We start from the raw sequence: 56,491 nt of genomic DNA, 5'->3' as shown, positions 1-56,491 counted from the left end.
ATAGTCGATATGGACGCGTACCTTTTTCCATTCGGCATAGACGTACGGGTGTTCCGGCAGGCCTTCCAGGGCCGGTTGGTCGATGGCCTCGAAGGCTGACCGGCGTGAGCCGGGCAGCTTTTTGAAGGGCTTGTGGTTGAGGCGATCCAGCAGTAGCGCGATGGCTGTGTTGAGTTCGCCAAGCGAGAAGAACTGGCGGTTGCGCAGCACCGCCAGGATCCAGCGTTCGACCACTTGCACGCCGACTTCGACCTTGGCTTTGTCCTTGGGCTTGCGCGAGCGAGCAGGCAAGACGGCGACGCCGTAATGCTCGGCCAGATCGCGGTAGCTGGGGTTGATATCCGGCTCGTAACGGTGCGCTTTAGTCACGCCACTGCGCAGATTATCGGGCACCAGGATCTGCGTTGTGCCGCCGAAAAAAGCAAAGCATCGGACGTGCGAGCCCAGCCAGTCGGGCAGTTTCTGCGACCAGGTGGCCTCGGCAAAGGTGTAGCTGGACGCGCCGAGAACGGCGACGAAGATCTGAGCCTGACGGATCTCGCCGGTTTGTCGGTCGATGACCGGCGCTGTTTGCCCGGCGTAATCGACGAACAGCTTTTCGCCAGCACGATGCTCCTGGCGCATGACCACGTCGACCTTGGCGGTCCAAAGGCGGTAGTGCTCGCAGAACCAGCTGTATTGGAAGCCTTGCGGGTGAGCGAGTCGATATTCCTGCCAGAGCAAGGCCAAAGTGACGCCGGGGCGGCGCAACTCCGCGTGTACCCATGCCCAGTCAGGCATTGGGCGCTGGTCGGTCGGCACTGGCACTGCCGGTGGAAACAGCCGTCGATTCAACTCCGCGTCAGAAATATCGATGGGCCACTGAAGCCCACTGGCGGCGAACCGGCAAAGGTAATCCCCTGCACTCGAATGGCCGATGGATAAGCTGGCGGCGATCTTGCGCACGGACAGGCCAGCGTCGAACTTTAGGCGTAGTACCTCTCGGATTTTACGCATGGATAAACGCTCCACGACGACCTCTTCGCTTCGAAAAAAGAGGTCGATAGTAGTGAATAGTCCTGCGTTGCTGCCTGCCTGAAAGTGTCCGGATGGCCGTGGAATCGGTGTCCAGATGCTTGTGGAATGAGTGTCCGGATCAGCATGGAATCAGTGTCCGGATGTTGGTGGAATGGGTGTCCGGATAGTCGTGGAATCCGCACGCAATCAGCACTTTCTCAGCAAGCAAGCATGAGCAGCCCAGTTTTGGAGCGGTCGAAAAGTGCGCCAGCTTTATTGACTGCGGCACAGCGCACGATGCTTGCACAAGTGGGAGCCTGTAACTCTCATCTGACCTCAGACGAAAACATGGCCATCAATGAACTGAGATTACACAAGCCCCGGTTACCTAAGGATACGTGGTTTTTCACTGATCCTAACAAGGACCCGGATGATGTCGTGACCTACACCTTGGGCAAGCAATTGCAGGCTGAGGGCTTTGTGCACATCACGGACGTAGTGGCAACACTGGGTGATGCTGAAGTTCGCTCTCAACGTGCCGAGATGGCCAAAGGCGTGTTCAACAAGCTTGGGTTGCATGACGTGCATGTGTCGCGTGGTCGGGATTACGCGATGAATTCGCTTCAGTCGAAGGAACATGCCAAATTTTTACTGGAAGGTCATGCTTTAAGGGCTGGACCTGGTGAAATACACCGCGACAGCTTGCAGGACATGAGCAGGCGCTTGGCCCGTGCGCCACATGGAGTCGGTATTGTCGTAATTGCAGGCATGAGTGATATCAATGCTCTCATCACTACCTGCCCGGATATGGTGCGCGAACGGGTTGATGGCATCACCATCATGGGCGGCGTCGAGCCTTTAAAGGACGCAGATGGTTTTGTACAGCCTGATGCACGCGCTTACAACAATGCGACCGACATGGATGCTGCGCGCAGTCTTTATCGGAAAGCGCAGGAGCTTGGCATTCCACTTCGTATAGTGACAAAGGAGGCGGCCTATAAAACGGCGGTTTCGCCTTCATTTTACGAAGGGATAGCGGGGAGCGGACATCCAGTAGGCCACTACCTGAGAGACGTTCAGAAGAGTGCGTTGAAAGGCCTCTGGGAAGGTATTCAAGCTGGATTGCTTCCCGGGTTGGATGACTCATGGTTCTTTCGGACGTTCATGCCGAATGCACAGATTGAAGCAGCACAACTGGATAAAAATAAAGAGAGTTCGTTTGAAGATATCTGGCCTAAGGTGACGAAGCTAAACCTGTATGATCCTCTGACATTACTGGCCTCAGTGCCAGGGGCGGCAAAACTGCTATTTAAACCAAAAGCTATACACACAGAAGGATTTGGTGTTGTAGAGCAAGTAGGTCCAGATGATGTGACGCATCCAGAGAAAGCAAGGTTATTGATGTCCGCTTTAGCCAAATCTGCGCTTGCCCAGTCGACGGTAGCCCCAGATTGACCCGTAGTGCCGACAAATGTGGGAGCATCCGCGATGGCGAGGGTAGCACGGTGAAAAACCATGCTACCCGCCTGACTGCTGCTCGTGAAGTCCAGTAGATCGCGTCGACTATGATTCAGGGTGCGGGCTGCCGCGACGTGTCGGGCACAGCCAGGTCTTGATACGGAATACGTTCGGCCAATGGAGCCTCACCATATCCAAGCTTCCGAACCAGGGCGGGAATTGCCTCAAAGCTGGCATTCATGCCGTTGACAATCGCAGATCCCACATGGCGCAGGAACTCGCTCCGGGGAGCCAGCATTTGATGTAGCTCCTCTGCGGAAATGTCACGGTCTCCAGCTTCCATGTGCTGGCTGGCCCGCGCAAGGATGGTTTGTACCACGCGTGCATGCTTGGCATTGTCGGAATCAAATAGCCCGGGAACGTTGACACGCCCGCCAAGCGCCAACGCGTTCAGAGCGATGGCTTCGATTGGATTGAAGACGGCGCTCCGGAAAATACGCAGTACCTGTTCCGACAGCAGCCCGGTTGCCTTGTTGCTGGCAATCAGTGGAATCATCCCGACAATCGATGCGAGCCCCATGGACTTGACAGCGGTGCTTTCGCCCGGAGCGATATCCAGCGCATGGCGCGTCATCCGCTCAATCGTCTTTTTGGTGTCCACCCCCTCGCCTGGATGAGCCATCACGCCGTCCTTCATGCTCTGGAATAAGCCAGCACGCATCAGCTCTTCACTTTCCTTGACCTCGGGTGGAATACCGGAGGCGGCGCCAAAGATGGCCGCTTCAGTTGTCACTGAGTTTGCCGCAAGATCGCCGACTCTGGATTTGAAACCTGCATACTGCAAAACATTATTGGGGAATGACACCACCGAGGAAATGGCACCGGCCTTCAACGCCTTGGGAAGTAGATCGCTCATGGACCACTCCTCACCTTTCATGCCCTTGATGATGGCGAGTACGCACATGGTGTCCATGGACTCGATAATCAAAGGAGGCACTGAATCGATTCCAGCCAATTGCAGGGCATATTGGCTCGGTGAGAAATTTTTGCCGAAGATGGCATTTTTCAACAGCTCAGAAGCGCCAAGCTCCCATGCCGAGCCGAGTATGCTGCTGACCCCGATGCTGCCGGCTAGACCGCCGAGCTGGAATTCCTTCTTGGTGGCTACATGCAACAATTCCTGTGCGCCCAGGCGAACCTGAAGATCGTCATCCCCCTTGAGTTTCTGGTTGATGAACTCGGAGAGGACATCGTCATTGGACGTGATCTTGGGAGCACATGAGGCGAGAAACGCTTTCGCGCTATTCTGGCCGATTGATGCGTTTGGACCAAATGCCGCAGCCCCCCGCTCGATGGCCTTGAGCAATAAGGGGATATGGATGTCTGCGTTGACATCCTCATCTACCCGCTCCGACGAGTTGGCACCGGACATCAGTTGCGCCTTCTCCACCGTAAAGGCGCCTTTGAATTCCTCAAGTGCTTTCTCAATATCCCGACGTGGCCGCATTTCCAGCTGGACCCCGGCAATGCTCGCGGCCTGTGGTGGAAATGCCTGGTCGGCCTGCGCAAACGATAGCAGGGCCTGCACTACCGGGTTATCGGAAACAAGGCTGCCAGATTCCCTGCGGACCGACCCTAGATGCACGGGCTTTGGCTGTGATGGCGGACGAGAATGGTCTGGCGAGCTCAGTAACGAAGTTTCCAGTCTACTGCTATCTACTGCATCTTGTGAGAGAACGCGACTCATAACTAGATGGGTCCGTTCACTCAAGACAGAAGATGCTGAACCATGTGCGGGCGGGGGGCTGGGTACGTCGAAGGATATGGCTTTCGAAGAGCCATGCAAATGTGCGCTGACGATGTCGTACTCTGATTGATCATTTAATCGGGCCTTAACCGTCAGCTCGTTATTAATCAAGAGGTCGGTTCTCACGGTATCGGTGTCAGCTGGCAGACAGATTGACGCTTTATAGGTTACTTGCGTGTGGTTACTGGATTGAAATTGAAATGTGCCATCCTGCAGAGCTTTGCGTACCAGTGATGCAAGGCGTTGGTGTTCGGCATTAGCTGAAAGGCGTTCTAGAGCCTGGTGAGCGCTTTGGCTCAATTGAGAAGGTGAAATCCTTTTAGGATGGGATTTCTGGGCCTGAGGGCCCACCGCGTCTAATGGCTGACCGCCACTGATTGGGGGAGTTGTAATGTTGTGTTGAATAGATTGTAGAGGATTCATAGCGCTGTCAGCTGTCCCGGATGAATTAATCGGATCCAATGTGTGGTCGCAAGAGCTCTTGGGTTCCAAAGACAGACTCAAAACCGGCGAATGCGTCGAGCGGGAAGCACACCACTGACATGGACACACTGCGCGACGAAATGCTCGCGGCGGATTTGCCGATCTGCCCCGTTCATTTTCACTCGCAGCTAATGTGAGTTGCCAGCGATGTAATGCAAGCAGACGCAGCTGAATGCAAGCTCGCTCGCAACTAATGTGAGCCAGAGGGCTGCGTCAGTCGCAGTTAATCTGAGCCTAAAAGTGTGCTGATTGCGAGCACGGTCGTTTTCGATTGCAAGCCGCTACAACTACGGCCTCGATGTTGCTGTTGACCCGTCGCTCGCAAAACGCGATAAAACGTCGCTTCCGACGCCAGATAGCGCCCTTGATCGGCCAGGCGCGGCACGATCTGGCTCGGCGGCAGGTGAGCGTACTCCGCGCTGTTGCACAGCGTCACAATGGTCTGTCGCTCTGCCTCGTTCAGCGCATTTGGCGGCGTTGGCCTTGTGGCAGTCGTTTGCGCATCGGTCTGGATAGCGTCTGTCTGAGTCCACCGTTGCAAGGTGCGCAGCGACAGAACAACTTCCCGACAGGCCCTGATTTTTCTGGCTCACGCCGCGACCGCTTCGCCCAGCCAGGCCACGAGTAACTGCCGCTCTGGCAGAGACGTTAGTTGTCCTCGTCGTCGGTCGTCCCCCAATAGTCGTTGAGCTTTTTTCGCAGCACCAACAACGCGGCTGTTTCAGCGAGCGCCTTGTCTTTGCGGCGCAGTTCGCGCTCAAGTTCCTGGATGCGTTTCTTGTCTTTGCGCGCCTGGTCTCGTTCTTCTTTTTGCAGGGCCTTTTCCGATTTCTGGCCGGTGATGAAGGCTTGTCGCCAGGCCGTGATTTGCTCGGGGTAAAGGCCTTTGCGGCGGCAGTATTCACCCAGGTCGATCTCGGACAAACCGGCGGCTTCAAGCACGACAGCAAACTTGGTTTCGGCTGACCAGTTCTCGGTCAACGGCTTGTTTTCAGACACTGCACTTCCTTCGGCACCGAGCTGCTTGCGCCAGTTGGACAAAGACATTTCACTGACCCCTTCGCGCCGGGAAACCTCGGCCATCGACAGGTTCAGCGGGGGAAGCAGCATTTTGAGTAATGCGGCTCTGCGTTCAGGTGAATAGTACGGCACGACCAGTCTCTTTCCGCCCCCGATATACTTTTTTAGGAAAAATCGGAGAGGCGACAACTATCCTGACACCGGGGGGAACTGGGCGCGTGAATCAGCGTGGCATCGACGATGGTGCCTTGACGCAACGACAAGCCACGGTCGCCCAGATAACCATTAATTACGCCGAGAATCCCGGTCGCCAACTCGTGCTTTTCCAGCAGACGACGGAAGTTGAGAATGGTGGTTTCGTCTGGAATTCGCTCCAGGCTCAGGCCTGAAAACTGACGCAGGATGGTCGTCTCATACAGCGCTTCTTCCATCGCCGGATCGCTGTAGCCGAACCAGTTCTGCATCAGATGAACACGCAGCATCGCCATCAGTGGGTAGGCGGGCCGGCCACCTTCTCCTTTTGGATAATAGGGCTCAATCAGGGCAATCAAACCTTTCCAGGGCACCACCTGATCCATCTCGATCAGGAACAATTCCTTACGGGTCTGCTTGCGCTTGCCGGCATACTCGGCGTCGGCGAAGGTCATCTGTTTCATCATCGAAAAGCTCGGCGACTGGTGTCCGGAGATTTTGCCAAATTAGGAAGTCTTTTTCAGAGTTTCCTTAAGATAATTGCATCTGAAGGGGTGTCTCGTATAAATAAGATGGTGTAAACAAAATAAATTAAGCTTTCACTCCCTTGTCTGAATAGCCTTCAAGCCATACCTAAAGGCCATCACTGCGGGCACTGCTTGCCTAACACTGTCCATAGTGGTGATGACCACGCTGGTGTGTTCGCACAGCTTGGACAGCAGGTGAAATAGCAGTGCGCCACCGCTTTGGCATAAAGGCAAATACCCCAGTTCATCAAGTATCACCAGATATGTGCGAAGCAGTCCTTGGGCGATTCGCCCTGCCTTGCCAAAGAGAACACGCCGGAGTGGTGGTCAGGCCAGACTCGTTGTGACATTTTGATGACGGTCGTGGGAACCGATCTGGCTGCACAGCCACTCAGTTACTGTTGTTTATTACCGCAACGAAGAAGGCTCTAATCGGTAGACCCCATAGTATTCCAGTCACAAGCTTGTAATGGAGATGTAGACCACGTCCTATTCGGCATGATGCCGTTGGTTCTTCGTGGGTAATAAACAGGACATATTTTTTATATACAGGAGTTTAATAATAACGATGGTAAAGGTTACCTCTTCCGGATTTACTGCCAACCCTCTCCCTCATCCTGCAGACAGTGTCTCGCCTGCTAACAGCCCGCCTCAGCTACCTGAACCATTGCCCTTGGTTGATGAAAGCCCGTCGTCTCACAAGGGCGGCATGCGAAATCGGGCTCATGCAAGTTTGAATAGTCAGGTGCTCGGACTGCAAGCGGTGCCGTCGCAACGCGGAAGGCATGTTCGTATCAGAAGTCATACAGATGGGGTGAGCGTCATTAATGACTGGCTGGCAAAGCGACCGTCGGTTCAAAGCGAAACCAGCCTTGATAACAATGGCAAGCTAGTGCGCTATACCGCCATGCATCACGAGCCGCTAGCGCCGCGTAATGAGGCGTTTTTCACCTCCGTACCAGGCATGTTGATGGCCGTTTTGACGGTCCACCCTGACATTGAATACGGCATCAGCGGAGAAATAACTGCCGATGCTGTGGCTGCCCGGCTTGCCGAACCGCCGATAGGATTATTAACAGGACTCTGGCAGTCCTCCCATGATCGAGCATACATAGAGCGCGGCGGTGTGGTTCATACCGCAAATATGGAAGAGCGCTGGACGTCATTGACGCTGCCTGGCGCGGATCCCCGAGAGCCCCTGCGGATGATTGGTTTGCAGGCCGATGGCGATGTCTATCTACACAACGGCAGGCAACTCTGGCGCGCAACCGACACGTCTGCCGAGTCCGTGTCGACCGAACGGCTTCCCGAAGGCGCGGCGGTGCGCATTGGCGCCGGTCGCGAGGTGCAATGGCTGCATGAGGGCGCGGTTCATTCAAATGGCATTTCCCGTCCTGTCGAGCTTTTGCGGCCAGAAGCCAGCGGCCTGGGGGTCGAGCAGAGTCCGGCCCGCCCCGTTGATTTACTGCCATTGCCGCGCGGCAACGCTGCGCTGATCCTCGATGATAAAGGACGTATTTATCAGGCCGATCTGAAAGGCATCGGGCCTGTTGAAGCCCACCGGCTGAAATTACCTGGCGATTTTGCGCAGGGCAAAGGTTGGGCCGTGACCACCATGGGGTTGTCCAGGGACAACACTGTTCATCTCATGTTGCAGGATCAAAACGGGCGGCGCATGAGCTTGCAGCGAGCGCAGAACGAGGTGCTGTTTCGGCCGGCGTATCTGCTGGATCGCCCGTTGCTGCTGCTCTACACCGAGGGGCTGCATGTTCCGTCGGAGACGGCTGTGCAGTCGCACGTTCAGCTTGATGGTCATGCTCAGGTGGGGCATATCGACGGCGTGCTGCATTATCAACCGGCTCCTGACCAGCCATGGGAGCGGTTAAGACAGCCGGGCGGCGAACCGCTGACGGGTGTGACCGCTCTCTATTCCTCTGCGTTGGGATTTATCGACAGGAAACCGGTTTTTGCTTTATTGGGGGATGCACGGCAGGTCGTCGAACTGAAACTGGAGGGCCGTACCTCTTGGTTGCCGACTGATGCCGAACTGCCGCGTCATCCTGCGGGGGGACCTTTGGCGGTTATCCCGGATACAGTGGAGTTACGCGCCAGGCTTATCGCGCAGTTTGACGAGCCAGTGCAGGCGCTGGCGGTTCACAACAATCGCCAGAGCGTCGCGCTGATGGAATCAGGTCTGCTGATCGCCGCCGACGCGGATGGCAAAGCCCGCCGACTTCCCCTGTTGCAGCGCCCCATCGCCCTCGCCATAGGGCTCAACGATCAGTTGCTCGTGTTGCATCATCCTCGTAACCAGCGACCTCAGTTGAAACGTTTGAGCGCGAAAGATGACTGGGAGCCGGTGCCGATAATTCTGCCGGGGATTGATCACCCTTCGAATCTTCGCGCCACTCGAACTGGGCAAATACAATTGCAGCTGGGTGATAACTGGCACACGTTGCTGCCTGCAATGACGTCGCACGACAATCGTCCCTTGCCAGCACGCGTAAAGCCCGAACCGGAGGCAGACGAACTGCCGCCGGAGAACTTCCTTGCAGGCACCAACGCCCGCGTCAACCAGCAGCAAGCCAGTCGTATCAGCACACCGCATCATGATGCATCTGCGGTTACGACGCTGATGGGGACAGCAGCGAACAACCCGTTGACGATGACGTCGAGCGTACAGGCAGCGGTTGATACGACGCGCGCTCAGGTTGGCGCATTGGCGAGAGATGTGTTGGGCGGAGTGACGAAAAACACGATGCGGGCAATGGCGCACAAGCTTGGCGTCGTACTGCCGCCGACAACCCAGGAGAGGCGTCTGGCCAGTTTCCATTATGAGGCGAAGCAGGCGTATACGTCAGGTAAAACGCTGTTCGAACAGTTGCCGACGCTCGCGCAAGTACGCGTCGCTTCAGCCGTAGGACCGTCCGACGGAGAAAAGTTCGGGCTGTCACATCAGCAAACGCAACGCTTGTTGAACCTGCGGGAAGAGAAGCTGGAAGCGCTGTTACGCGACTTGCGCAAGATAGGCTTCCATGAAGGCGTGATCATGGGCGATATGGGGGACGGCGAGAGTGCTGGCGATCTGACGTCTACCACCTCTACGCCAACGTTCCGGCTGGCCGAGCTATGGCGGCGGCAGCATTCGCAAGTGAATAAAGCGCTGTCTTCGGTCGGCTTGTCCAGATCAGAAGATATTTTGCCGAACCTGAACCAGAGTATTAAAGCCTTGGCGGGTGGCGCGGCGCTGCACGCTGATCGTATGGGCGAACGTGAGGCTGAGCTGTTGAGCGTCTTGTGCGAGGTCAGCGAAAAAATGATGCGTGCTGGCGTACGCTTGCCGGCGGATGATGGAAGCGCTGACAGTGCCAGCAGCCATGCGCCACACGGCTTGCGAACATCAGGGTTGATGGCGGGTTTGGTGGACTATGATGCGCTGTTGACCAGCACCGATACGCAGGCGCTGGAAATGGCGGAGAGGCTTCAGCAAGATGCCAAGCTTCCGGGGTTGTGCAAACTCGGCCTGTCTTCTTGGGTTCAATTAGCGGCCTTCGATGATGTGGTGACGACGTTTCGCGAACAGATATCGTTGCCGGGCTCGGCACGCCGCACCCAGTTGCTCAAAAATCTTGGCTTGCCGCCCGATGCCGCTCCGGACGAAATGGCCGCGCGTATGTCCGATTTACTCCTGGATCTGTTCAACAGGAGTACCTTTTTCTCGACGCAGTCGCGCGGTCTGGAAATTCGCGGGTCGTTGGGGGGCGCCGACTGGAAACATCTTAATGCGTTTAGCGTCGGCATAACTGGCGAGGCGCTTCAGGTACTCGGCGTGGAGCGCATCGGTGACGGCAAGGACGACGATGCCGGGTTGGTCGCGTTTTTTGTGCGCCACGCCAAGGCCTCCGTATCAGCGACGTCAGGGGTCGGAATCGACTTCAAGCCAGGCCTTGGCACTGGTGGCCGTGTTCTTGATTCGCGGCCGGGTCGCTCGATGAACTCAACGTGGGGAGGCTCCGCCAACCTGGGTATTTCCGGGGCATACCAGCATGGTCAAGGCGCCGCCGTGATTATCGCGCCTTCGACGATCTCTGATTTCGTGCGGCTGTTATTCGACGTCAATCACCCCGATAGCACTCAGATCCTGCGCACTGGCGTGAACGGTGGTTCGATTGGTCTGGATCTGTTCGAAACCAATTTGAATGGCTCGGTGGGGGCAAACGTCAGCGTATCGCCGTTTAGCCTGAGCCAGAAATATGGACCACAGAAACCGTCGGCAGATGCTGCTGCATCCGGCGCCGACAACCGACGCAGTACCGCGTCGGGGGCGCTGTCGGTAGGCGCGACGGCGCAGGCTGGCGCGCACTGGGGACAAATGGAGTTGCACCTGGATCACGCCTGGGCAGAGATTATCGGCCTGGAATTTCAGGGGCGCACGGATTTCAATCTGGAATTCAACAGCAACTTGAATCTGGGAGGCGCGCTCTCTTCAGCGCTCGGCGATCGCCCTCAAAAGTTGATAAATGCGTCTACTGGAAACGGTAACCTGCAGCTCGCCGGCATCCGCGTTGCGTCAAGCGATGTGCAACTGCCGACCGATAGCGTGGTGGACGATAAGCGCCGCGGCCCCTTCCTGTCGACGGCCAGCTATAAACGCACCTTCGATACGCAAGTCGCCAAGCCCATTACGGCCGACGAGTGGAGCCAGATGCGTCAGCGCCTGGCCAGCGCCTTTCCTGACAATATCGGGGAGTTGGGTGCGCTCGCTTATTCGACCAGCCCCAGCGAGCGTATCGCGACAATCAATCAGGTGATTGACCGTATACAAGGTTCGAAGGCGCGTAACGTGGAAGCCGGTGGTGCCCTGGATGGAAATGCATTGCGCCGTCAGCGCCTTGATGCGGCCCGAGAGATGTCGAACGCAGGCAACAGTGTGTGGCAGGCGAGCTCCGAAATTGATCGCGCCTCGGTAGTGGAGATGCTGCATCAATTGCGTCAGCAGGAACAAAGCGCCGTCCAGCATCATGCCCGCGCAATTCCCGGAGCGCGGGTGGAGTTCAACCTGTTCGGGCGTGAATCGCTGGAAACCGTAGTCTTTCACGCCATCGGCCATATAGGGCTTGGCAGCAAACTGAACGACATGGCGGAACTGCGTCGCAAAACACCTGGCCTCGATCAGGTCATGCGCTGTTTCCAGTCGTTGCCCAACATCAATCAGGTGCGATACGTGTTCGAGATGCGTCCGCAGGCGAGGTTCGCCATCAATGACGCGCTACTGGCGCGCGAGCAGCAGGCGTCGGCACGTACGCTGGGTTTGCCGGGCTCCTCAGCAAGCGAACTGAATTGGCGCGGCGTTCTGGACAAGATCAAAAACACACCTGACCTGTACCGGCTGGCGGCGATCGCCGTACATAACACCGATGAAAACCCCGTGACTTCAAGAATAGGGCTGCCGCTGCTGAACGTTTCGGCCACTGGCGCGACATCGCATCAGTTGTTCGAAGCGGAAATCCAGTTCCAATACGGTCTTTATGACGGTTTGCAAGGTATTGAGGTGCTGGAAGCCGGAAGCAGAGCGCTGCAGTCGCCGTTACGGGTATTACAGCAATCCGGTATTCAGGCTCTGGGGCAGAGAACCCAGGCCGGGGATGTTCCGTATGGCCCTCCGTCGCCGCGTAAAGAGGCGACGATGCGCACCGCAGGGGAGGCTGCTGCCCTGACAACCAATGACGTATGGCGACAACTTGACGGCAAAATTCAGCGTATGAATTCGGCGCATGAACGTGAGGCGAATGCTATCGGTTCGTTCCAGCATGCTTATGGGACGGCGTCCGCGCATGTAGACAGACTGCTTTTGCGCATTCCTGAATTGCCAGCGCCTGAAATTGATGACCGCAACGCCGATGGAGAAAGTGTGCGGGGTGCATTTGCGTCGCTCAAACGAAATCATCAGGCACTGGATGAAGATGTAAAGGCCATGCGCCAGGCTAGGGTCTGTTCCCGTTTCGACGTAACCCATTGATCTCTATGAGAACAGGCCCGTATTGTTGGAGTTCTCACACAACACCAATACGAGCCTGCAATGCCCCGATTAATGCTCAGTGATGAGCACTGGCCGAAGCTTCGAGAAATTTTGCTGCACGAATCGATCTACAACAAGCGAGATTTGCGCACCACGGTTGAAGGCATGCTGTACCGCATGCGTGTGGGTTGCCCTTGGCGAGACCTGCCGAAAGCGTTTGGAAACTGGAGCAAGGTCTACAAGCGGTTCAATGCCTGGTCTGCTTCAGGCAAGTGGGTCAAGGTGCTTGAGGTGCTGATGACCGATCCTGACATGGAGTGGGTTTTCATTGATGGCAGTTATGTAAAGGCTCATCAGCACAGTGCAGGTGCTGCCAGCACGCAGGACCAGGCCATCGGAAAAAGCCGAGCCGGTAACACCAGCAAGATTCACCTGGCTGTAGACGCTTGTGGGCTGCCCATTGCATTTGACGTGACCGGAGGCCAGACCAATGATTGTTCGCAGGCGGCCTCGTTGATTGCCAAGATGCCCAATGCAGAAGTGATCATTGCGGACAAGGGCTACGACACTGAAGCGATACGCGCTCAGGTCGAGCAGCAAGGCAGCAAAGTGGTGATTCCACGAAAGCGCAATTCTCTGAAAGGGAACGCAGATCTGGACAAAGGGTTATATCGCAATCGACATCTCGTAGAAAACGCCTTTGCCCGGTTGAAGCATTTCCGGGCGGCGGCTTCTCGGTTCGACAAACTCAAGAGAAACTATGAAAGCGTCATAGCAATGGCCTGCGCTTTTCTGTGGCTGCCAATGTGAAACGGGAACAGACCCTAGGGTCTGTTCCCGTTTCGACGTAACCCATTGATCTCTATGAGAACAGGCCCGTATTGTTGGAGTTCTCACACAACACCAATACGAGCCTGCAATGCCCCGATTAATGCTCAGTGATGAGCACTGGCCGAAGCTTCGAGAAATTTTGCTGCACGAATCGATCTACAACAAGCGAGATTTGCGCACCACGGTTGAAGGCATGCTGTACCGCATGCGTGTGGGTTGCCCTTGGCGAGACCTGCCGAAAGCGTTTGGAAACTGGAGCAAGGTTTACAAGCGGTTCAATGCCTGGTCTGCTTCAGGCAAGTGGGTCAAGGTGCTTGAGGTGCTGATGACCGATCCTGACATGGAGTGGGTTTTCATTGATGGCAGCTATGTAAAGGCTCATCAGCACAGTGCAGGTGCTGCCAGCACGCAGGACCAGGCCATCGGAAAAAGCCGAGCCGGTAACACCAGCAAGATTCACCTGGCTGTAGACGCTTGTGGGCTGCCCATTGCATTTGACGTGACCGGAGGCCAGACCAATGATTGTTCGCAGGCGGCCTCGTTGATTGCCAAGATGCCCAATGCAGAAGTGATCATTGCGGACAAGGGCTACGACACTGAAGCGATACGCGCTCAGGTCGAGCAGCAAGGCAGCAAAGTGGTGATTCCACGAAAGCGCAATTCTCTGAAAGGGAACGCAGATCTGGACAAAGGGTTATATCGCAATCGACATCTCGTAGAAAACGCCTTTGCCCGGTTGAAGCATTTCCGGGCGGCGGCTTCTCGGTTCGACAAACTCAAGAGAAACTATGAAAGCGTCATAGCAATGGCCTGCGCTTTTCTGTGGCTGCCAATGTGAAACGGGAACAGACCCTAGGGTTTTTCTGAAAAGTCAGCCCGCAAGCATTTTTCGATGCAGGCCAGTGTGACCATGGCTTTAAAGCTGCTGGCCAGTTTGTCGTAACGCATAAAGATCCGACGTTTTTCCTTAAGCCAGCTGAACACCCGCTCAATAACGTTGCGTTTTTTGTACTGAGGCCTGTCAAACAGCCGAGGCAGGCCGGGTCGAGGCTTGCGATGCATCTTGCGCAGCGGAATCACCGGCTGCATGCCGTAGCGGTCGCAGTACTGACGTATAACCTGGCTGTCATAACCCTTGTCGGCAAGCACATAACGGCAACGCTTGCGCGGGCGACCCCTGCTTCCAGGAAGGCTGATCTGATCCAGCAACGGCATGAAGTAGCGCGAGTCAGCCTGCTCGCCGGGCGACAGCATAATGGCCAGCGGGATGCCATGACTGTCGCAGGCGAGGTGTATTTTGGTGGTCAGTCCGCCCCTGCTTCGGCCGAGACAGTGGTGTTGCGGTTCCTGCGGGCCCCTTTTTTTCAGCACCGCTGGCAGCCCGGCTGGCCCGGATTGACGTGGAATCGACCATCCAGGTATCCAGATCGATGAATCCGTCCTCTCGCAAACGAAGATGAAGGTGGCGCAGAACCTGCTCGAACTTGCCGTTGTCACGCCATTGCCTGAAGCGCTGGTAAACGGTCTTCCAAGGCCCAAAACGCTCTGGAAGATCCCGCCATTTGGCGCCAGAGCACAAAATCCAGAAGATTCCATCAAGCATCTGACGATCATCGCGCCTTGGCCGCCCCATGTGTTGAGGAGGGGAAATAATGGCTTCAATGATCGCCCAACGCTCAGATGAAATTTCATAACGGTCTGTCATGACGGCTCTCCTGGCAACCAGAGGGCATCATTCTGGCGAAAGCGACTTTTCAGACAAACCCTAGGAGCGACGGGTTACGAATACCAGCCTGTTTCAGTCGCATCTATTTCGAAAAATTCGCATTTAATTCGAAAACCTACACATGCTGATAAGGGTTGTGTAGCGTTAACAGCAAATCAGTCGATGACACAGCACGCTCTGTTACGGGACCAATAAGACTGAAAGCTTTCGGCGGTGCACAGGTCTTTGAAAGCGTAGGTTTTCAACAGCCAGCGGGACGCCGCACTTTCAGGGTTCAGAATGTCGATCTTTTCCCGGTTGTGCAGACCGTCCTGATTGGCGAAGGTCAACAGGTCGCCAGTCAGTATGCGGTGGCGCTTGCAGTGCGAACTCATTGCACTTTTGAATGCGATGAAGGCATCGCGTGCTTCGACAGGGGCTTGTTCGGCAACGCAGGTCATGGTGTCGAGAAAGCGGATGGAATGGTCGTTGCTCAGAATGGCATGTTTTTCAGAGGTGCTGAGTTGCTTGTTCATGTCACGGGAAAAGATATCGAACACGGTATAGAAATGCGGCTCACGTAAGCAGGCAATGTGCCGGGGCTCCAGGTTTCTGACGATGTCGACACCATCGATATAACCGGTATAGATCAAGTCATCTTCCGGGCAACGCATGCCCAGCAACGTGATGTAGTCGGCCCTGACTTTATGCGCGGTACGATCATTGTGGAACACCAGTTCACTGTCACTGAAGCCGGTCAATTGCCCGCTGTACTTCTTGATGGCAATAACATCGGTGAAGAAATCACCTTCATTTCTGGTCTCATAAGACAGTAACGGTGTGCCGGTAAGTTGCGCAAACAGCTCAAGAAAGGCCTCACTGACAAACGGTGTTTTCTTGACGTGTTTATCCTTACCGGATCCTCCGGATCAAGCTCGGGAATCAACCTGTCCATAGGGCAGTTGCGAATAACGTGAATCTTTTGCTGATGATTCGCTCTTTCGCTGCGGATAATCTGACAGGCACTCAGGAAACGAGCGGGCACATCGGAGTGCAAGCGCCGTATTCCTTCCGAGAAACCTGTGTAGCTTTTATAGGGGGATAAATGTAGCGGTTCCAGAAGATTCAGCAGGTGTGCTTTCTCTTCAGGCTCAAAGGTAAATAGCGGGATCATGCCTCTCCTCCATGGAAAGAGTTCAGTTCAATTAAGAAAGCGTCAGGCCGGTGGCGTCTATCGTCAGTGCGAGGGCGTGCTGCTCAAACTAGTTGGCAACACGGTTTACGATAGCGGTCAGCAGGGGAATCGGTCTCAGGTTGAACGGGGTGCCAGTGCATAGCTTTTTTCAACGCGCGGGAACAACGGCACCGTCAACAGCGCGCAGAAGGCTGCTGCCAGCCACACCACTCCCCAGGAAAAGTGAGTCATGAGAGAGGATGCAGCGATGGGCGTTGCGAACAGCACCACAAACACGCAGGTATTGCCCATGGCCAAGGCTGTACCCACCCGACTCGCACCCGCCAGTGTGGCAAGTTCGGTATAGGCGACACCGTGCCAGGCGGACACGCTTATTCCAGCAATGATCATGACGCCGATAATCAGACCGCTGGCCAGCGCAGTTTCACTCAGGCCATAAAAGCCCGCTGCCGACACCAAGGTGCCCAGCGCCAAAAAAGTCAGGGTGCTTAACCAGGCACACGTCTTGAGGTAGGCACGTCGGTTTTTGTTTTTGTCGGTCCAGCGTCCGCTCCATATTCTGCTGACAATCGCGCCGACCTGGATAATCGCCAACGTGGTTGAAATCAGCGTGATGTCCATCTTGCTGAAATCATGGAAGAACACCGCCGCATAGGTGAGGATCGCGAATTGAGGCGCGCATAACAGACCGATGGCTAATACGATGCGCCAGACCCTCAGATCCTTTAACGGGCTAGCACTTGTCTCCATGCTCTGTTTTTTTTGCAGCGCTGCTGGAGAAGTCGGGTTCATAGAGCCAGAACCCGGCGAACAACGCCGCTATCAGGCAGAACAAGGCTGATGCAGTAAAGACCTCTACAAACCCGTAGGTATAAGCGAGATAGGGCAGCACGATGGCCCCCAAGGCGTAACCGCCCGGAACGGCCGTCTGGCGAATGCTCATGGCCAACCCCCGTTCACCCTCTTTGAACCAGGCCATGATCGCTCGCCCACGGGATCTCGCTGATGGCGATACCCAATCCTAAAACGCCGAGTACAAGCCCCAGCTCGCTGTTATCCAACTGGTAGGTGGCACGCATATAGACCGCCGTCGCGGGCAGCCCCCCTACGACGCTTGAAAAGCTCGCATTGGCGGCCACGCCGACGCCAAGCACTTTCCAACGGTGACCGTTATCGACAGTCATAAGAATCCCACTATTTAATTGGTTGTGGGTCGCAAGATTCTCATGAGAGTATCGTCTCGAATATCAAATTATTTTGCGTGTTCGTCCCAAAAAGCAGGATTGTTATGAGACCGGTGAATTTCGATTTGGATGTCATGCGCAGTTTTGTAACAGGGGTCGAATTGGGCAGTTTTGCCAAGGCCGCGCAGAAACTTGCCCGCTCTACGTCAGCCATTAGTGCCCAATTGAAAAAACTGGAAGCTCAGGCAGGCTCTCCACTCTTCAAGAAAGCCGGACGCAAGCTGGCGTTGACGGACACCGGGGAGGTGTTACTTAACTATTCCAAGCGCCTCTTGAGCCTTAACGACGAGACCATAACGGCAGTGTCGGAGCTCAAACTCAAAGGCTGGGTACGCCTCGGGCTTCAGGAAGACCTGGGCAGTTTCTTGCCGACAGTGCTTGGACGATTCGCCAGAGCCCACCCCGATGTTCGAGTCGAGGCACGTATTGCACGTAATGCAGATCTGTTGAACCGCATCGAAAATGGTTCTCTCGATCTTGCGGTGGCGTGGGGGGATGTAAAAAAGAATGGGTACCAAGAAACGATCGTAGAGCTGCCCATGCAATGGATCGGATCGTCACACCGGTATCTGGACTGGCGTGTCGAGTCAGGCAACCCACTTCCTGTGATTGCATTTGATGCGCCTTGTCCCTTCCATTCAAAGGCCACTGACGCATTGAACCTTGCCGGGATCCCTTGGCATCTTTCCTTTACCAGCTCGAGTCTCAATGGTCTGTCTGCGGCCACCGAGGCTGGATTGGGCTACACCATCAGAACGGCTCTTGGTCTTCAATCGGGCACTGAGCTTCTGAATATCGAAGACCGGGGTTTGCCGGCTCTGCCTTCGATAGCCCTGACGTTGCACAGGCACGAGGCGAATCCCAATCCTCTGACCGAGCGATTGTCGAGCATGGTGGTACAAGCGATCAGAAGCGAGATCGCCTGATCGCAATGGCCTGACGACCGACGAAGATATCAGGCCAGGAATTACTCGGCCTTTTCAACACCGCCAGCCTTCTCTTCCAGCTCGGCCATCTTGGCCTCCAGCGCTTCCAGGCGGGCGCGGGTGCGGGCGAGGACGGCCATCTGGCTATCGAATTCTTCACGGCTGACCAGGTCCAGTTTGCTGAAGCCGCTTTGCAGCAGGGCCTTGAACTGGGCTTCGAATTCGCTGCGGGGTACTGGCGTTTCGCCGTTGAAAAGACGGGAAGCGTGGCCGCTGAGGGCGTCAAGAAAGGCTTTGGGCGCGAGCATGATGATTTTCCTGAATCAGAAGCCGGCAGTGTAACACGCAGTGTCTATAGTCAATTTGACGGGGCGAGTCGCACGCTTATGGAGCGCTGCGGCGTGCACATGAGCACCATTAGTGTGCATTACCTTGGTCGCGAAGCCGGTTTGACCCGGCAAAACCTGCCCAAGAGCCTGTATTCAATGAATATTCACGAGATGGCAAGCTTTCTGCTTAGTGGCTTATGACCCATGCACTGATGCAGTCGCTGTGACGAATGCAGTGCGGCAGGCGGAGCGGGGAAGTGTTTCGTCAGAAGCGGTTTTCTGGAGTTGGCCTGGCCTGATCAGGCGGCCGACACGTTACAAAGCCAGGCACTGCGCTTAGACTTGAGTCGGGTTTGTTTTCCTGGGGCAAGTCCACCAAATTCGGGAGAAAGTTTTCATGAAGCTAGTCACTGCCATCATCAAGCCGTTCAAACTGGATGACGTTCGCGAGTCGTTGTCTGAAATCGGCGTGCAGGGCATCACCGTCACTGAAGTCAAAGGCTTCGGGCGTCAGAAGGGTCACACTGAGCTTTATCGCGGTGCTGAATACGTCGTCGACTTCCTTCCCAAAGTGAAGATCGATGTCGCCATTGATGACAAGGATCTGGATCGTGTCATCGAAGCCATAACCAAGGCCGCCAACACCGGCAAGATCGGTGACGGCAAGATTTTTGTGGTCAATCTGGAACAGGCCATTCGCATCCGTACCGGCGAGACCGATACAGACGCTATTTAAGCCGCCAAACCCAACGCCCCAGGAGAAAACAATATGACTCTGCGTCAACTCGCAGGGCTCGGTGCCCTGTTGTCCCTCGCATTACCTGGTCTTGCCCTGGCGGCTGACCCAGTGGCCGAGCCGGTGCTGAACTCTGGCGACACTGCATGGATGCTGACCTCGACCGCTCTGGTCCTGTTCATGACCATCCCCGGTCTCGCGCTGTTCTACGGCGGTATGGTTCGCTCGAAGAATATTCTGTCCGTGATGATGCAGTGTTTCGCCATCACCGGTCTGATTAGCATCCTGTGGGTCGTGTACGGCTACAGCATTGCGTTCGATACAACCGGTATGGAAGCGGGCGTCGTCAACTTCAATTCCTTCTTTGGCGGTATGGGTAAAGCGTTCCTGGCAGGCATCACGCCGGCAAGCATTACCGGTCCTGCTGCGTTGTTCCCTGAGGCGGTGTTCGTCACCTTCCAGATGACCTTCGCAATCATCACCCCCGCCCTGATTGTCGGCGCTTTCGCAGAACGCATGAAGTTCTCCGCAATGCTGGTGTTCATGGGTATCTGGTTCACTCTGGTCTACGCGCCAATCGCCCACATGGTCTGGGGCGGCGTCGGTGGTTTGCTGTGGGACTGGGGCGTTCTGGACTTCGCTGGCGGCACCGTCGTACACATCAACGCCGGTATAGCCGGTCTGGTGGCCTGCCTGGTACTGGGCAAGCGCAAAGGCTTCCCGACCACGCCGATGGCACCGCACAACCTGGGTTACACCCTGATCGGCGCAGCAATGCTCTGGGTCGGCTGGTTCGGCTTCAACGCCGGCTCCGCGGCTGCAGCCAACGGCACTGCCGGTATGGCCATGCTGGTTACTCAAATCGCTACCGCGGCCGCCGCACTGGGCTGGATGTTTGCCGAGTGGCTTACTCACGGTAAGCCAAGCGCTCTGGGCATCGCGTCGGGCGTGGTTGCCGGTCTGGTCGCCATTACCCCGGCTGCCGGTACAGTCGGCCCGATGGGCGCTCTGATCATCGGTCTGGCGGCAGGCGTGATCTGCTTCTTCTGCGCTACCAGCCTCAAGCGCAAGCTTGGCTACGATGACTCCCTGGATGCGTTCGGCGTTCACGGTATCGGCGGTATCGTCGGCGCGATCCTGACCGGCGTGTTCGCAGCACCTGCACTGGGCGGCTTCGGCACCGTGACTGACATCGGTGCCCAGGTCTGGATTCAGTTCAAGGGTGTCGCGTTCACCGTCGTCTACACCGCAATCGTGACCTTCATCATCCTTAAAGTCCTGGATGCTGTAATGGGTCTGCGGGTTACCGACGAGGAAGAGTCTGTCGGTCTGGACCTTGCGCAACACAACGAGCGTGGCTACAACTTGTAAGCAGCCGCAGATGCAAAAAAGAATGCCCGGTCTCCGGGCATTTTTTTTGTCTGACGTTTGCGGATATACCGCGGATTTTTGCTGTCATTGACTTTGCCCGCGTCAATGATTTCGGCACCGTGACGCAGCGCAGGTAACGATGTATCGACAGTCTTCGTCAACTTGCAGGGAAGCCGGTTTATTGCGCGCTTTGCTTTTTTCTCAGTCGAGTTAGAATGCGCGCCGAAGGTGCGGAGAACGGTATGTGGCATCAATCCAGAATTGCCTTGCGGGCCAGGCCCCGCGGGTTCCATCTGGTGACTGACGAAATAGTCGCGGGCTTGCCCCCGTTGCGCGATTGTCGTGTCGGGCTACTGCATGTGTGGCTGCAACATACCTCGGCTTCGTTGACCATCAACGAAAATGCCGATCCGGCGGTACGTCGTGACTTTGAGCGTTTTTTCAACCGTCTGGTGCCCCAGGGCGTGGACGGCTACGAACATGACGACGAAGGCCCTGATGACTTGCCAGCGCATTTCAAGGCCAGTCTGCTGGGCTGCCAGTTGGTTCTGCCGGTGACGGCAGGGCGACTGGCGCTGGGCGCCTGGCAAGGTATTTATCTGGGCGAACATCGAGACGCTGGTGGGTCTCGTAACGTCCTCGCCACCCTTCAGGGTGAGTGGATATAACCGCTGGAGTCAGCGGTTATGGAATTTTTCCGATCGCCTTAGCATTTCCGGGCGGTTGGGCTATAACTAATCAGCTTTCGCAAGTCATGAGGTAGAACATGAGCGACGACGATACTAACGACGATCTGGTAGACGACCTGGAAGGCGAAGACGGTGAGGAGCTTGCAGCAGCCTCCCCGGAAGACGACGCAGCCGAGCCAGACGATTCCGACGTTCCGGCAGCACCCGCAAAAGGCAAGGCCAAGGCCGCTGTCTCGGTCGATGAACTGCCTAGCGTAGAAGCCAAGAACAAAGAGCGCGATGCTCTGGCGCGTGCCATGGAAGAGTTCCTGGCGCGTGGTGGCAAGGTGCAGGAAGTGGAGGCCAACGTGGTCGCCGACCGCCCAAGAAGCCTGACAATAAATACGGTAGCCGCCCGATTTAAGGCTGCAGACGCTGTATGAGAAAAAGCCCGCCGTCGCTGCGGGCTTTTTCTATTGAGCGAACATCAGACCGTTTTCAGGCCCAGCGTGCCAGGACTTCCGGCAGCTGCGACAGGTTGTGGATCTCGGCATCCGGCAGCCGGTCTGCGTCCCAGGCCTTGCCTTGCGGGTTGTACCAGATGGCGCGCATGCCCGCCTGTTGGGCACCTGCGATATCGTCCTTCGGGTGATCGCCTACGTGCACGGCTGCGCTGGCATCGACTTTTGCGCGCCGTAACGCTTCCACAAACGGTGCGGGGTCGGGCTTACCGATACCCAGGTCCTCGGCGCACAGCGCGAAGGCAAAATAGTCAGCCAGCCCCAAACGACGCACATCGGCATTGCCATTGGTAATCACGCCAAGCGTGAAGGTCTTGGCGAGAATTTCCAGCATGGGTTGCACCTCAGGGAAAATCTGCACCTGATGGCGGCCATGCAGGAAGACTTCAAAGCCGCGGTCGGCAAGGTCCTGCGCCTCGTCCGGGTCGTAGCAGGCATCTTCGAGCGCATGGAACAGCACGCGGCGTCGCAAGGCGCTGATGCGGTGCTTGAAGGATGGGTCTTCAGCCACAAGGCGCGAGCGAATTTCCCACAGGTGCTCGACAGGAATCGCCCCCAGCCTGGGCGCGTTTTCGCCCAGCCAGTCACGTAGCGTGACTTCGGCACCGGCAATGGCAGGGGCGGTGTCCCAGAGCGTGTCGTCAAGATCAAACGTCACCAGCTTAATCATCTGCAGCTCCTTTACGTTTGGCTCGGGGATGGGCGCTGTCATAAACAGTAGCCAAATGCTGGAAGTCCAGGTGCGTATATATCTGCGTGGTCTTGATGTCCGCATGACCCAGCAGCTCCTGCACGGCGCGCAAGTCCTGTGACGACTCCAGCAGGTGGCTGGCGAACGAGTGACGCAGCATGTGCGGATGCAGGTTCTGCCCTAACTCCCTCTCACCAGCCGCCTTGAGCCGCACTTGAATCGTGCGCGGGCCGAGGCGCTTGCCTTGCTGGCTGACGAACACGGCGTCGTCCTGCGGATTGGTCAGGGCACGCAGCGGCAACCATATTTCCAGCGCCTGGCGAGCCTTGCTTCCGACCGGCAGTACGCGGGTCTTGCTGCCTTTGCCCAGGACCTGCACCAGCCCGTCGCGCAGGTCCAGCTGGTCCAGGTTCAGGCCCGTCAGTTCGGACAGTCGCAACCCTGATGAGTAAAGCAGCTCCAGAATGGCTTGATCGCGATGAGCCAGAAAATCATCTTCGACGCCGCCATCCAGCAATTGCGCGGTGCGGTCGGTGTCCAGCGTCTTGGGCAGACGCCGTTCACCCTTGGGCGGTGACAGGCCGTTTGCCGGGTCGTGCTGGCAGATGCCTTCGCGATTGAGGTATTTGTAGAAACCGCGCACCGCCGACAGCATGCGCGCCAGACTGCGTGAAGACTGGCCCTGTTGGTGCTGGCGGGCGGTAAAGCTGCGCAGGTGCTGGATATCCAGATCATTCCAGCTCGACAGTTGCGCCTTCTGGCAATATGCCAGAACCTTGCCCAGATCGCGCCGGTAGGCTTCAAGCGTATGAGGCGACACCTGGCGCTCACTGCGCAGGTGCATGCAGTAGGCGTCCAGATGCTGTTCCATGGCTAGCGAACCGAGCGTAAAGAGTGAGCGAAACGCGGCAGCAGGCGGCTCAGGACGTCGGCGATGTAACTGAGGAACAGAGTGCCGACCGAGCTTTTGTAATGCTGCGGATCACGACTGCCGATGGCCAGCACGCCATGCAGGCCCAGGTGATTGAGGCTGGCGATGGCGGTAGAGCCCACTTCCTTGCCTTGCTCTGCGCCAAACAGGAACGCCAGTTCATGCTCACGCAACGCGCCGCAGATGATCTTCTCGCCAATCAGGCCGCCGATTGCTTTCTGTGCTTCGGCGCTGCTGACCCATCGCCCCACTTGCATCGGGCTGTCACTGAACAGGATCAGGCTGACGAAGGGCACCTGAAAATCCTGACGCAGGCTGTCTTCGACAGCGATGACCAGCTCGTCCAGGCTGGTGGCATCCATCAGGGCGAGGTTCAGGCGTCGGGTCTTTTCGAACAGGCGGTCGTTGTCCCGAGCGACGTCCATCAGCTGCGACAGGCGATGACGCATTTCGATGTTGCGCTCGCGCAGCAGCTTTAGCTGACGCTCGACCAGCGAAACGGTATTGCCACGCTGGTGCGGGATGCGCATCGACACCAGCAGCTCGTCGTGCTCGGCGAAAAAGTCCGGGTGCTCAAGCAGGAAGGCGATGACCGCCTCTGCTTCAAGGTCTGGCGCTGCGCTATCGACAGGCGATTCGCAGGGTGTGCCTGTTGAAGCGGGAGGTTGATCGGTCATGGCAGTTACTCACTCAAAGACGAACTTGGCCTTCATAAACCCTGACGGCGGGGCCGGTCATCATGACAGAATGTCCCGGGCCAGCCCATTCGATGGACAGGCGACCTCCGGGCAGGTCGATCAGCAGCGGCGAATCCATCCAGCCCTGGCTGATGGCAGCAACCGCCGCCGCACAGGCGCCGGTGCCACAGGCCTGGGTTTCCCCGGCACTACGCTCCCAGACACGCAACTGCGCACGCTGACGATCCACCACGTGAAGAAAGCCCACATTGACCCGTGCCGGAAAGCGCGGGTGATGCTCGATCTTCGGCCCCAGCTCGTGGACCGGCGCGTTATTGATGTCATCGACACGCAGTACGGCATGCGGGTTGCCCATGGACACAGCAGCCAGTTCGATATTCTGCCCGTCTACCTCGACGTTGTAACGGGTGGCCTGCTCTGCGGCCTCGAAAGGTATTTCTTCCGGGACAAACCTGGGTGGCCCCATATCGACGCTGATCTGCCCGTCGCTGCGGATATCCAGCTCAATGATGCCGCTCTTGGTCTCGACGCGTATCTGCTTCTTGGCCGTCAGGCGCTTGTCGAGTACGAAACGGGCAAAGCAGCGCGCGCCGTTGCCGCACTGTTCGACTTCGGAACCATCGGAGTTGAAGATTCGGTAGCGAAAGTCCACATCCGGATTGTTCGGCGCCTCGACCAGCAAAAGCTGATCGAAACCGATACCGGTGTGGCGGTCGCCCCATTGTTTGGCATGCTTGGGCAAGATGTGCGCGTGCTGACTCACAAGATCCAGGACCATGAAGTCGTTACCCAGCCCGTGCATCTTGGTAAAACGCAGCAGCATGGGATTACTCCGGCAGCAGGCTTTCGCCAGCGAACAGCTCGGCCACGGTTTCGCGACGACGCACTTCAAAAGCCTGGGAACCGTCGACCAGTACCTCAGCAGCACGGCCACGGGTGTTGTAGTTCGAACTCATGACGAAGCCATAGGCACCGGCCGAATGGACCGCCAGCAGATCGCCTTCGGCCAGCGCCAGCTCGCGCCCTTTGGCGAGAAAGTCGCCGGTCTCGCAGATCGGCCCGACGATGTCGTACGCACGAGGTTCGCCGTCGCGCGGGCGCACCGCTGTGACGTCCATCCACGCCTGATAAAGCGCTGGGCGGATCAGATCGTTCATCGCCGCATCGACGATGGCGAAATCCTTGTGCTCGGTGTGCTTGAGGTATTCGACGCGGGTCAGCAGCGCGCCTGCGTTGGCCACGATGAAGCGCCCCGGCTCGAACAACAGCCCCAGATCACGACCAGCCAGTCGCTCACGCACGGCTTTGATGTAGTCGGCCGCCAGCGGAGGCTCTTCGTCGCGATAACGCACACCAAGACCGCCACCCAGATCGATATGGTGCAGGTGAATGCCGCAATCGCCCAGGCGATCAACCAGGTCCAGCAGGCGATCCAGCGCATCAATGAACGGCTCGAGCGTGGTCAGTTGCGAGCCAATATGGCAGTCGACCCCGATCACTTCCAGGTTTGGCAGTTGCGAGGCGCGAATGTAAACGTCTTCGGCATTTGCAATGGCGATGCCGAATTTGTTTTCTTTAAGGCCGGTGGAGATGTAAGGGTGAGTGCCTGCATCCACATCCGGGTTGACCCGCAGCGATATCGGCGCACGAACGTCGAGCTCGGCAGCCACTTCCTGCAGACGCTCAAGCTCGTCGGTGGATTCGACGTTGAAGCAATGCACGCCGACTTCAAGAGCGCGACGCATGTCTTCACGGGTCTTGCCGACGCCGGAAAACACGATCTTCTCGGCTTTGCCGCCTGCGGCCAGCACACGCTCCAGTTCGCCGCGCGAAACAATGTCGAAACCGGCGCCAAGACGCGCCAGGACATTTAACACGCCCAGATTGGAGTTGGCTTTTACGGCGAAGCAGACCATATGCGGCATGCCGCTCAGCGCATCGGCGTAGGCACGGTATTGCGCCTCTATATGAGCGCGCGAGTAGACATAGGTCGGCGTGCCGAAGCGCTCGGCAATGGCAGACAATGCTACCCCTTCCGCGAACAGCTCACCGTCGCGGTAGTTGAAGGCGTCCATTGAATTCCCTTAAAGGTGCTTGTGCGATTGCGATTTGGCTTGTTCATCCGGAGTTTTGGTGTCATCCGGCAGATACAGCGGGCCTTTCTGGCCGCAGGCTGTAACAAGACAAGCGACCGCGACAAGCGCAGCAAGCGAAGAGATCAGGCGCTTCATGGCGAAATCCTTTGTAAAAGCATTAATTGCGCCCGAGTATACCGACCACCCGGCAGCTTGCCTATGCGAGCGGCGTCCCGTCTGGCGTGCCTTTGACGTGAAAGCCGCAGCAGAGCGGTGGTTGATCGGGATTAAAGTGCTCGTGCATCGTCAATGATGAGTAAGCTTTGCATTTGCCTGGCTGCGTCCGTATCTTGCCCCTCTGCGCTATTTGCAGACACTTATCGAGGTTCCCGCAATGAGTTTGACCGAAGCCCGTTTTCACGACCTCGTCGATGCGACGCAGCAGGTGCTGGAAGATGTTTTCGACGAGAGCGGCCTGGATGTCGACCTGGAAAACTCGGCCGGCGTCCTCACCGTCAAGTTCGAAAACGGCTCGCAACTGATCTTCAGTCGTCAGGAGCCGCTTCGTCAGCTTTGGCTGGCAGCCCGCTCCGGCGGTTTCCATTTCGATTATGACGAAGAGAACAGCCGTTGGGCATGCGACACCAGTGATGAGCTGCTCAGCGAAATGCTTGCGCGCATCACCCTTGAGCAAGCCGGTGTCGAACTGGATTTCGACGAGATCTGATCGTGAGCCAGTCCCCCGTTCGACCGCCCAAACCGCTTTTCAGCAACGTCAGCCCGGCTGTAGCGTCGCCCTGTATCAGCCTGTGCCGGCTCGATGAGCAGAAGGTTTGCCTCGGGTGCTTCCGTCATGTCGAAGACATCCGCGAATGGCGCTCGGCCGATGACCATCGTCGTCGACAGATTCGCCATGAAGCGGAACAGCGTCGAGCCAGCGCGGGCCAGACCGCAGGCTGATGCCGCGTCGGGTTGTGTATTTACTGCGCTGTGTTAGTGTCGGAACCTGCTTCTCCAGATTGAGAGGCCCGTAGAACCCCGCCCACCCCGGCGGGGTTTTGTTTTATTCATGGAGAATAAAGGAGTCTGCCCAGACCATGACCACAGCACCTTCGATCATCCTCACCCGCCTCGACGTACAGCGTCTCGAGAGTTTTATCGCCAGCCAGGACGAAGACACGCCGGGCATCCAGGCGTTGCAGGCCGAACTGGACCGCGCCGATCAGGTAGTGGGCCACGATGAAGTGCCTGCGGGCGTTGTGACCATGAATTCGCGTGTGCATTGCCGTGAAGAAGTCAGCGGCAAGGATTACCACCTCAAGCTGGTTTATCCCCAGGATGCAGGCGCAGACGGCACCGTCTCGGTCCTCGCGCCAATGGGCTCGGCGTTGCTGGGTTTGCAGGTCGGCCAGCACATCGACTGGCCAGCACCGGGCTGCAAGCCCCTCAAGCTGACCTTGCTGGCGGTGGAATATCAGCCGGAAGCAGCGGGCGAGTACGAGTAATCGAAGGCGCTGCATCCGTAAAGCGCCTCCGCATTCAAGAGCGGACGCAGAGCGTCCAGAACGGCATTCCCACGCTGGAGCGTGGGGACGATAGTTAACTGACGCATCAAGATGACCATCGTGCCAATGCTCCGCGTTGGAACGTTAGGCGCGAGGGGCAGAACAAGCGTACGTCAGGCCTGGTCCATCGCCTCGTTCAACAGCTTTTCCAGCTCGGCCTTGTGATGCAGGAAGAGGATGCTTTGTCCATGCCGGTCATCCAGCAGCCCGGACAGGTCCAGGTCGGTGATGTAACAGCGATAGCGCTGGGGTTCCAGGCGCTTGCCGAGAATTTGCCGGGCAACGGCGGCATACAGCTGATCGCCATATTCCAGCTCGGAAAACTCGCAGTTATCGCAGTACAGCGTGGCGCTCAGCTGTCCGGGCGAGGTTTCTTCGATGATTGCCTGCACGTCATAAAACGCCTTGTCCGCCGCAGTCGGTGCCAACCGATGTTCGACACGCCGGGCAAGCCCAGGGCCAGAAGGCAGCACTTGGTAATAAAGGGTTTCCAGCGAAACCGGCTCGGACGGGTCGTCCAGCGGCAATGACGCGCCTCGGCGATAAACCAGCGAGTGAAGAAAACGCTGCAGTGGCGTCAGCAGGCTTTGTTCGTCGTGATACGGCAGGCGCTGGTGCCAGAGCGAATTGTGTTCGTCCAGCACGTACACGTCGGCATCCGGCTCGTTGATTCGGTAGAACACCTGAATGCATTCAGGCTGACCAAGTGGCAGGATCAGCGCCAGATCGTGGCCATCGAGTGCCTGAGGGTCCAGATGCAAAGGGCTGTACAACGGCAGCTCTTCACCCAGGTACTTGAACAGGCCTGGCAGGCTGTTGACCACTACATGACCGACCTGTCCGGGTTTGATCTCCAGCACGTGATACTGCTGCTGCACTTGAATCAGATAACGATGGTTCAACCGCCTGGCGAGTAATAACCGAGCCGTGCTGATCAGTTCTTCAACCCGCTGAGCGATGGCAGGTGCCCGGTTATGACAGAAGCAGCGCACGCGAATCTGCGGCTGCTTACCGCTCTGCGGCAGGCTGCCGAGCAGTTCGCTCATGCAGTCGAGCAGGGCATGCGGGCCGTCATAGCGGCTGACCAGCGTTTCGTTCCAGGTATTGAGGGTGATCTGGTCCAGCGTCAGCACCAGATTCTCCCGGACACCCGCGTAACTGAGCGAGTCGGTGCGCTCGGTGGTCATCAGAATATTAAGGTCGCGGTGATGCCTGAGCGGGTCGACACCGACATTGACCAGCAACAGTATCTCGCTGGATGTACTGGGCATGAGCAGCTCGTCGTCGCTGACCTCGGGCAGCGGCAGTTCAATACTCTGCTGCAAGGCACCGAGCAGGTTGAACAACTCGAACTCGCTCAAGTCACTGGTGCCAGGATGCAGCGCCACGCGGGTCGTGGTGTCGATCACGTTGTTGCGGTGGCACCAGGTCAGCAGCTCGAGCAATTCCCGGCTGCGCTTGATCGGCGAAAAGTTCGGCCACTCGTGAATACCCAGGTTGCCGTTGTACAGGGCCCACTGATGCTTGCCTGGCTCGCGTTTATCAGGGGAATGCACCAGCGTCAGCGTATCTTCTGCAAGGTCCGGAGCGATGCCCGGATTGATGAACTCGACCTTGCCCGCCTTGCGCTCGAAAGCGGCATACAGGCGCCGACCGAGTATGGTCAGGTCACGAGCATTGAGCGCGTCGGCGGTGCTTTGCGTTCTGGCGAACCGGGTCTGAAAGCGATAGCTGTAATTGAGTTCGTTAACCAGTGCACGACGCTCGCTGGCCACCTGGCGCACTTTCCACTGGCTGCGGCTGTCGAGCAGCGCCAGTTGTCGTTCATCCCAGCCCCACTCAGAGGTCAGGCGCTCCAGCAGCAGGCGTTGCCAACCGGTGTTGCGCTGACGGCTCGAGCCGGTGAGCTTTTTGTTGACCTTCAGGTACAGGCTGCGCCGCACCAGTTCGAGGCGCTCTTGCTCGTTGCGTGCCTGCAAATGCTCTTCGATACGCCGGTACACAACCACGTACGGGTCCAGCTCATCCAGGTCCAGTTGGTTGGCAAACACCGCTTGCTTGAAACGCAGGCTCAGGCACTGCACGCGGGGATGTTCACTGGAGTAAACCTCGATCAGCAGCAGCTTGAGAACAGACTTGTAGGGCGACTCGATACCCTTGAACAACTGCCACAAGCCGGCACCAATAAATTCCGCCGCAGGAATGTGCGACATCGGCCCGAGGTCGAGCACTTCGCTGGCGCGAATGAAGCGTTTGCTCAGCAGGGTATGGGCGTAATCCTCATAGTTCTGCTCTTCATAGACTGGCACCAGCCACCACATCGGGGTGCGCCCTGCGAGCCAGATCGCCGTGCGATAAAACTCATCGAGCAACAGGTAATGCTGGGTAGTGCCGCAGTCGTCAGAGCTGAGCTGCGAGTCGCGGTCCCCGCGCTTGAAACGTTGCGGGTCAATCAGGAAAAAGTGCGCTTCTGCCCCCATAGTGGCGGCCCAGGCTTCAAGGGCATGGCATTTCCTGCGCAGTTCGGCGATGGCCTCCGGCTCCAGTTCGCTGTCGTGGCAGACCCATACGTCCATGTCGCTTTGTTCAGCCTGGGCCAGCGTACCGAGGCTGCCCATCAGGAACAGGCCGTGAATCGGCTGAGGAGCGTTACCACGCCGGACCTTGTAAGAGAAGGAGCGTGTCAGGCGTTGCGCTTCGGCCAGCGCCAGCGTGTCCGGTTCGTACTGCGAGACGCCAGCAGGCGTACCACCGGAAACGTAACCGGGCAGCAGAGGGTGGTTGACGTGAAAGAACAGCGGCAGCAGGGTCAGAACGCTTTGCTGGCGGGTCGACATACCTTCCAGCGCACGCGCATATCGCCCGTCATTGAGGGACAGGAAACGGTTGCGCAGCTGGCTGAGAACCTTGCGGTCGATGCCCTCATCCAGGTCGGGGCGAATTTCAGGATTACGCGTCATCGCAACTCAAGGCATCTAGCCTGTGCAGGCGTGGAATTACTGAGCAAAGATGGCGGAGAAGTTTTGCAGCCGAGAGAAGAGGATTCAGTCGGGTTGTTATTCTGACGCCAGAATCCTGTATCGACCGGCGTTCAGATAAGTGAAGGGCCTGCCACGCTTTTTTGTGCGCAGGCCCTGCGCCTGTCAGGCAGCTTGTTTGGAAACGTTGAGGATGGTCAACAGTGATTGGGCATGTTGAGCGGCCTCAAGCCCGAGGCTGGTCAGATAACCGCCATCGACCTGGGTCGTCAGTCCTTTATCGAAGAGTCTTTTTGCTGCTGCAACGGCAGTGGGTGCCGCTACATGGTGGACTTTCAGGCCTTCCTGGGTGTTTCCCAGATTGAACAGTGCAAGGATTTCCAGTTCGGCAACCAACTCAGGGGTATACGACATAGGTACTCCAGACTTTTTGTAGTAGTACGACCTCGCCGGCTGGCGGGTGTGCTCTGGAATCGACGTGTCCAATCTGCGCTCGTCGGTTCTGGATGACCGTTGAAGCCGGTTTGGCGTGGCAGCCCCGGAGGATCATGCGGCAGCGGGGCATTTGCAGTGTAGTCAGCGTCTGGAGTGTTTGCAGCATATATCTTGCTGGCACGACCTGACCGCAAGGTTACTTTTCCGGGGGCAGATCGGGCAGGGCGCGCAGCGCTGCTTCGTACCATTGCGTATCGAACGGACGGTCCTGCTCCAGCAAGGCGTCGATTTCGATGGCCAGGACGTGCGCCATCATTTCGAGAATGTCTTCACGCTCGTAGTTAACCAGGGTAAGCATGTTGAAAACAGCCTTGGCCGCTGGCGGGTTACCGGATTCGATCTGGTTCTCGATGGCTTCGATCAGGGTCGAGGCGGCAAATTCTTCTTCGTCATTGTCGAGTGCGTCGTTCATGTTCATTCCTCTGGTAAGGCAGGCAGTCTAACCGGCGACCTGAAAACAACAAACCCCGGAGGTCCGGGGTTTGTCAGCACATTGGCGAAGATCAGTCAGCCGTCGGCTGGCCCATCGGTACAGGTTCCTTGCTGCGCCAGTGCGGCAGGGAGTTCCAGTAGCGCTCGCCCTTTTCATCGTCGTACATGCCTTCCCAGCGCGAGATGACCAATACGGCCAGCGCGTTGCCGATCACATTCAGGGCCGTACGCGCCATGTCCATGATCCGGTCGACACCGGCAATAAACGCCAGGCCTTCCAGCGGGATACCGGCGCTGCCCAACGTTGCCAGCAGTACCACGAAGGAAACACCCGGCACACCCGCGATACCTTTGGACGTGACCATCAGGGTCAGAACCAGCATCAGTTGCGCGCCAATCGACAGGTCAATGCCATACAGCTGGGCAATGAAGATCGCCGCAATGCTCTGATAAAGCGTAGAACCATCGAGGTTGAACGAATAACCCGTCGGCACCACGAAGCTGCAGATCGCCTTCGGCGCGCCATACGCTTCCATTTTCTGGATCACGCGTGGCAGTACGGTTTCGGAGCTGGCGGTGGAGTAGGACAGAATCAGCTCGTCCTTGAAGATGCGCATCAGCCTGATCACCGAGAAGCCGAACGCCCGAGCGATCAGCCCCAGCACCACGAAGGCAAAGAAGGCGATGGCCACATATACCAGAATCACCAGCTTGGCGAGCGGCAACAGGGAGGCGAAACCGAAGTTGGCGACGGTCACCGCAATCAGCGCGAACACGCCGATCGGCGCGTAGTTCATGATCATGTGCGTGACCTTGAACATGGTTTCCGAGACGCCCTGAAACAGCTTCACCAGAGGCTCACGGACCTCTGCCTGCAGGCTGGAAAGCCCGAGACCGAACAGCACTGAAAAGAAGATGATCGGCAGCATCTCGCCACGCGCCATGGCAGCAAAGATGTTGGACGGGATCAGGTTGAGAATGGTCGCGATAAACGCGTGATCATGCTGAACTTCGGCCGTTGTCTGCTGGTATTTGGAGATATCCACCGTACCCAGCGTGCTCATGTCGATACCCGTGCCCGGATGGAACACATTGGCCAGCACCAGGCCCACCAGAATGGCGATGGTGGTCACGACTTCGAAATAGAGGATGGTCTTCAGACCGATGCGCCCCAGTTTCTTGGCGTCGCCCACACCCGCGATGCCTACAATCAGCGATGCGACAACGATAGGGATAACGATCATCTTGATCAGACGAATGAAGATATCGCCCGCAGGCTGCAGGAGATTGGTGATCCACCAGGCCTTCTCGGCGCTGAAATGGTTGAGCAGCGCCCCCACCGCGATACCCAGTACCAGTCCGATCAGAATCTGCCAGGCCAGACTCAGCTTTGCCTTCTTCATATTATTACCCTTGTTCAAAGTGGCTTGGGCAAGTCCAAGACCGATGCGCCGAGCGTGCTTTTCAAAGCAGTTTCAGGGCAGGGGATCCCTTTGGAAATGTCCCGAGAAGGTCACCGCAGACGAGCATCCCGGCTCTGTAGCAGGCGAAAAAAGTCGCAACTATTCCCATGGCACGCGCATACGTCTAATGCCGTAAACGACTACCTCATGCTCAATCGGCATACAAATAAGCAGAAATGTGTTGATTTATGTCGCGAGGCGAGAGGGCGATTCGGCGCGAAGGTGGCTAAAACGTCGTCTTCGGCCTGATGGAGAGCAGAAAGAACATAGCGGTGCTGAATCGATTACTCGGCGCATTTAACAGATGTACGGTAGTGCAGTGCTCAGGCCAGCTTATCCGCAGACAAGCTCATGGCCTGAGCGATTGAGTCGAGTCGCCGCCCTGTCAGCCTTTTCCTTTGGTGCGGGTCATGTGCGGGCCGCTGTTTTTCTCCAGATACTCGATAATCATCCCGGCCACATCCTTGCTGGTGGTGACTTCAATGCCTTCCAGGCCAGGTGACGAGTTGACCTCCATCACCAGCGGGCCGTGATTGGAGCGCAGAATATCCACACCCGCCACACTCAAGCCCATGACCCTGGCTGCACGCAATGCAGTCATGCGTTCTTCCGGGGTGATCTTGATCAGGCTGGCACTGCCGCCACGGTGCAGGTTGGAGCGAAACTCGCCCGGTTTGGCCTGACGCTTCATCGAGGCGATGACCTTGTCACCGACAACGAAGCAGCGAATATCGGCACCGCCCGCTTCCTTGATGTACTCCTGCACCATGATGTCCTGCTTGAGCCCCATGAAGGCTTCAATCACCGATTCGGCTGCCGTAGCGGTTTCGCACAGCACCACGCCGATGCCCTGAGTGCCCTCCAGCACCTTGATGACCAGCGGCGCGCCGTTGACCATCTGGATCAGGTCGGGAATATCGTCAGGCGAGTGGGCAAAGCCTGTCACCGGCAAGCCGATGCCCCGACGTGACAGCAGTTGCAGCGAGCGCAACTTGTCGCGCGAGCGGGCAATGGCGACCGACTCATTGAGCGGAAACACGCCCATCATTTCAAACTGACGCAACACCGCACAGCCATAGAAAGTCACCGAGGCACCGATGCGCGGAATCACCGCATCAAAGCCCTCCAGAGGTTTGCCGCGGTAGTGGATCTGCGGCTTGTGGCTGGCGATGTTCATATAGGCGCGCAGGGTGTCGATCACCACCATCTCATGGCCACGCTCGATGCCAGCTTCGACCAGACGACGGGTGGAATACAGACGCGGATTACGCGAAAGCACAGCGATCTTCATGCAACACCTGAGGAAGTAGAGGCCGGGAACACCGGCTTGTCTTGTACGTAAGTTATGCCCGGATTGACCACCAGTTGGCCGTCGATCAGCGCCTTGGAACCCAGCAGCAGTCGATAACGCATCGACTTGCGGCAAGCCAGTGTGAATTCCACTGGCCAGATACGATCACCCAGGGCCAGCGTAGTGCGAATGACGTAACGCACCTGCGCGTGGCCATTGGAGCTTTTAATGGTTTTCATGGCGACCAGTTGCGCCTCGCAGCGGCGATGCCGCAACTGAACCACAGTGCCCAGATGCGCGTTGAAGCGCACCCATTTCTGGCCATCGCGCTCAAAAGGTTCGATTTCGGTGGCATGCAGGCTTGACGTGCTCGCACCGGTATCGATTTTTGCCCGCAGGCCCGCCACCCCCAGGTCGGGAAGCGCTACCCACTCGCGCAGGCCGATGACTGTCAGATGGTCGAATGTTTTCAATGCAATTCCGTATGTCTCAAGACTTCTGCCAGACGTCAGGTGCTATCTGCGCCAGGGCTTTGAATGCAGGTTTGGCGAACAGATAGCCCTGCATCAGGAAAATGCCGCAATCGGCGAGAAAGTCCCGTTCCTCAACCTGCTCTATACCTTCGGCAATGAGCTTAATCCCCAAGTCCGAACACATTGTGACAACACCCCGAACAATAGCCTGACGCGCGCGATCACGATGAATGTCGCGAATCAGGTTCATGTCGAGCTTTATCAGGTCTGGCTGAAAGTCCGCGAGCAGCGTCAGCCCGGAATACCCGGCACCGAAATCATCGATGGCGGTCATGAAGCCGAACTCGCGATACTCGCGCAGAATATTGCTCAAGTGCCCGTTGTTATCCACATGCTCGCTTTCGATGGTTTCGAAAATCAAACGCTCGACAGGAAAGTCATGCTGCCTGGCGGCCTCCAGCGTGCTGCGGATACACAGCTCGGGACGATACACGGCGTTGGGCAAAAAGTTGATCGATAAACGCTCGTTCATGCCCAGTTTCGCGGCACCGGCGATGGCGGTGGTCCGACACGCCTGATCGAAGCGGTAGCGGTTCTGGTCGTTGACCTGACTCAGAACGGACATCGCACCTTCGCCATTGGGGCCACGAACCAGCGCCTCGTGAGCGAAAATCGACTGGTCGTGAAGGTTCACGATCGGTTGATACGCGTAGTCAAACGAGAAATCCAGTTCCGGACTGCCCGTGCATCCCGCGCACCCTTTTCTGGGGGCGGTCAACGAAGTTGGAAAATCTGTCACGTCGCGCTCCATGTAGGGGTCGGGCAATGAAAAGGGGAATAGCTGTTTTTGACAAGCAAGGATCGGTTACTTCATGTTCGTGTGGGTATGTACACATCAGGCGAGCGACGCAGTCGCGTTTCCTGATGAGCCCGATAACGTTCAGACTGCTGCACTGATGAGGAATTCAAATGGCGCAAAAGCCGGAAGAAGATGACAAGGTCCGTCTGGATAAATGGCTGTGGGCCGCACGTTTTTTCAAAACACGCGCATTGGCCAAAGCAGCTATCGAAAGCGGCAAGGTGCACTGTCGCGGCGAACGTTGCAAGCCCGGCAAGGAGCCTCGTCCAGGCGACGAGTTTCAGATTCGCATGGGCTTCGATGAGCGCACGATAGTGGTCGAGGCGTTGTCCACCGTTCGCCGGGGTGCGCCTGAGGCGCAGACGCTGTATAGCGAGACACCCGACAGCATCGCCAAAAGAGAAAGCGCGGCCGCTCAGCGCAAGGCTGGCAACCTGGGTGTAACTACCGACGGAAAGCCCACCAAGAAGCAACGCCGGGAGCTTTTTGGTTTCCGTGCCAGCCACAACAACGACTGAAAACAGCGCATGGCGGCTCCGGCGATCAGCCCGAACGGCCAACCCGCTTGGAAGCGCACCGGATAGCTCCTAAAATGCCGGTCAATCCGCATGGCCACGGCGCTTTCGAGTGCCGGACGGTGCTTGCTCAGCCGCGAGCCATCCAATGTCATTACTTCAGATACCTTCCCTATGCATGATTTACCGGACACCGATTTCACCCAGCGCTTCATCTTCGACGAAAGCGACGTTCGTGGAGAGCTGGTAGCCCTTGAACGCAGTTATGCCGAAGTACTCGCCAAGCACCCGTACCCGGAGCCGGTCGCGCAGTTGCTGGGAGAACTGATGGCTGCCGCCGCTCTGCTGGTCGGCACCCTCAAGTTCGACGGACTGCTGATTTTGCAGGCGCGCTCCAGCGGCGCTGTACCGCTGCTGATGGTCGAATGCTCCAGCGAACGCGAGCTGCGCGGCATCGCCCGCTATGACGAAACGCTCATCACGCCAGCCGCTGGCCTGCAGGACCTGATGCCTGACGGTTCGCTGGCATTGACTGTCGACCCGCACAAGGGCAAGCGCTATCAGGGCATTGTGGCGCTGGATGGCGTCGACCTGTCGGAAAGCCTCTCTAACTACTTCGTGATGTCCGAGCAGTTGGGCACCCGTTTCTGGCTCAAGGCTGACGGTCATCGCGCCCGCGGCCTGCTGCTGCAGCAACTGCCTGCCGCACAGATCACCGACCCGGAAGAGCGCGATGCCAGCTGGGAACATGTCATTACCCTCGCCAGCACCCTGACTGCCGAAGAAATGCTCGGCCTGGACAACCAGACCATTTTGCATCGCCTGTATCACGAAGACCCAGTGCGCCTGTTCGACGCCCAGCCAATCTGTTTTCGCTGCAGTTGCTCGCGCGAGCGCTCGGCCAACGCACTGGTCAGTCTTGGCCTGGAGGACGCGCAGCAACTGATCATCGAGCACAACGGCAGCATCGAGATCGACTGTCAGTTCTGCAACGAGCGCTACCTGTTCGATGCCACTGACGTTGCACAGCTGTTTGCTGGCGGCGGTGTCGATTCGCCATCTGACACGCGCCATTGATCAACGCGTAAAGCCCCTCAGAATACGGTATGGGCCCTTGTAATGCTGTTCTGACAGGAGGGTCCTACCATTTCTGGGCATTTCTGGCATAATCCGGCCCACTTTTACGCTGTAGTAGTGGTTGTTTTTTACTACAAAACCGTTTGGAGCACTCGGCTACAGGCCGACGGGGAACCTCATGACGCAAATCAACAACGCTGTGCACACCGATCTGAGCACCGACGAACTGGTCAAGGAAGCCCTTGCCCGTAACGAAGGCGTACTTTCCGACACTGGCGCACTGGTTGTGGAGACAGGCCATCGTACTGGCCGTTCGCCGGTCGATCGTTTCATTGTTGAAGAGCCGAGCACCCAGGACGCCATCGCCTGGGGCCCGATCAACCGCAAGTTTCCGGCCGAGAAATTCGACGCCTTGTGGAACCGTGTCGGTGCATACCTGGCCGAGCGCGAGCTCTTCGTTTCCCACGTTCATGTAGGCTCCGATCCTGCGCACTACCTGCCCGTCAAGATGACCACCGAAACTGCGTGGCACAACCTGTTCGGCCGTTGCCTGTTCATCAACCCTGAACAGTACAACCCGGCTGGCAAGGACGAGTGGGAAATCCAGAACGCGCCATGGTTCGTCTGCGACCCTGAGCGTGACGGCACCAACTCCGATGGCACCGTCATCATCAACTTCGCCGCGCGCAAGGTACTCATCGCAGGCATGCGTTATGCCGGCGAAATGAAAAAAGCCATGTTCTCGGTACAGAACTTCCTGCTGCCAGCTTCGGACGTGCTGCCGATGCACTGCGCCGCCAACATGGGCGAAGAGGGCGATGTAACCCTGTTCTTCGGCCTGTCCGGCACCGGCAAGACCACCCTGTCCGCCGATGAAAGCCGTTACCTGATCGGTGACGACGAGCACGGCTGGGGCGAAGGTGTGGTGTTCAACATCGAAGGCGGTTGCTATGCCAAGTGCATCGACCTGTCCGAGAAGAACGAGCCGGTCATCTGGAAAGCCATTCAGCACGGCGCCGTACTGGAAAACGTCGTACTTGACCCGGGCACCAAAAAAGCCGACTACGCCGACAGCAGCCTGACCCAGAACAGCCGTGCGGCCTACCCGCGTGAACTGATCGAAAAACGCGCACCGAAAAACCTCGGCGGCGAGCCAAACGCCGTGATCTTCCTGACCTGCGACCTGACCGGCGTCCTGCCACCAGTGTCGATCCTCAGTGAAGAACAGGCTGCCTACCACTTCCTGTCGGGTTACACCGCACTGGTCGGTTCGACCGAAATGGGTTCGGGTTCGGGCATCAAGTCCACCTTCTCCACCTGCTTCGGCGCCCCGTTCTTCCCGCGTCCGGCTGGCGAATACGCTGAACTGCTGATCAAGCGCATCCGCGGCTTCAAATCCAAGGTCTACCTGGTCAACACCGGCTGGACCGGCGGTGGCTACGGCGTCGGCAAGCGCTTCAACATCCCGACTACCCGTGGCGTGATCGCAGCCATCCAGAGCGGCGCACTGATCGGTGCAGAAACCGAGCACCTGGACACCATCAACCTCGACGTACCGAAATCGGTACCCGGCGTCGACACCGGCCTGCTCAACCCACGCAACACCTGGGCTGACAAAGCGGCCTACGACGAAGCCGCCAAGGCCCTGGCTGGCCTGTTCGTGGAGAACTTCAAGAAGTTCGACGTGAGCGACGCCATCAAGGCTGCGGGTCCGAAGTTGTAATTAGCGTCCTCTAAAAAAACCGCCTTTATCAGGCGGTTTTTTTGGTCCTGGAATTGAGTACTTGATGTAGAACCGTTCAGATTGCGACTCGACGATTGAATAGCGTCCGCACAACCTCCGTGTAAATATAAGCGTTGGCATCAGTCATTTATTATCTTGCCTGTAGGTATGGCCCGGCTTTATTACAAACTTCTTTACCAGAGCATTGAGTTCTTTACCGGGGTAGAGATCAAGGCACTTCAATAAATAAAACTTTACGCCCTTTACTTCAGAGTCAATCAGAGGGCTCGTATAGTCTCTGGCTAAATCCTTATCAATGAGCGCTTCCACTGCATCAGGGCTTCTCTAATATCCGTAATAAGCCCATTCGTATGAGGACCAAAATTATAGGGGAAGCCTTGCCCGAATCCACTCCAAGCGTGTAGGAGGCATAGTGATTGCGTGATCTTTCTGCTCCTTGTCGTCTTGATAGGTAATACTGCTTTCAGAAAACTTAAGCGGCTCATGTCCGGGCTGGCCGTCCCAAAAGATCCTATAGTATCTCCTGGCTAACAGCTCGCCTTGATCGTCGAAGATAGTCAGCCGGACCCTCTCCATGCCATCGCCATTAAAAAGACTGTTATTGAGTCCGGCTCCGCAAATATTTATTATAAATTTCTCATTGTCGAAGTTTTTTGTGCCTCCTTTTAATTCTTTAGTGTGATTGTAGCTCTGGCAGTCAGTATTGTCTAGCACGTTAAATGCAGTGGAGTAAATAACCAAAGCAATAAATATAAAAACAAAGAAGAAAAAAGACCAGAGGTACATTTTTCTTACATGGGCTCTGAGGGTTTGCATAATGTATCCAGCTTTATGATAATAGGCTTTTTTAGTTTATGTATTTCAGGTCTGCTGTAAATCATAAAATCGCCACCCCGACCATGCTTCTCTCTCCACTCACTATAAGAGCTATTGTACACAGGCCAGTAAACATCTTTCTCCATAAATTTTCTGACAATACCTGTTCTTTTATCTACTGGCTTGTCAATCTGCCCGCCAGGCAAATAGTCCCAATTGATTTTAGTTTCAGTTATAGGGGTACTACCCATATTAGTATGAATTTTCTTACCGTCAACAAGATCACTGACAACGGCAGAGTAGGAAAGAATCATCTCATTTTTGTTCCAGTGCCCTAGATATTGACTATTGCCATCATTTTTGTCGTTAAAGGAATAGTTATCTTTCAGGTAGGTATATACACTAGTAATGGTCGCCGTAGCTTCAGCGCAAAAAGTTTTGGTTCTGGCTGTATCGTCATATCTGTAAAATTTTTCCACAGCAACTTCAACCCTGCCAATAGCAGCATAGATATTAAAATTTCCTAGCGTGGCAGTGAGATCAGTTAAACTCATGCCGTCAAGAGTGTTACTTGTTGATATTGCCTGAAACTGAATTTGCCAGTCAATATGAAACTGCCTGATATCCCCTATCCAAGGAGACGTATCAAAGGAAAGATTTGCTGCCGAACTAGAATCATCGAATTTATTTTTTACATGCTTGAGGATTTTTTGTTTAGCACCTGCAATTGCTTTTTCAGAATGAATTTTTTCTTCAATTAATTCATTAAATTTTTCTGCTACGCTTCCATACTTAAAAGCCCATTTTAATGTCACTGTTGTGTCATCAATGGGTTGAACTGAATTGGGTTGATCATTGTAGATATGCTTAGGGCTAGCGAACCACCGTTTGGCGATCTTGGCAGCTGTCGGCCAACCTATTTTGTCCATGGCCAAAGGAATATCCTGAAGATCAAACTCTGGAAGCTTTTCCTTATCTTCCGCATCGCGCTCTAGCGTATAGGGCTTTGAGGGTTTGGTTTCCCCGGAGGATGGTTTATTATTTTTAACTTCAGTAAGCGATCTCTTACCTCCCGCTTCTGTTTGTTGCGCCATACGTTGCTCTTTACTGCGCTCTGTGGGCTTTAAGACTACTTGACCAGGCGCGCAACGATTATAGGAGATTTTTTGCGGAGTATTGATGGGGACAGCCCCCTCTAGGCCATCATTTTCTTTCCATACTTTGCCACGAAAAATAGACCGTTTCATCGTGTAGTAAGGTATTTTCTTTACTTCAGCCATAAACCCGTTCCTTGGTAAAACAATAAAATCCCAAATCCGCTCAGCACCTCTCGCGCAGCGGCAGAACTGCCGGAGCAACGTAATGCAGATCTGCATTGTTTAGCCTGTGTACCCAAACCGTCAATTTCGCTGCGCACCGGAGTATCGATTCTCTCTCTCCATGTGACTCGATTAACATTGTGAGCCCGCACGTCCGCGACGTTTGACCACATGATGGATGGCCTAGCCTGTGCCGTTCATGCGTCGAAAAATCTGCTCATATGGCTATTGCTTCGGCCACAGCGCATTAGGCCAGTGATCAGCTCAATCGCGGCGGTCGGGAGTTGTCCACGGCCGGGGTTGGAGGGGCAAGACTGAATGCCTGATTCAACGGCAACCGTCGTAACTGCGAGGTCGCCGGAGCCATGTTGTAATTAAACATCTCCGTGTCCGTCCCCACATACGGACCCCGTAAATGCTCATGGAAACGCCTCGACTTGTCGGGCGTTTGCTTGTCTGGAATACTCATTTCCATTTGTGACGATGGCAAGGAGGTGGTTTGTGACAGCGACCGGAATTCAGGTACGTCGTTTTGTGCCGAACGATGAGCAAGGTGTGTCGGCATTGATCCTGCCCATCCAGCGTGAAGAATTCGGTATCCCCATCACCGCCGAGGATCAGCCTGATCTGAAGGCGATTCCCACGTTTTACCAGATCGGCACAGGTGATTTCTGGGTCGCGGTGCAAGGTGATCACGTCGTCGGCAGCATCGCGCTCAAGGACATCGGCTCAGGGCAGGCAGCGCTGCGCAAGATGTTCGTTGCCGCGCCGTTTCGCGGCAAAGAGTTCTCGATTGCAGCCAGGCTGCTGGACCGTTTGATCGAAGAGTCGACTCGCAAAGGCGTGACCGAAGTGTTTCTGGGTACAACCGACAAATTTCTCGCCGCACATAGATTTTATGAGAAGCACGGTTTCCAGGAGATCGCAAAAGAGGATCTGCCTGCGAGCTTTCCGCTGATTGCGGTGGACAGCAAGTTCTACGTGCTGGGTCTGAACCCTGAGTAAAGCTGTGGCCGCAGCTCAGCCCAACGGATTAAACCCGCTCGCCGCACTGCAATAGCGTTGGCGAGTGGCGGATTCAGCGAGACGCTTGCACTGCTCCTTGAAATACACCTTGGCACCCTTGCGACACTCCCGGTATTCGATTGAGCCTCTACGCCAGTTACGGCACACGCTGGTGCCGTCGATTTGAGCATCTGTAACGATCCATTCAGCGTGATAGGTGCGCTTCCTGTCCCACTGCCACACAACGGCCGACTCAACGAATTGCGCCGCTGCGAGCCTTGGCTGCGGCCTTTGCTGTTGTGCCTTGTAGTGGCTCATGTAGCTCGCAGACACCATGCCCTGTGCGGTTGAATTTCGAACTGTCTCTTGGCCTTTGCCAAATCGACAGGTAGCGACTGTTTCGTCGATGAGATTATCCGGTCCCATGCACTCAGACAGCGTTTGGGGGCGGCCCGGCGTCTCGTGTAGTGGTAGCGGAGCAACGGCTGAAGCGTCGGCATCGACGAAAGCAGAAGATAGCGCAGGCGCGGCATCGATTGTTTTCGGCAAATGCCGGTAATGAAACAGGCCGTAAGCGCACAGCCCCATCAGTAAAAGCACCATCAATAGATAGTGCTGGAACGTCGGAGCACTCCTTGACTTGCGGCGCTGAGCACGCGCAATTGTGTCTTCCTCGTCGACACTCAAGTTTTCGGAAGCGTTACGGCGATTCTTCATGTCTTGCAATCAAGCCTCCTGAATATCTGACTGGCTTTTCCGCGCGTTGAAAATGTCCATGGCCGAGCTGTCGTCCGATGTGATGAGCGCGGCGTAATTGGCGGGGTATTGTGCTTTTTCTATGGGTGGCAGCTGGTCGTAGTGGGCGAGAAGCATGACCAGCGTTTGAGTGCTTTTGCCGGTTTCGTTGTATTCGTCGGTATACCTTTGGCATATGGCCCTTTTCCATACTTGCTCTTGAGAGTAGTTTTCGGAGTACGCGGCATTTCTTTCGTTTATTGTGAAGTCGCCACCCTCGTCATAAATAATCAACCTCAGTTGATCCTGAGATAAACCCGCAAATGGGTTTTTTCCTGCCCCGTTGCTGAACGAAGTCGCTTGCATGGCTCTTTCGAGCAATGCAGGGTCGTCCGTATCCGGAATCTCTGCGTCGTGCAGTTTTCTATTGGCGTAATAGCTGTTGCCTGCAACTTTATCACTAATGTTTTTTGCCAAGGCCCCCAGGTTTTTGAAGTCAAGACTGCTGTCGCGGGCTTGGGCTCGTGCTGCGCTGCTACTTAATTGAGTGGACAATGTCGAGAAGATGGCGCCGTCAGGGGTAGGCCCAGAAACAAGTTCTTTAAGGCTGGAATTTAAAGGCGTGGCGGAGGTGCTTTTCTCGACAGCTGTTAGTGCGGTTTTATGGGTGAGGTGTTTGAGGGATATTGTATCAATCATGCTGCGTCCTCGCGGCAGAGGCCAATCCGTGGCTTTATATTCACTCTTTGTATCGGCCCAGCCAGACACCGCTTTAGTTTTCCGCTGAAAAGCGTGCGTATCAAAATGCGACACGCACGCTCCGGGGCTTATTTCATGGTGAATTCAGCAGCCCACGCGTAGGTGGAGAGATTGGTAGCACGAGACGTCGCCGTGCAGACAGCACCGCCTTCAGAATTTGCAGTCCTGTTCCATTTCGGCACCTTGGCCCCACCTGCACCGGGAAGCTTTATGAAGGTGGTCGAGAATACGCAAACCTTGGAACCCATGACGTAGCGAACACTGGCGTAGCTGGTATCCGGTGATAGAGTGCTTTGCATCGAGTAAGTATCTGAACCTCCCGGGGGGACTGCAGAGTTAATCGGTGATTTAGCATTCAGCCGGGCAGAGATCTCATTACGCGTAACGGGTTTATACTCCGCCACCTCGGAGCCCAGGTTTTTAAATGTAACAGTAACTGCTGGTCCCGCTTGCGCCGTAACGCTGGTGCACAGTGTTGCAAAAGCAAGGGAGGCCAATAAGGTCTTGTCGTTTTTCATAGGGAATAGTCCTTGAGTAAATGAGTAACTTCATAGCATTTTAAATAAGATAAAAGCGCGACGAAACGGGGCAACGGTCGTTCGTGCCCATATGGATCGTTCAGCTTATAGAGTGTCACGGAGGGATAGGCAGGGCGTGCGCATAGTGAATGCGTCGGTCAGATAAAGTACCTCCAGTCAATATAATAAATAAGAGTTAAAGCGATGCATGAAGCGTATCGCTATCTTGCCGTGTCCATCAGGAGCAAATTTTACTTGCTGACATTCGTTGTTGTTTTTTAACACAGGCGACACGAAAGGCAAGTAGGAAACTTCTGATTCTTGGCGCATTGGCAAAAGATATTTTTTATTCTTGTCTTTTAGCGCTGCATTGGATTAACTGCGCTGGCGAGAGCTAAGCGTGTAAGTATGTTGCGCCCTACAAGGCTGAAGGGCGCAATAACTTTCTTCACGTCACTGCATAAAACTTGCGCACATACCCCGTGCTGGTCCATTTGCAGGGCGCGCCCTGGGCGACGAATACGGTATCGCCGGTATTCACAGTCAGGCTCGGGCCGTTTTCCAGGCTCAACACTACGCTGCCTTCGATCAGGTTCATCAGCTCATGGATTTTGTGCGGGCGCGAGATACGCTCGTAGGGTGTGGAGTCCCAGACGCCGATGCGCAAAGTGCTTGCGGTGTCTTCGAACAGGTTGTTGCTGCGGCATTGTGGCAGCGAGCTGATCATGATCGCCGGGGCTGGCGGCGAGGACGGTGTGAGCATGGCGAGGCGGTCCAGGGCGGTAATACCGGGTTTGTCGGGGCCATTGGCCTGAGTGGATCCGCAGAACGCCCAGAGGCTGTCCGGTTGCGCTTCGATACGTACTTGCGTGCCACGACCGATCACGGCACTTTCGCCGGTGCTGATGGTGATGCTGCCGGTGCCAGAGGTCAGCGTGACGCTGCCGCGATGCATCACCAGCATTTCGGTGTAGGGGTAGGCCTCTATCGAGAGTGCCGTACCCAATTCAACGATGCCAGCCGCAATACCCTGTTCATCGACAAATGCCGTGCGGCGGCCACTGTCGAACGGGTCATGCGCATCAATGGGGCCGGTGGTGAATTCGGTATCTACCGGGCTGAGGTCAGCGCGGGCCAATAGCAGGACTGTGGGGTGGGGCATTGGGTTGGGCTCCTGGATGAGAATTTATGATTCATCGATGATCGTTCCAACGCGGTGCGCTTGGCGTTATACCCAACTCTTGTGGGAGCGGACCGGGCGACGCTTCGCTCGTTCGCGAAAGGGCCGGTACATTCTTCGAAAATATATCGCCTGAATTACCGTCTTCGCGAACAAGTTCGCTCCCACTGTAGGTTTCTGCCCAGCCTGCCACTGCGGTTTCAGCCCCGCTTTTAGAGCTCATCCGCACTTTTGTGTAACGCTGAGCGCAGAGCATTGGCACGATGATGTTCTTCCGGGCGATCAGCCGATCGCCTGGGTAATCAGCGCAAACTGGCGCACGCCCTGGCGGGCTTGCGGAACTGCGCCCATGCTCATGCAGGTCACGCTGTCGACACGCTTGAGGCCGGCTTCGTCCAGCCAGTCGGCCAGGCCGCAGTCGGTCGGGATGTCGATGCGTACAAATGCGTAGGGCACTTTGGCCAGCAGTTGCTTGATCATGTGGCGGGCCTGTTCCACCGTCTGGGCGACGACAGGGCCGATGCACAGGCCACGGCCGAAAGGACGCAACAGGGCAAAAGCCTGCAACTGGCCATCGCGTTCGATGCCGACTGCGTGCTCAAGGTTATTCAGCACATCGCCCAGCGTTGCCGAACGGTCCATGCCCGAACCGGCGTTGGCCAGTTCCAGCACACGAGCGTGGTCAGCCTCGCTCAGCGCACGACTGCTTTCCTGTGCTTCCAATGCGGTTGTGTCAGGCAGTTGTGCCTGCCCCTGACGCTGTTGAACCTCACCAAAACTGACGAAGCCCATTTTCTCGTACAGCGGTGCGCCAGCAAGTGTTGCATTGAGGATGGCGGTGCGTGGCGGCACGCAGCCGATAGCAAGCTCCATCAATCTGCGGCCAATGCCCTTGCCTTGATAGTCGTCGCTGACAATCACCAGACCAATCGTGGAAAACTCGCCCTGATGGCAGGCGAAGGCACTGCCGATCAAGCGACCGTTGTGTACTGCAACAAAGCCTTGGGCGACCCGTTGCAGCATGGCCCAGTCTTCCAGTCGATGCGGCCACTTCAGGGCAATGGATAACTCATGAGCGTTACCGACATCGGCTGCGGTCATGGGGCGAAATTCAAAGTCGAGGCGTTGCTGAGCGAGCATGACGTGTCTCCGTCCAGAAAGATGCACCGGCAAATAAAAGGCTGCGGCAGGCTTGCTGTATCCCATCTGCTGCGGGCGCTGACAAGAGGCCTGCAAGCATTCGGCAGATTCCACAAACCGCCGTTCTCCAGACCACAGTTACTGCTTAAATCGGGTGGGCACCCGGCAGCAAATGCTTGTGGTTTTTCTTCGGTTTCAGGCTCTTTATATAGCCGCCGGAATTTGCTGCTCGCAGATCACTGGCGCGGCGCAGTTTCTGCGGTGCAAACCCGCGTGTTTGAGCCCGAGCGCCCTGAAAAGGGTCAAAAAAGCGCCAAAAACCGGGGGCTGCCCAAGGCTGGAGCGCCCCGCAAAGTCTGCTGAGCGCGCACCTCAAAACGGTGGTTTCTATCAAGCAGCCATCACTTTTAACGCCATATGCTGATTTCACGGTGTTGTAATGAGGTTGTGCTGCAGCGTGCATCACCGCCCTTGGAAATGAGGCCGGATTGCTCGTCATGCCATGACCTCAACGAACTTTCAGGACCGCACACAATGAGCTTTCTTCGACCAAAATTCATTACGTTCGACTGCTACGGCACGTTGACCAATTTCCACATGGGCACCATGACGCGCGAGCTCTTCGCCGACCGCGTACCGGCCGAACAGATGGATCAATTCGTCAAGGATTTTTCGGCGTATCGTCTGGATCAGGTCATGGGTGACTGGATGCCGTACGACGAAATTCTCAAGGTTGCACTGGCTCGCACCTGCAAGCGCTGGAACGTTGAATACCGCGAAGAAGGCCAGCTGTATTACGACGCCGTGCCGACCTGGGGGCCACACGCCGATGTGCCCGCCGGTCTGTCGAAAATCGCCGACAAGATCCCGTTGGTGATTTTCTCCAACGCCAGCGACAGCCAGATCATGTCCAACGTCGAAAAGCTCGGCGCGCCGTTCCACAAGGTGTTCACCGCTGACCAGGCCAAGGTCTACAAGCCACGTCTGGCTGCGTTCGAGTTCATGCTCGACAACCTGGGTTGCGGCCCGGAAGACATCTTGCATGTGTCTTCAAGCTTCCGTTACGACCTGTTTTCCGCACACGACATGAAAATCAAGAACAAGGCATTCGTGGCTCGCGGTCATGAACAGCCAGCCAACAGTTTCTACGAATACCACCAGATCCCGGACATTGGCGGGCTGGCCGGGCTGGTCGGCCTCTAAACCGGACAACTCGCGCAACACCGGCATTTTTCAAGGTGCTCTTCTATGAGTGACAAGGGGAACAGAATGCGCAGTGAGTCTTACTGGCTCGATACGGCTCCAGACTTTACCGGCGCGCAGGACGGCGCAGTGGAGGGGCAGGCAGACGTTGTGGTGGTCGGTGGCGGTTTCACCGGTCTTGCGGCGGCGCGTGCATTGGCCTTGAAAGGTGCCAGCGTGGTGGTTCTGGAAGCTGGCCGGGTGATCGGCGAAGCGTCGGGCCGCAACGGCGGACAGTGCAATACCGGCGTGGCTCAGGACTACGCGTCATTGAGCGCGACCCTGGGGGCCGATCAGGCGCGCGAGTATTACCAGGCTTATGAAAGTGCGGTGCAGAGCGTCGTCACCGTGGTCGAGCAGGAAAACATCGCCTGCGACATCAAGCGTAACGGCAAGCTCAAGCTGGCGGCCAAGCCAGGACATTACGAAGGACTGGCGCGTACCTGCGAGCTGATTCGTCGTGAGGTGGATGCCGACGTAGAGTTGCTGTCCGCAGAGGACGTGCGCGGCGAAATCGATTCAAACGAATTCCACGGCGGCCTTTTGCAGCGCAACGGTGTGCAGATGCACGTTGGCCGTTTCGGCCTGGGCCTGGCCGATGCGGCTGTGCGCCACGGCGCAAAGGTGTATCAGGGTGCCACGGTGAAGGACTGGAAAGCCAACCGTGGCGGCTTCGTGGTCAACACCTCGAAAGGCTCTATTCAGGCCGGGCAGGTGTTACTGGCGACCGGTGCCTGCCAGCACGGCGGGTTGGGCTGGTATCGCCGACGCATCGTGCCGGTCGGCAGTTTCGTCATCGTTACCGAAGTGTTGCCGCAGGCGCTGATTGACCAGCTGTTTCCCAACCAGCGCGCTTACGTGACCAGCCGTTTGATCGGCAACTATTTCCGTCTTACCCCGGACAACCGCCTGCTGTTCGGCGGGCGGGCACGCTTCGCCATGTCCAATAGCAGTTCCGATGCCAAGAGCGGCAAGGTGCTGCAAGCGGCGATGGTGCAGATGTTTCCGCAACTGGCGCACGTCAAGGTCGACTACTGCTGGGGCGGACTGGTGGACATGACGTCCGACCGCCTGCCGCGTGCAGGCGAACACAATGGCGTCTTCTACTCGATGGGCTACAGCGGCCATGGTGTGCAGATGTCGGTGCACATGGGGCGGGTGATGGCTGAGGTCATGGAAGGCAAGGCGTTGGCCAATCCCTGGAAAGACCTGAACTGGCCAGCCATTCCCGGCCACTTCGGCAAGCCGTGGTTTCTGCCGCTGGTAGGCGCGTATTACCGCTATCAGGACAGTCGCCACTGAGTTTTTGTTTAACCGTCGTGTGTGCTTGAAGGACGCTCCGGCCAACCGTGAGCAACTCGGAATTTCCCCTTTTCGACAGGTAGAATTGATATGGCTGACAAAAAAACCGACTCCCAGCTGATCACAGGCCAAGACAGCCTGCGTGTTTTCGAAGGTCTCAATCGTGGTCTGTCGCGGCGCGATGCGCTGCGTATGCTGGGTGTTGCAGGTGTGGTTGCGGCGGGCTCGACCAGCCTGTTCGGTGCAGCGGGCAAGGTTTTTGCCGATGACGCCGATGCGCCTGTCAAAGGCAAGCCAGGCGGGCGCATTCGTGTGGCGGGCATGTCCAGCTCCACCGCTGACACACTTGATCCGGCCAAAGGCGCGCTGTCTACCGACTACGTTCGCCATTTCATGTTCTACAACGGTCTGACCCGTTTCGACAGCCATCTGGTTCCGCACATGGAGCTGGCCGAAAAGATCGAAAGCGACAACGCCACGGTCTGGACCGTCACCCTGCGCCAGGGCGTGACCTTCCACAACGGCAAGGCATTGACCGCTGGCGACGTGGTGTTCTCCCTGTCGCGCCACAAGGACCCGGCCACCGGTTCGAAAGTCCTGCCGCTGATGGCGCAGTTTTCCGAGATCAAGGCCACCGGCCCGCTGGAAGTACAGATCACCCTCAGCTCGCCAAACGCCGAATTGCCATCGATCCTCGCGGTTTCGCACCTGCTGATCGTGCCCGAAGGCACCACTGATTTCAGCAAGGGCATCGGTACCGGCCCGTTCACCGTCAAGGAATTCAACCCTGGCGTGCGCTCGGTCAGTGCGCGCAACCCTAACTACTGGAAGCCAGGCCTGCCGTACCTGGACGAGATCGAATTCATTGCCATTGCCGACGAGCCGTCGCGGGTCAACGCGCTGCTGTCCGGCGACGTGCACATGATCAACGAGGTCAACCCGCGTTCGACCACACGCATCGCGGCCAGCGCCAAGCACCGCGTTGTGGATGCGCCGTCCGGCAACTACACCGACCTGATCATTCGCCAGGACCAGATGCCCGGCAAGAGCCCGGAATTCACCGAGGCCATGAAGTACCTGTTGGACCGTGAACAGGTCAAATCGGCGGTGTTCCGTGGCTATGCCCGCGTCGGTAACGACCACCCGATTGCGCCCGGCTCGCGCTACTTCAACGCTGACCTGCCGCAACGCGCCTATGACCCGGAAAAGGCCAAATTCCTGCTCAAGAAAGCCGGCATGGAAAAAATCACCATGGCCGTAGCGGCATCGCCTGCTGCGACCGGTTCGGTGGACATCGCCGTGCTGCTGCAACAGTCGGCCAAACAGGCCGGGCTGACGCTCAACGTCAACCGCCTGCCGAGCGATGGTTACTGGTCCAACCACTGGATGAAACACCCGCTGAGCTTCGGCAACATCAACCCGCGACCGAACGCGGACGTGATCTTCTCGCAGTTCTTCCAGTCCTCGGCACCGTGGAACGAATCCGGCTGGAAAAACGATCAGTTCGACCAGTTGCTGCTGCTGGCCCGCGGGGAAACCGACGACGCCAAGCGCGCCAAAATGTACGGCGACATGCAGACCCTGGTAAGCCAGAACTGCGGCATCGGCATCCCCGTGTTCATCAGCAACATCGACGGCGTGGACAAGCGCGTTCAGGGCTATTCCAGCAACCCGCTGGGCGGCTTCATGGGCTACATGTTCAGCGAGCAGGTTTGGCTGGACGTGTAAATGCAACGCTGAACCGAGCAGGAGGATGCAGATGAATAGCAACACACTCTGGTTGATCGTGCAGCGCTTCGGCGCGGCGATCGTGACGTTGTTGATCGTTTCCATCGTGGTCTTCGCCATTACGGCGGTGTTGCCTGGAGACGCGGCACAACAGGCCCTTGGGCAATTCGCGACGCCTGAACAGGTCGCCGCATTGCGTACAAAGCTGGGCCTGGATCAGCCAGGTGTGGTGCGTTATCTGCATTGGTTGACCAACCTGCTCGGCGGCAACTTCGGTGAGTCGGTGTCCAACGCGATGCCGGTGTCCGAGCTGATTGCCGGGCGCTTTCCGAAAACCCTGATGCTGTCGGCAACCACCGCGCTGGTCTCGGTACCGCTAGCGCTGGCACTGGGCATTGGCGCAGCGATGTACCGCGGCAGCCGCCTTGATGGTGCGCTGAGTTTCATCACGCTGACACTGGTGGCGGTGCCCGAATTTCTGGTGGCAACCCTGGCGGTGCTGATTTTCGCCGTCAACCTGGGCTGGCTATCGGCGTTGTCGTATGGCGGTGACGTCAGCTCGCCGTGGCAATTCATGCGCACTTACGCGTTGCCGGTGATGACGCTGTGCTGCGTGATCGTGGCGCAAATGGCGCGCATGACCCGCGCTGCGGTCATCGACCAACTGGACAGCCCGTATGTGGAAATGGCGCGCCTCAAGGGCGTCAGCCCGGTGCGCATCGTCTTGCGCCATGCCTTGCCCAATGCCATCGGGCCGATCGTCAACGCCGTGGCACTGAGCCTGTCGTACCTGCTCGGCGGGGTGGTTATCGTCGAGACCATCTTCAACTACCCCGGCATCGCCAGCCTGATGGTCGATGCTGTAACCAACCGTGACATGGCGTTGGTTCAAGGCTGCACCATGCTGTTCTGCTCCGCTTACCTGGGTCTGGTGCTGATGGCCGACCTGTGTGCAATTCTTTCCAATCCGAGGCTGAGAACCCAATGACTCAATTCATTGCGAAATCGACGCCTGAAGCGCCGGCACCGGTGCTACGCAAAAAAGCGTCCCGCCCCACCTCATGGCTTGGCTTGCTGGGCGCAACGGTGTGCTTCATCTGGCTGATGGTTGCGCTGCTCGGCCCTTGGCTCGCGCCGCATGCTGTTGGCGAAGTGGTTTCCGACAACATGTTTGAAAACATGAGCGCGCTTTATCCGTTCGGCACCGATTACCTGGGACGCGACATGCTCAGCCGGGTGCTGGTCGGCGCGCGCTTCACGGTGGGCCTGGCGCTGATTTCGGCGGTGCTGGCCAGCGGCATCGGCACGCTTTGCGCGCTGTTGTCGGTGGTCGCGCCAAAATGGCTGGACGAAATCATCAGCCGCCTGATGGACGCGTTCATCTCGATCCCCAGCAAAATGCTGGCGCTGATCATGGTGTCGGCGTTCGGCTCCTCCGAGGTGCTGCTGATCTGTACGGCGGTATTGAGCTACACGCCGGGAGCGTTTCGTATCGCGCGCAGCCTGGCGGTGAATATCGAGGCGCTGGAATACGTGCAAGTGGCGCGCACGCGGGGTGAGGGTCGTATCTACATTGCCTGCCGGGAAATTCTGCCGAACATGCTCAACCCGGTCATGACCGACCTGGGGCTGCGTTTTGGCTTCATCGTCTTACTGCTCAGCGGCATGAGCTTTCTGGGGCTTGGTGTGCAGCCGCCCGATGCCGACCTTGGCTCGCTGGTACGCGAGAACATCGGCGGACTGAGTCAAGGCGCGCCGGCCATCGTGATCCCTGCGCTGGCCATCGGCACGCTGACCATCGGTGTCAACCTGTTCATCGACCGACTCGCCTCACGGCGCGGTCGCCGCTCGGGAGGGCATTGAAAATGAGCCAGTTGATTCGTGTGCAAGACCTGCGCGTGGTTGCCGATGGCGATCAGGGCGAGCTGGAAATCGTCAAAGGCGTCAGCTTCGCGCTGGAAAAAGGCGAAGTGCTGGCGTTGATCGGCGAGTCCGGCTCGGGCAAGACGACTATTGCGCTGGCCCTGTTGGGGTATGCCCGACGCGGCTGCAAACTGGCCGGCGGTGTGGTTCAGGTGGGCGAGCACGACATGCTCAGCCTGCACGAAAGCCAGTTGCAGGGCCTGCGCGGCAACCGTGTTTCCTACATCGCGCAAAGTGCCGCGGCGGCGTTCAACCCGGCCAAAAAACTTATTGATCAGGTTATCGAAGGCGCGCTGATTCATGGTCTGGGCAGTCGTGCAGAGCTGCAAGCCAAGGCCGTAGAACTGTTCCGCGACCTGGCCTTGCCCAACCCGGAAAGCATCGGCCAGCGTTACCCGCATCAGGTTTCGGGCGGTCAGTTGCAGCGCGTGATGGCGGCCATGGCGCTGATCAGCGACCCGTTGCTGGTGATCCTCGACGAGCCGACCACGGCGCTGGACGTCACCACGCAGATCGACGTGCTGCGCGCCTTCAAGCGGGTGGTGCGCGAGCGCGGTGCGACGGCGGTCTATGTCTCCCACGACCTTGCCGTCGTGGCGCAGATGGCTGATCAGATCGTGGTGCTCAATGGCGGGCGGATTATCGAGCAGAGCAGCACTGCGGCGCTGCTCAAAGGCCCGGAAGACGCCTACACCCGCAGCCTGCTGGCAGCGGCGCGGCCCGACAAAGTACTGAAACCGGCCAGCGAGGTGGTCAAGGACAGCACGTTGCTGACCATCAGGGGCCTGACTGCTGGCTACGGCAAAAAGAACCTGCAAGGCATGCCGATGATTCGCGTGCTGGAAGACATCGACCTGACCATTCGCCGTGGCCAGGCCATTGGCGTGATCGGCGAGTCCGGTTCGGGCAAGTCGACCCTGGCCCGTGTGGTCGCCGGTCTTCTGGACCCGGCGCACGGCAGCCTGACATTCGACGGTGCCGAATTGTCCGGTACCCTCGCGGGACGCACCGAAGAGCAGTTTCGGCGCATCCAGATGGTGTTCCAGAACGCCGACACCGCGCTCAACCCGATGCACAGCATCAGCGCAATTCTGGCGCGCCCGCTGAAGATGTATTTCGACCTGAAGGGCAAAGCCCTGCGCGATCGCATCGACGAACTGATGGACCTGGTGCGCCTGCCCCGTGAACTGGCAGAGCGGCGCCCCAACGAACTGTCGGGTGGCCAGAAACAACGCGTCAACCTGGCCCGCGCGCTGGCGGCCAAGCCGGACCTGATCCTCTGTGATGAAGTGACCTCGGCGCTGGATACCGTGGTGGGCGCGTGCATCCTTGAACTGCTCGGCGAACTGCGCCGCAAGCTGGGTGTTTCCTACCTGTTCATCAGCCATGACATTTCCACCGTCCGCGCGCTGTGCGACGACATTGTGGTGATGTACAGCGGCCACAAGGTCGAAGAGGGCAGCCGCGAAGCGTTCAGCCGTGTGCCATTCCATCCGTACACCGACCTGCTGGTGCACTCAGTGCCAGAACTGCGTCAGGGCTGGCTGGAAACCTGCGGTGTGACCAGCGGCAAGCTGCCACCCATCAGCGCCCCGGCCAACAACCCCGAGCTGTGCACCTTTCTCAACCGTTGCCCGGCCCGTGTCGAAGGCCTGTGCAACAAGACTGCCCCGAGCCGTCGCATGATCGCAGGCGGCAGCGAAATCCTCTGCCATCGCGACAGCGACGAGCTGCAGGCGGTGCAAGAAAACCTTAATCCTGTGACCGTGGGAGCCTACGCATGAGTGGCCGTTTTGTGAGACTGGGCGAACGTGATCGCCCGGTTGTGAGCCTGATGGTCGATGGCGCGCCCATAGAAGCATTGCAGGGCGACACCTTGATGGTGGCGTTGCTGACCCGCAAAGCCACGCTGCGCCAGTCCGAGTTCGACTCCGGACGTCGTGCCGGTTTTTGCCTGATGGGCGCCTGTCAGGATTGCTGGGTCTGGACCCGCAACGGCGAGCGCCTGCGCGCCTGCTCCAACGAAGTCCGCGACGGACTCGATATCGTCACCACCCAACCGGAGGCGAAATGGCCACTTCTTCACGGTTAGACGTTCAGAACCCTGCCAGCCCGAGAGTCGTCATCATTGGCGCTGGCCCGGCAGGCACCCGTTGCGCCGAAACCTTGCTGGCGGCGGGCATCAAGCCGATTCTGATCGACGAAAACCGGCGCGACGGCGGGCAGATCTATCGCCGTCAGCCAGAAGGCTTCAAGCGCGATTATTCAGCGTTGTATGGCACCGAAGCAGCCAAGGCGCGTGACCTGCACGAAAGCTTTGACCGCCTGCGCGCACGAATCGACTATCGCCCCGACACACTGGCCTGGAACCTCACGCATGGCGAGCTGTGCTGTGCCAGCCAGGGCGTGCATACCGTGGTGGAATACGACGCACTGATCCTGTGTGCCGGGGCCACCGACCGGCTGATGCCGATCAAGGGCTGGCAACTGGCAGGCACCTACAGCCTGGGCGGCTCACAGATCGCGCTCAAGTCGCAGTCGGTGTCCATCGGCAGTCGCGTGGTGTTCATGGGCAGCGGACCGTTGCTTTACCTGGTCGCCAGCCAGTACGTCAAAGCCGGTGCCGATGTGGCCGCCGTGCTCGACACCTCGCCATTCAGCAAGCGCATCGGCGCGATGCCCAAATTGCTCGCGCGCCCTGGCTTGCTGTTCAACGGCATGAAGCTGCTGGCCCAGTTGTACAGCGCCAAAGTGCCGGTGCACCTGGGCGTGCAGCCCGAAGAAATTATCGGCAGCGAGCAAGACGGTGTGACCGGCGTGCGCGTGAAGCTCGCCAACGGTAACTCGCTGACCGTCGATTGCGATGCATTGGCGCTGGGTTATCACCTGCGCCCGGAAACTCAACTGGCTGACCTGGCCGGATGCCAACTGCGTTTCGACGACGCGTCCGGGCAATGGGTGCTGGCGGTCGACGAAGACGGTCGCACCTCGGCGAACGGCGTTTATGCAGCGGGCGACGGCGCAAAAATCCGTGGTGCCGATGCTGCCGAACAGGCAGGGCGATTGGCGGCGATGGCGTTGCTGGACGATCTTGGCCGGCCTGTGGATAACTCGCGCCGCGAAGAGGTGCGCAAGAATCTGCAGGTCATGGACCGTTTCCGTGTCGGGCTGACCGAAGCGTTTCCCTGGCCTGCTGCCCAGGCAGCTGGGTTGCCCGATGAAGCGATTGTCTGCCGCTGCGAGATGATCAGCGCCGGTGAACTGCGCGGCGTGGTGCGTGAAAAAGGCGCATGCGAAGTCAACCGCGCCAAGGCTTTCAGTCGCGTTGGCATGGGCCGTTGCCAGGGACGTTATTGCTCGCAGGCCGGTGCCGAAGTAATCGCTGCCCAGGCCGGTGTGCCGGTCGAGCAGGTCGGTCGTCAGCGCGGGCAGGCACCGGTCAAACCGCTGTCGATGCTGGTGGACGAGGTGGCCTCATGAAACAACCGAAAGTGGATGTGCTGATTGTC

54 protein-coding genes and 6 pseudogenes (2 of these 60 running past the window's edge) are annotated in these 56,491 nt (G+C 57.2%); 27 read left to right on the top strand and 33 right to left on the bottom strand.

The features are described from left to right. On the bottom strand, positions 1-996 hold the 5' portion of the coding sequence (gene istA / locus AC4ANK_RS27380) for an IS21 family transposase (protein ID WP_054082386.1). 519 nt of this gene lie to the left of the window's left edge; the window shows 996 of its 1,515 coding nt (coding positions 1-996); the start codon lies at positions 994-996; its stop codon lies beyond the left edge, outside the window. A 231-nt stretch (positions 997-1,227) separates the two neighbouring features. Between istA and hopQ1-1 the strand changes: the two genes are divergently transcribed. Further along, complete coding sequence (gene hopQ1-1 / locus AC4ANK_RS27375; RefSeq protein WP_031598314.1) at positions 1,228-2,451, top strand: type III secretion system effector HopQ1-1; 1,224 nt, start codon at positions 1,228-1,230, stop codon at positions 2,449-2,451. A 115-nt stretch (positions 2,452-2,566) separates the two neighbouring features. On the opposite strand, the gene hopD1 is transcribed toward hopQ1-1, so the two are convergent. The 4 genes and pseudogenes from hopD1 to AC4ANK_RS27355 form a co-directional block, all read right to left on the bottom strand. Next, complete coding sequence (hopD1, locus tag AC4ANK_RS27370) at positions 2,567-4,684, bottom strand: type III secretion system effector HopD1 (RefSeq protein ID WP_080719030.1); 2,118 nt, start codon at positions 4,682-4,684, stop codon at positions 2,567-2,569. Between the two features lie 346 nt (positions 4,685-5,030). Next, positions 5,031-5,896, bottom strand: a pseudogene (locus AC4ANK_RS27365) (transposase); the annotation flags it as partial. A 50-nt stretch (positions 5,897-5,946) separates the two neighbouring features. Further along, a pseudogene (locus AC4ANK_RS27360) lies at positions 5,947-6,420 on the bottom strand (IS5 family transposase); the annotation flags it as partial. 213 nt (positions 6,421-6,633) lie between these two features. Next, positions 6,634-6,786, bottom strand: a pseudogene (locus AC4ANK_RS27355) (ATP-binding protein); the annotation flags it as partial. Between the two features lie 406 nt (positions 6,787-7,192). Between AC4ANK_RS27355 and AC4ANK_RS27350 the strand changes: the two are divergent. The 3 genes and pseudogenes from AC4ANK_RS27350 to AC4ANK_RS27340 all read left to right on the top strand — a co-directional run. Next, positions 7,193-12,469: pseudogene (locus tag AC4ANK_RS27350) on the top strand (type III effector); the annotation flags it as partial. 93 nt (positions 12,470-12,562) lie between these two features. Beyond that, positions 12,563-13,312 (top strand): IS5 family transposase, encoded by a 750-nt coding sequence (locus AC4ANK_RS27345; protein ID WP_460382697.1) that lies wholly within the window; start codon positions 12,563-12,565, stop codon positions 13,310-13,312. A gap of 109 nt (positions 13,313-13,421) precedes the next feature. Beyond that, positions 13,422-14,171, top strand: a complete 750-nt coding sequence (locus tag AC4ANK_RS27340; protein WP_460382697.1) for an IS5 family transposase — start codon at positions 13,422-13,424, stop codon at positions 14,169-14,171. A 14-nt stretch (positions 14,172-14,185) separates the two neighbouring features. Here the strand turns inward: AC4ANK_RS27340 and AC4ANK_RS27335 are convergent. From AC4ANK_RS27335 to AC4ANK_RS27310, 6 genes are all read right to left on the bottom strand, one after another. Next, positions 14,186-15,038, bottom strand: a protein-coding gene (locus AC4ANK_RS27335) for an IS5 family transposase (protein WP_095077643.1) whose coding sequence is annotated in 2 segments (ribosomal slippage) — positions 14,186-14,699 and positions 14,698-15,038 — 855 coding nt in all. Because the reading frame shifts where the segments join, the coding sequence is not laid out codon by codon here. A gap of 176 nt (positions 15,039-15,214) precedes the next feature. After that, positions 15,215-15,799, bottom strand: a complete 585-nt coding sequence (locus tag AC4ANK_RS27330; protein WP_002555801.1) for a Fe(II)-2OG oxygenase family protein — start codon at positions 15,797-15,799, stop codon at positions 15,215-15,217. After that, positions 15,796-16,212, bottom strand: coding sequence for a hypothetical protein (locus AC4ANK_RS27325; protein WP_223216239.1), 417 nt, complete (start codon positions 16,210-16,212; stop codon positions 15,796-15,798). The genes AC4ANK_RS27330 and AC4ANK_RS27325 overlap by 4 nt, the downstream gene beginning before the upstream one ends. A gap of 135 nt (positions 16,213-16,347) precedes the next feature. Then, positions 16,348-16,983 carry an MFS transporter gene (locus AC4ANK_RS27320; protein ID WP_002555802.1) on the bottom strand — a complete coding sequence of 212 codons (636 nt, stop codon included), beginning with the start codon at positions 16,981-16,983 and terminating at the stop codon, positions 16,348-16,350. Next, positions 16,967-17,212: an MFS transporter gene (locus AC4ANK_RS27315; RefSeq protein WP_223216238.1), complete on the bottom strand. Its 246-nt coding sequence runs from the start codon at positions 17,210-17,212 to the stop codon at positions 16,967-16,969. Before AC4ANK_RS27315 ends, AC4ANK_RS27320 begins: the two co-directional genes overlap by 17 nt. After that, positions 17,190-17,417, bottom strand: coding sequence for a hypothetical protein (locus tag AC4ANK_RS27310; protein WP_002555804.1), 228 nt, complete (start codon positions 17,415-17,417; stop codon positions 17,190-17,192). The genes AC4ANK_RS27315 and AC4ANK_RS27310 overlap by 23 nt, the downstream gene beginning before the upstream one ends. A gap of 104 nt (positions 17,418-17,521) precedes the next feature. On the opposite strand from AC4ANK_RS27310, the gene AC4ANK_RS27305 reads away from it, so the two are divergent. Continuing rightward, positions 17,522-18,403: a LysR substrate-binding domain-containing protein gene (locus tag AC4ANK_RS27305; RefSeq protein WP_031595735.1), complete on the top strand. Its 882-nt coding sequence runs from the start codon at positions 17,522-17,524 to the stop codon at positions 18,401-18,403. Between the two features lie 41 nt (positions 18,404-18,444). Here AC4ANK_RS27305 and AC4ANK_RS27300 read toward each other — a convergent pair whose 3' ends face one another. Further along, positions 18,445-18,711, bottom strand: a complete 267-nt coding sequence (locus AC4ANK_RS27300) for an accessory factor UbiK family protein (RefSeq protein ID WP_002555806.1) — start codon at positions 18,709-18,711, stop codon at positions 18,445-18,447. 99 nt (positions 18,712-18,810) lie between these two features. On the opposite strand from AC4ANK_RS27300, the gene AC4ANK_RS27295 reads away from it, so the two are divergent. The 5 genes and pseudogenes from AC4ANK_RS27295 (at position 18,811) to sutA (ending at position 21,931) form a co-directional block, all read left to right on the top strand. Further along, entirely contained in the window at positions 18,811-18,933 is a 123-nt protein-coding gene (locus AC4ANK_RS27295; protein ID WP_255872753.1) for a hypothetical protein, read from the top strand. Between the two features lie 196 nt (positions 18,934-19,129). Continuing rightward, positions 19,130-19,468: a P-II family nitrogen regulator gene (glnK, locus tag AC4ANK_RS27290; protein ID WP_002555808.1), complete on the top strand. Its 339-nt coding sequence runs from the start codon at positions 19,130-19,132 to the stop codon at positions 19,466-19,468. 33 nt (positions 19,469-19,501) lie between these two features. Further along, positions 19,502-20,839 carry an ammonium transporter gene (locus AC4ANK_RS27285; protein ID WP_002555809.1) on the top strand — a complete coding sequence of 446 codons (1,338 nt, stop codon included), beginning with the start codon at positions 19,502-19,504 and terminating at the stop codon, positions 20,837-20,839. A 242-nt stretch (positions 20,840-21,081) separates the two neighbouring features. Then, on the top strand, positions 21,082-21,507 hold the full coding sequence (locus AC4ANK_RS27280; RefSeq protein ID WP_460383775.1) for a secondary thiamine-phosphate synthase enzyme YjbQ: 426 nt from the start codon (positions 21,082-21,084) through the stop codon (positions 21,505-21,507). Between the two features lie 98 nt (positions 21,508-21,605). Then, positions 21,606-21,931, top strand: a pseudogene (gene sutA, locus AC4ANK_RS27275) (transcriptional regulator SutA). 74 nt (positions 21,932-22,005) lie between these two features. Here the strand turns inward: sutA and AC4ANK_RS27270 are convergent. Genes AC4ANK_RS27270 through lptM form a run of 6 tightly spaced genes read right to left on the bottom strand, consistent with a single transcriptional unit; the run spans position 22,006 to position 26,579 of the window. After that, positions 22,006-22,698 carry an HAD family hydrolase gene (locus tag AC4ANK_RS27270; protein WP_002555812.1) on the bottom strand — a complete coding sequence of 231 codons (693 nt, stop codon included), beginning with the start codon at positions 22,696-22,698 and terminating at the stop codon, positions 22,006-22,008. Then, positions 22,691-23,590 (bottom strand): tyrosine recombinase XerC, encoded by a 900-nt coding sequence (xerC, locus tag AC4ANK_RS27265; RefSeq protein ID WP_002555813.1) that lies wholly within the window; start codon positions 23,588-23,590, stop codon positions 22,691-22,693. The genes AC4ANK_RS27270 and xerC overlap by 8 nt, the downstream gene beginning before the upstream one ends. A 2-nt stretch (positions 23,591-23,592) precedes the next feature. Continuing rightward, entirely contained in the window at positions 23,593-24,327 is a 735-nt protein-coding gene (locus tag AC4ANK_RS27260; protein ID WP_002555814.1) for a DUF484 family protein, read from the bottom strand. A gap of 13 nt (positions 24,328-24,340) precedes the next feature. Next, positions 24,341-25,171, bottom strand: a complete 831-nt coding sequence (gene dapF / locus AC4ANK_RS27255) for a diaminopimelate epimerase (RefSeq protein WP_002555815.1) — start codon at positions 25,169-25,171, stop codon at positions 24,341-24,343. 4 nt (positions 25,172-25,175) lie between these two features. Next, complete coding sequence (lysA, locus tag AC4ANK_RS27250) at positions 25,176-26,423, bottom strand: diaminopimelate decarboxylase (RefSeq protein WP_002555816.1); 1,248 nt, start codon at positions 26,421-26,423, stop codon at positions 25,176-25,178. A 9-nt stretch (positions 26,424-26,432) separates the two neighbouring features. Beyond that, the gene (gene lptM / locus AC4ANK_RS27245; protein WP_002555817.1) at positions 26,433-26,579 is read right to left on the bottom strand and encodes an LPS translocon maturation chaperone LptM; all 147 of its coding nucleotides are present in this window, start codon (positions 26,577-26,579) and stop codon (positions 26,433-26,435) included. A gap of 238 nt (positions 26,580-26,817) precedes the next feature. On the opposite strand from lptM, the gene cyaY reads away from it, so the two are divergent. The 3 genes from cyaY (at position 26,818) to rnk (ending at position 27,928) form a co-directional block, all read left to right on the top strand. Continuing rightward, positions 26,818-27,150, top strand: coding sequence for an iron donor protein CyaY (gene cyaY / locus AC4ANK_RS27240; protein ID WP_002555818.1), 333 nt, complete (start codon positions 26,818-26,820; stop codon positions 27,148-27,150). 2 nt (positions 27,151-27,152) lie between these two features. Further along, complete coding sequence (locus AC4ANK_RS27235; protein WP_002555819.1) at positions 27,153-27,383, top strand: DUF1289 domain-containing protein; 231 nt, start codon at positions 27,153-27,155, stop codon at positions 27,381-27,383. 137 nt (positions 27,384-27,520) lie between these two features. Continuing rightward, a complete protein-coding gene (rnk, locus tag AC4ANK_RS27230; RefSeq protein ID WP_460383770.1) occupies positions 27,521-27,928 on the top strand; it encodes a nucleoside diphosphate kinase regulator in 408 nt (135 codons plus the stop codon). 173 nt (positions 27,929-28,101) lie between these two features. Here rnk and AC4ANK_RS27225 read toward each other — a convergent pair whose 3' ends face one another. The 7 genes from AC4ANK_RS27225 to rimA all read right to left on the bottom strand — a co-directional run bounded on the left by AC4ANK_RS27225 (position 28,102) and on the right by rimA (position 35,919). Continuing rightward, positions 28,102-30,948, bottom strand: coding sequence for a class I adenylate cyclase (locus tag AC4ANK_RS27225; protein WP_031595726.1), 2,847 nt, complete (start codon positions 30,946-30,948; stop codon positions 28,102-28,104). Between the two features lie 183 nt (positions 30,949-31,131). Further along, on the bottom strand, positions 31,132-31,380 hold the full coding sequence (locus AC4ANK_RS27220) for a TIGR02647 family protein (protein WP_002555822.1): 249 nt from the start codon (positions 31,378-31,380) through the stop codon (positions 31,132-31,134). 217 nt (positions 31,381-31,597) lie between these two features. Next, positions 31,598-31,873 (bottom strand): hypothetical protein, encoded by a 276-nt coding sequence (locus AC4ANK_RS27215; protein ID WP_004659597.1) that lies wholly within the window; start codon positions 31,871-31,873, stop codon positions 31,598-31,600. A gap of 91 nt (positions 31,874-31,964) precedes the next feature. Further along, positions 31,965-33,296, bottom strand: a complete 1,332-nt coding sequence (gene gltP / locus AC4ANK_RS27210) for a glutamate/aspartate:proton symporter GltP (RefSeq protein WP_002555824.1) — start codon at positions 33,294-33,296, stop codon at positions 31,965-31,967. 445 nt (positions 33,297-33,741) lie between these two features. Further along, a complete protein-coding gene (gene rimK / locus AC4ANK_RS27205) occupies positions 33,742-34,647 on the bottom strand; it encodes a 30S ribosomal protein S6--L-glutamate ligase (protein ID WP_002555825.1) in 906 nt (301 codons plus the stop codon). Beyond that, positions 34,644-35,120: a retropepsin-like aspartic endopeptidase RimB gene (rimB, locus tag AC4ANK_RS27200; protein WP_002555826.1), complete on the bottom strand. Its 477-nt coding sequence runs from the start codon at positions 35,118-35,120 to the stop codon at positions 34,644-34,646. Before rimB ends, rimK begins: the two co-directional genes overlap by 4 nt. Positions 35,121-35,136: 16 nt before the next feature. Next, on the bottom strand, positions 35,137-35,919 hold the full coding sequence (rimA, locus tag AC4ANK_RS27195; protein ID WP_002555827.1) for a S6 modification regulatory phosphodiesterase RimA: 783 nt from the start codon (positions 35,917-35,919) through the stop codon (positions 35,137-35,139). 170 nt (positions 35,920-36,089) lie between these two features. Here rimA and AC4ANK_RS27190 point away from each other — a divergent pair, with 170 nt between their 5' ends. The 3 genes from AC4ANK_RS27190 to AC4ANK_RS27180 all read left to right on the top strand — a co-directional run bounded on the left by AC4ANK_RS27190 (position 36,090) and on the right by AC4ANK_RS27180 (position 39,294). Next, positions 36,090-36,497: an RNA-binding S4 domain-containing protein gene (locus AC4ANK_RS27190; protein ID WP_002555828.1), complete on the top strand. Its 408-nt coding sequence runs from the start codon at positions 36,090-36,092 to the stop codon at positions 36,495-36,497. 171 nt (positions 36,498-36,668) lie between these two features. Continuing rightward, positions 36,669-37,571, top strand: coding sequence for an Hsp33 family molecular chaperone HslO (gene hslO, locus AC4ANK_RS27185; RefSeq protein ID WP_002555829.1), 903 nt, complete (start codon positions 36,669-36,671; stop codon positions 37,569-37,571). Between the two features lie 178 nt (positions 37,572-37,749). Further along, the gene (locus AC4ANK_RS27180) at positions 37,750-39,294 is read left to right on the top strand and encodes a phosphoenolpyruvate carboxykinase (protein WP_460383766.1); all 1,545 of its coding nucleotides are present in this window, start codon (positions 37,750-37,752) and stop codon (positions 39,292-39,294) included. Positions 39,295-39,438: 144 nt separating this feature from the next. Here AC4ANK_RS27180 and AC4ANK_RS27175 read toward each other — a convergent pair. From AC4ANK_RS27175 to AC4ANK_RS27165, 3 genes and pseudogenes are all read right to left on the bottom strand, one after another. Next, positions 39,439-39,633 (bottom strand): annotated as a pseudogene (locus AC4ANK_RS27175) (T6SS amidase immunity protein Tai4 family protein); the annotation flags it as partial. 45 nt (positions 39,634-39,678) lie between these two features. Next, positions 39,679-40,101, bottom strand: coding sequence for a hypothetical protein (locus tag AC4ANK_RS27170; RefSeq protein WP_057412602.1), 423 nt, complete (start codon positions 40,099-40,101; stop codon positions 39,679-39,681). A gap of 5 nt (positions 40,102-40,106) precedes the next feature. Next, positions 40,107-41,411: a DUF6402 family protein gene (locus tag AC4ANK_RS27165; protein ID WP_031595719.1), complete on the bottom strand. Its 1,305-nt coding sequence runs from the start codon at positions 41,409-41,411 to the stop codon at positions 40,107-40,109. 540 nt (positions 41,412-41,951) lie between these two features. On the opposite strand from AC4ANK_RS27165, the gene AC4ANK_RS27160 reads away from it, so the two are divergent. Then, the gene (locus AC4ANK_RS27160; RefSeq protein WP_005730266.1) at positions 41,952-42,455 is read left to right on the top strand and encodes a GNAT family N-acetyltransferase; all 504 of its coding nucleotides are present in this window, start codon (positions 41,952-41,954) and stop codon (positions 42,453-42,455) included. A gap of 15 nt (positions 42,456-42,470) precedes the next feature. Here the strand turns inward: AC4ANK_RS27160 and AC4ANK_RS27155 are convergent, their stop codons facing one another. The 5 genes from AC4ANK_RS27155 to AC4ANK_RS27135 form a co-directional block, all read right to left on the bottom strand. Beyond that, positions 42,471-43,043: a hypothetical protein gene (locus AC4ANK_RS27155; RefSeq protein ID WP_044319379.1), complete on the bottom strand. Its 573-nt coding sequence runs from the start codon at positions 43,041-43,043 to the stop codon at positions 42,471-42,473. A gap of 138 nt (positions 43,044-43,181) precedes the next feature. After that, entirely contained in the window at positions 43,182-43,889 is a 708-nt protein-coding gene (locus tag AC4ANK_RS27150; RefSeq protein WP_031595715.1) for a hypothetical protein, read from the bottom strand. 128 nt (positions 43,890-44,017) lie between these two features. Next, positions 44,018-44,467 carry a hypothetical protein gene (locus tag AC4ANK_RS27145; protein ID WP_005730263.1) on the bottom strand — a complete coding sequence of 150 codons (450 nt, stop codon included), beginning with the start codon at positions 44,465-44,467 and terminating at the stop codon, positions 44,018-44,020. Between the two features lie 448 nt (positions 44,468-44,915). Then, positions 44,916-45,629, bottom strand: coding sequence for a cupin domain-containing protein (locus AC4ANK_RS27140; RefSeq protein ID WP_002555963.1), 714 nt, complete (start codon positions 45,627-45,629; stop codon positions 44,916-44,918). A 300-nt stretch (positions 45,630-45,929) separates the two neighbouring features. Beyond that, on the bottom strand, positions 45,930-46,787 hold the full coding sequence (locus AC4ANK_RS27135; RefSeq protein WP_002555962.1) for a GNAT family N-acetyltransferase: 858 nt from the start codon (positions 46,785-46,787) through the stop codon (positions 45,930-45,932). On the opposite strand from AC4ANK_RS27135, the gene AC4ANK_RS27130 reads away from it, so the two are divergent. The 10 genes from AC4ANK_RS27130 to AC4ANK_RS27085 form a co-directional block, all read left to right on the top strand. Further along, entirely contained in the window at positions 46,719-47,150 is a 432-nt protein-coding gene (locus tag AC4ANK_RS27130; RefSeq protein ID WP_162233998.1) for a hypothetical protein, read from the top strand. The two genes, AC4ANK_RS27135 and AC4ANK_RS27130, sit on opposite strands and share 69 nt — an antisense overlap. A 171-nt stretch (positions 47,151-47,321) precedes the next feature. Next, complete coding sequence (locus AC4ANK_RS27125; protein ID WP_002555961.1) at positions 47,322-47,990, top strand: haloacid dehalogenase type II; 669 nt, start codon at positions 47,322-47,324, stop codon at positions 47,988-47,990. Positions 47,991-48,056: 66 nt separating this feature from the next. Next, on the top strand, positions 48,057-49,331 hold the full coding sequence (locus tag AC4ANK_RS27120) for an NAD(P)/FAD-dependent oxidoreductase (RefSeq protein ID WP_002555960.1): 1,275 nt from the start codon (positions 48,057-48,059) through the stop codon (positions 49,329-49,331). Between the two features lie 90 nt (positions 49,332-49,421). Then, positions 49,422-51,059, top strand: coding sequence for an ABC transporter substrate-binding protein (locus AC4ANK_RS27115; protein ID WP_002555959.1), 1,638 nt, complete (start codon positions 49,422-49,424; stop codon positions 51,057-51,059). A 31-nt stretch (positions 51,060-51,090) separates the two neighbouring features. Next, the gene (locus AC4ANK_RS27110) at positions 51,091-52,047 is read left to right on the top strand and encodes an ABC transporter permease (protein ID WP_002555958.1); all 957 of its coding nucleotides are present in this window, start codon (positions 51,091-51,093) and stop codon (positions 52,045-52,047) included. Next, entirely contained in the window at positions 52,044-52,922 is an 879-nt protein-coding gene (locus AC4ANK_RS27105; protein WP_002555957.1) for an ABC transporter permease, read from the top strand. The genes AC4ANK_RS27110 and AC4ANK_RS27105 overlap by 4 nt, the downstream gene beginning before the upstream one ends. Positions 52,923-52,924: 2 nt before the next feature. Next, a complete protein-coding gene (locus AC4ANK_RS27100) occupies positions 52,925-54,766 on the top strand; it encodes an ABC transporter ATP-binding protein (RefSeq protein WP_002555956.1) in 1,842 nt (613 codons plus the stop codon). Then, complete coding sequence (locus tag AC4ANK_RS27095; RefSeq protein ID WP_002555955.1) at positions 54,763-55,074, top strand: (2Fe-2S)-binding protein; 312 nt, start codon at positions 54,763-54,765, stop codon at positions 55,072-55,074. The genes AC4ANK_RS27100 and AC4ANK_RS27095 overlap by 4 nt, the downstream gene beginning before the upstream one ends. Next, on the top strand, positions 55,053-56,462 hold the full coding sequence (locus tag AC4ANK_RS27090) for an FAD/NAD(P)-dependent oxidoreductase (protein ID WP_002555954.1): 1,410 nt from the start codon (positions 55,053-55,055) through the stop codon (positions 56,460-56,462). Before AC4ANK_RS27095 ends, AC4ANK_RS27090 begins: the two co-directional genes overlap by 22 nt. Further along, positions 56,459-56,491: the 5' end (the start) of an NAD(P)/FAD-dependent oxidoreductase gene (locus tag AC4ANK_RS27085; RefSeq protein WP_002555953.1), read on the top strand. The gene runs 1,122 nt beyond the window's last position; 33 of the gene's 1,155 nt are visible here — the first part of the coding sequence; the start codon lies at positions 56,459-56,461; its stop codon lies beyond the right edge, outside the window. Before AC4ANK_RS27090 ends, AC4ANK_RS27085 begins: the two co-directional genes overlap by 4 nt.

The sequence above is a fragment of the Pseudomonas sp. Pmew2 genome (genome assembly GCF_058129885.1).
This window is presented reverse-complemented; position numbering and strand designations above follow the sequence as displayed.

Coding starts and splice junctions, on each gene's coding strand:
- hopQ1-1 (WP_031598314.1), top strand. CDS start 1,228: ATGAGCAGCCCAGTTTTGGAGCGGTCGAAAAGTGCGCCAGCTTTATTG.
- hopD1 (WP_080719030.1), bottom strand. CDS start 4,684: ATGAATCCTCTACAATCTATTCAACACAACATTACAACTCCCCCAATC.
- AC4ANK_RS27345 (WP_460382697.1), top strand. CDS start 12,563: ATGCCCCGATTAATGCTCAGTGATGAGCACTGGCCGAAGCTTCGAGAA.
- AC4ANK_RS27340 (WP_460382697.1), top strand. CDS start 13,422: ATGCCCCGATTAATGCTCAGTGATGAGCACTGGCCGAAGCTTCGAGAA.
- AC4ANK_RS27325 (WP_223216239.1), bottom strand. CDS start 16,212: ATGATCCCGCTATTTACCTTTGAGCCTGAAGAGAAAGCACACCTGCTG.
- AC4ANK_RS27320 (WP_002555802.1), bottom strand. CDS start 16,983: ATGGAGACAAGTGCTAGCCCGTTAAAGGATCTGAGGGTCTGGCGCATC.
- AC4ANK_RS27315 (WP_223216238.1), bottom strand. CDS start 17,212: ATGGCCTGGTTCAAAGAGGGTGAACGGGGGTTGGCCATGAGCATTCGC.
- AC4ANK_RS27310 (WP_002555804.1), bottom strand. CDS start 17,417: ATGACTGTCGATAACGGTCACCGTTGGAAAGTGCTTGGCGTCGGCGTG.
- AC4ANK_RS27305 (WP_031595735.1), top strand. CDS start 17,522: ATGAGACCGGTGAATTTCGATTTGGATGTCATGCGCAGTTTTGTAACA.
- AC4ANK_RS27300 (WP_002555806.1), bottom strand. CDS start 18,711: ATGCTCGCGCCCAAAGCCTTTCTTGACGCCCTCAGCGGCCACGCTTCC.
- AC4ANK_RS27295 (WP_255872753.1), top strand. CDS start 18,811: ATGAGCACCATTAGTGTGCATTACCTTGGTCGCGAAGCCGGTTTGACC.
- glnK (WP_002555808.1), top strand. CDS start 19,130: ATGAAGCTAGTCACTGCCATCATCAAGCCGTTCAAACTGGATGACGTT.
- AC4ANK_RS27285 (WP_002555809.1), top strand. CDS start 19,502: ATGACTCTGCGTCAACTCGCAGGGCTCGGTGCCCTGTTGTCCCTCGCA.
- AC4ANK_RS27280 (WP_460383775.1), top strand. CDS start 21,082: ATGTGGCATCAATCCAGAATTGCCTTGCGGGCCAGGCCCCGCGGGTTC.
- AC4ANK_RS27270 (WP_002555812.1), bottom strand. CDS start 22,698: ATGATTAAGCTGGTGACGTTTGATCTTGACGACACGCTCTGGGACACC.
- xerC (WP_002555813.1), bottom strand. CDS start 23,590: ATGGAACAGCATCTGGACGCCTACTGCATGCACCTGCGCAGTGAGCGC.
- AC4ANK_RS27260 (WP_002555814.1), bottom strand. CDS start 24,327: ATGACCGATCAACCTCCCGCTTCAACAGGCACACCCTGCGAATCGCCT.
- dapF (WP_002555815.1), bottom strand. CDS start 25,171: ATGCTGCTGCGTTTTACCAAGATGCACGGGCTGGGTAACGACTTCATG.
- lysA (WP_002555816.1), bottom strand. CDS start 26,423: ATGGACGCCTTCAACTACCGCGACGGTGAGCTGTTCGCGGAAGGGGTA.
- lptM (WP_002555817.1), bottom strand. CDS start 26,579: ATGAAGCGCCTGATCTCTTCGCTTGCTGCGCTTGTCGCGGTCGCTTGT.
- cyaY (WP_002555818.1), top strand. CDS start 26,818: ATGAGTTTGACCGAAGCCCGTTTTCACGACCTCGTCGATGCGACGCAG.
- rnk (WP_460383770.1), top strand. CDS start 27,521: ATGACCACAGCACCTTCGATCATCCTCACCCGCCTCGACGTACAGCGT.
- AC4ANK_RS27225 (WP_031595726.1), bottom strand. CDS start 30,948: ATGACGCGTAATCCTGAAATTCGCCCCGACCTGGATGAGGGCATCGAC.
- AC4ANK_RS27220 (WP_002555822.1), bottom strand. CDS start 31,380: ATGTCGTATACCCCTGAGTTGGTTGCCGAACTGGAAATCCTTGCACTG.
- AC4ANK_RS27215 (WP_004659597.1), bottom strand. CDS start 31,873: ATGAACGACGCACTCGACAATGACGAAGAAGAATTTGCCGCCTCGACC.
- gltP (WP_002555824.1), bottom strand. CDS start 33,296: ATGAAGAAGGCAAAGCTGAGTCTGGCCTGGCAGATTCTGATCGGACTG.
- rimK (WP_002555825.1), bottom strand. CDS start 34,647: ATGAAGATCGCTGTGCTTTCGCGTAATCCGCGTCTGTATTCCACCCGT.
- AC4ANK_RS27190 (WP_002555828.1), top strand. CDS start 36,090: ATGGCGCAAAAGCCGGAAGAAGATGACAAGGTCCGTCTGGATAAATGG.
- hslO (WP_002555829.1), top strand. CDS start 36,669: ATGCATGATTTACCGGACACCGATTTCACCCAGCGCTTCATCTTCGAC.
- AC4ANK_RS27180 (WP_460383766.1), top strand. CDS start 37,750: ATGACGCAAATCAACAACGCTGTGCACACCGATCTGAGCACCGACGAA.
- AC4ANK_RS27170 (WP_057412602.1), bottom strand. CDS start 40,101: ATGTACCTCTGGTCTTTTTTCTTCTTTGTTTTTATATTTATTGCTTTG.
- AC4ANK_RS27165 (WP_031595719.1), bottom strand. CDS start 41,411: ATGGCTGAAGTAAAGAAAATACCTTACTACACGATGAAACGGTCTATT.
- AC4ANK_RS27155 (WP_044319379.1), bottom strand. CDS start 43,043: ATGGGGCTGTGCGCTTACGGCCTGTTTCATTACCGGCATTTGCCGAAA.
- AC4ANK_RS27150 (WP_031595715.1), bottom strand. CDS start 43,889: ATGATTGATACAATATCCCTCAAACACCTCACCCATAAAACCGCACTA.
- AC4ANK_RS27145 (WP_005730263.1), bottom strand. CDS start 44,467: ATGAAAAACGACAAGACCTTATTGGCCTCCCTTGCTTTTGCAACACTG.
- AC4ANK_RS27140 (WP_002555963.1), bottom strand. CDS start 45,629: ATGCCCCACCCCACAGTCCTGCTATTGGCCCGCGCTGACCTCAGCCCG.
- AC4ANK_RS27130 (WP_162233998.1), top strand. CDS start 46,719: ATGAGCGTTACCGACATCGGCTGCGGTCATGGGGCGAAATTCAAAGTC.
- AC4ANK_RS27135 (WP_002555962.1), bottom strand. CDS start 46,787: ATGCTCGCTCAGCAACGCCTCGACTTTGAATTTCGCCCCATGACCGCA.
- AC4ANK_RS27125 (WP_002555961.1), top strand. CDS start 47,322: ATGAGCTTTCTTCGACCAAAATTCATTACGTTCGACTGCTACGGCACG.
- AC4ANK_RS27120 (WP_002555960.1), top strand. CDS start 48,057: ATGCGCAGTGAGTCTTACTGGCTCGATACGGCTCCAGACTTTACCGGC.
- AC4ANK_RS27115 (WP_002555959.1), top strand. CDS start 49,422: ATGGCTGACAAAAAAACCGACTCCCAGCTGATCACAGGCCAAGACAGC.
- AC4ANK_RS27110 (WP_002555958.1), top strand. CDS start 51,091: ATGAATAGCAACACACTCTGGTTGATCGTGCAGCGCTTCGGCGCGGCG.
- AC4ANK_RS27105 (WP_002555957.1), top strand. CDS start 52,044: ATGACTCAATTCATTGCGAAATCGACGCCTGAAGCGCCGGCACCGGTG.
- AC4ANK_RS27100 (WP_002555956.1), top strand. CDS start 52,925: ATGAGCCAGTTGATTCGTGTGCAAGACCTGCGCGTGGTTGCCGATGGC.
- AC4ANK_RS27095 (WP_002555955.1), top strand. CDS start 54,763: ATGAGTGGCCGTTTTGTGAGACTGGGCGAACGTGATCGCCCGGTTGTG.
- AC4ANK_RS27090 (WP_002555954.1), top strand. CDS start 55,053: ATGGCCACTTCTTCACGGTTAGACGTTCAGAACCCTGCCAGCCCGAGA.